The sequence below is a fragment of the Pseudomonadota bacterium genome (assembly GCA_034189865.1).
GTDB lineage: Bacteria > Pseudomonadota > Gammaproteobacteria > UBA5335 > UBA5335 > JAXHTV01.
On record JAXHTV010000019.1, the window covers coordinates 1 to 45,194 of the forward strand.

Annotated in this window: 49 protein-coding genes; 19 read left to right on the forward strand and 30 right to left on the reverse strand. The window is 56.5% G+C overall.

Features of this window, described 5'->3' with window-relative positions:
• The 6 genes from SVU69_09740 to pilM form a co-directional block, all read right to left on the reverse strand.
• Positions 1-794 (reverse strand): ATPase, T2SS/T4P/T4SS family (locus SVU69_09740; protein MDY6943279.1); only part of this gene is annotated, 794 nt, incomplete at its 3' end.
• 121 nt (positions 795-915) lie between these two features.
• The gene (gene mshL / locus SVU69_09745; GenBank protein ID MDY6943280.1) at positions 916-2,619 is read right to left on the reverse strand and encodes a pilus (MSHA type) biogenesis protein MshL; all 1,704 of its coding nucleotides are present in this window, start codon (positions 2,617-2,619) and stop codon (positions 916-918) included.
• A gap of 48 nt (positions 2,620-2,667) precedes the next feature.
• Positions 2,668-3,081: a hypothetical protein gene (locus SVU69_09750; protein MDY6943281.1), complete on the reverse strand. Its 414-nt coding sequence runs from the start codon at positions 3,079-3,081 to the stop codon at positions 2,668-2,670.
• Positions 3,074-3,757: a hypothetical protein gene (locus tag SVU69_09755; GenBank protein MDY6943282.1), complete on the reverse strand. Its 684-nt coding sequence runs from the start codon at positions 3,755-3,757 to the stop codon at positions 3,074-3,076. The genes SVU69_09750 and SVU69_09755 overlap by 8 nt, the downstream gene beginning before the upstream one ends.
• A gap of 6 nt (positions 3,758-3,763) precedes the next feature.
• A complete protein-coding gene (locus SVU69_09760) occupies positions 3,764-4,369 on the reverse strand; it encodes a PilN domain-containing protein (protein MDY6943283.1) in 606 nt (201 codons plus the stop codon).
• A complete protein-coding gene (gene pilM / locus SVU69_09765; protein ID MDY6943284.1) occupies positions 4,366-5,280 on the reverse strand; it encodes a pilus assembly protein PilM in 915 nt (304 codons plus the stop codon). Before pilM ends, SVU69_09760 begins: the two co-directional genes overlap by 4 nt.
• Before the next feature lie 424 nt (positions 5,281-5,704).
• Here pilM and SVU69_09770 point away from each other — a divergent pair, with 424 nt between their 5' ends.
• Both SVU69_09770 and SVU69_09775 read left to right on the forward strand, forming a co-directional pair.
• On the forward strand, positions 5,705-6,439 hold the full coding sequence (locus tag SVU69_09770; GenBank protein ID MDY6943285.1) for a C39 family peptidase: 735 nt from the start codon (positions 5,705-5,707) through the stop codon (positions 6,437-6,439).
• A gap of 81 nt (positions 6,440-6,520) precedes the next feature.
• Positions 6,521-7,645, forward strand: coding sequence for a transporter (locus SVU69_09775; protein ID MDY6943286.1), 1,125 nt, complete (start codon positions 6,521-6,523; stop codon positions 7,643-7,645).
• A gap of 47 nt (positions 7,646-7,692) precedes the next feature.
• Here SVU69_09775 and SVU69_09780 read toward each other — a convergent pair whose 3' ends face one another.
• The 3 genes from SVU69_09780 to SVU69_09790 all read right to left on the reverse strand — a co-directional run bounded on the left by SVU69_09780 (position 7,693) and on the right by SVU69_09790 (position 11,030).
• Entirely contained in the window at positions 7,693-8,751 is a 1,059-nt protein-coding gene (locus SVU69_09780; protein ID MDY6943287.1) for a PilT/PilU family type 4a pilus ATPase, read from the reverse strand.
• 66 nt (positions 8,752-8,817) lie between these two features.
• A complete protein-coding gene (locus SVU69_09785) occupies positions 8,818-9,963 on the reverse strand; it encodes a PilT/PilU family type 4a pilus ATPase (protein MDY6943288.1) in 1,146 nt (381 codons plus the stop codon).
• A 32-nt stretch (positions 9,964-9,995) separates the two neighbouring features.
• Complete coding sequence (locus SVU69_09790) at positions 9,996-11,030, reverse strand: type IV pilus twitching motility protein PilT (GenBank protein ID MDY6943289.1); 1,035 nt, start codon at positions 11,028-11,030, stop codon at positions 9,996-9,998.
• Between the two features lie 141 nt (positions 11,031-11,171).
• Between SVU69_09790 and SVU69_09795 the strand changes: the two genes are divergently transcribed.
• The 7 genes from SVU69_09795 (at position 11,172) to SVU69_09825 (ending at position 16,174) form a co-directional block, all read left to right on the forward strand.
• A complete protein-coding gene (locus SVU69_09795) occupies positions 11,172-11,876 on the forward strand; it encodes a YggS family pyridoxal phosphate-dependent enzyme (GenBank protein MDY6943290.1) in 705 nt (234 codons plus the stop codon).
• 64 nt (positions 11,877-11,940) lie between these two features.
• Entirely contained in the window at positions 11,941-12,783 is an 843-nt protein-coding gene (gene proC / locus SVU69_09800; protein ID MDY6943291.1) for a pyrroline-5-carboxylate reductase, read from the forward strand.
• 4 nt (positions 12,784-12,787) lie between these two features.
• Positions 12,788-13,348: a YggT family protein gene (locus SVU69_09805; protein MDY6943292.1), complete on the forward strand. Its 561-nt coding sequence runs from the start codon at positions 12,788-12,790 to the stop codon at positions 13,346-13,348.
• On the forward strand, positions 13,345-13,653 hold the full coding sequence (locus SVU69_09810) for a DUF167 family protein (protein ID MDY6943293.1): 309 nt from the start codon (positions 13,345-13,347) through the stop codon (positions 13,651-13,653). Before SVU69_09805 ends, SVU69_09810 begins: the two co-directional genes overlap by 4 nt.
• Positions 13,654-13,807: 154 nt before the next feature.
• Positions 13,808-14,959: a homoserine O-acetyltransferase gene (locus SVU69_09815; GenBank protein ID MDY6943294.1), complete on the forward strand. Its 1,152-nt coding sequence runs from the start codon at positions 13,808-13,810 to the stop codon at positions 14,957-14,959.
• A 2-nt stretch (positions 14,960-14,961) separates the two neighbouring features.
• Positions 14,962-15,588 (forward strand): methionine biosynthesis protein MetW, encoded by a 627-nt coding sequence (gene metW / locus SVU69_09820; protein MDY6943295.1) that lies wholly within the window; start codon positions 14,962-14,964, stop codon positions 15,586-15,588.
• 136 nt (positions 15,589-15,724) lie between these two features.
• Entirely contained in the window at positions 15,725-16,174 is a 450-nt protein-coding gene (locus SVU69_09825; GenBank protein MDY6943296.1) for a DUF4426 domain-containing protein, read from the forward strand.
• Positions 16,175-16,214: 40 nt separating this feature from the next.
• Here SVU69_09825 and SVU69_09830 read toward each other — a convergent pair whose 3' ends face one another.
• From SVU69_09830 to SVU69_09860, 7 genes are all read right to left on the reverse strand, one after another.
• On the reverse strand, positions 16,215-16,664 hold the full coding sequence (locus SVU69_09830; GenBank protein MDY6943297.1) for a TerB family tellurite resistance protein: 450 nt from the start codon (positions 16,662-16,664) through the stop codon (positions 16,215-16,217).
• 71 nt (positions 16,665-16,735) lie between these two features.
• On the reverse strand, positions 16,736-17,056 hold the full coding sequence (gene hspQ, locus SVU69_09835) for a heat shock protein HspQ (GenBank protein ID MDY6943298.1): 321 nt from the start codon (positions 17,054-17,056) through the stop codon (positions 16,736-16,738).
• A 151-nt stretch (positions 17,057-17,207) separates the two neighbouring features.
• Positions 17,208-17,732 (reverse strand): molybdenum cofactor biosynthesis protein B, encoded by a 525-nt coding sequence (gene moaB / locus SVU69_09840; protein ID MDY6943299.1) that lies wholly within the window; start codon positions 17,730-17,732, stop codon positions 17,208-17,210.
• A gap of 6 nt (positions 17,733-17,738) precedes the next feature.
• Positions 17,739-18,401, reverse strand: coding sequence for an alpha/beta fold hydrolase (locus SVU69_09845; protein ID MDY6943300.1), 663 nt, complete (start codon positions 18,399-18,401; stop codon positions 17,739-17,741).
• A 42-nt stretch (positions 18,402-18,443) separates the two neighbouring features.
• Positions 18,444-20,300 carry a sodium:proton antiporter gene (locus tag SVU69_09850; protein ID MDY6943301.1) on the reverse strand — a complete coding sequence of 619 codons (1,857 nt, stop codon included), beginning with the start codon at positions 20,298-20,300 and terminating at the stop codon, positions 18,444-18,446.
• An 83-nt stretch (positions 20,301-20,383) separates the two neighbouring features.
• Entirely contained in the window at positions 20,384-21,271 is an 888-nt protein-coding gene (locus SVU69_09855; protein ID MDY6943302.1) for a PaaI family thioesterase, read from the reverse strand.
• Positions 21,272-21,396: 125 nt separating this feature from the next.
• The gene (locus SVU69_09860; GenBank protein MDY6943303.1) at positions 21,397-22,095 is read right to left on the reverse strand and encodes an acyloxyacyl hydrolase; all 699 of its coding nucleotides are present in this window, start codon (positions 22,093-22,095) and stop codon (positions 21,397-21,399) included.
• Positions 22,096-22,138: 43 nt separating this feature from the next.
• On the opposite strand from SVU69_09860, the gene sohB reads away from it, so the two are divergent.
• The 3 genes from sohB to SVU69_09875 all read left to right on the forward strand — a co-directional run bounded on the left by sohB (position 22,139) and on the right by SVU69_09875 (position 26,604).
• A complete protein-coding gene (gene sohB / locus SVU69_09865; protein ID MDY6943304.1) occupies positions 22,139-23,197 on the forward strand; it encodes a protease SohB in 1,059 nt (352 codons plus the stop codon).
• Between the two features lie 281 nt (positions 23,198-23,478).
• Positions 23,479-24,432: a diguanylate cyclase gene (locus SVU69_09870; GenBank protein ID MDY6943305.1), complete on the forward strand. Its 954-nt coding sequence runs from the start codon at positions 23,479-23,481 to the stop codon at positions 24,430-24,432.
• A 927-nt stretch (positions 24,433-25,359) separates the two neighbouring features.
• Entirely contained in the window at positions 25,360-26,604 is a 1,245-nt protein-coding gene (locus SVU69_09875; GenBank protein ID MDY6943306.1) for a GGDEF domain-containing protein, read from the forward strand.
• A gap of 200 nt (positions 26,605-26,804) precedes the next feature.
• On the opposite strand, the gene SVU69_09880 is transcribed toward SVU69_09875, so the two are convergent.
• From SVU69_09880 to SVU69_09905, 6 genes are all read right to left on the reverse strand, one after another.
• Positions 26,805-27,782, reverse strand: coding sequence for a malate dehydrogenase (locus tag SVU69_09880; protein ID MDY6943307.1), 978 nt, complete (start codon positions 27,780-27,782; stop codon positions 26,805-26,807).
• A 129-nt stretch (positions 27,783-27,911) separates the two neighbouring features.
• Complete coding sequence (locus SVU69_09885) at positions 27,912-28,277, reverse strand: hypothetical protein (GenBank protein ID MDY6943308.1); 366 nt, start codon at positions 28,275-28,277, stop codon at positions 27,912-27,914.
• Positions 28,274-29,326 (reverse strand): saccharopine dehydrogenase NADP-binding domain-containing protein, encoded by a 1,053-nt coding sequence (locus SVU69_09890; GenBank protein MDY6943309.1) that lies wholly within the window; start codon positions 29,324-29,326, stop codon positions 28,274-28,276. The genes SVU69_09885 and SVU69_09890 overlap by 4 nt, the downstream gene beginning before the upstream one ends.
• A gap of 60 nt (positions 29,327-29,386) precedes the next feature.
• Positions 29,387-30,103 (reverse strand): PepSY domain-containing protein, encoded by a 717-nt coding sequence (locus SVU69_09895; protein ID MDY6943310.1) that lies wholly within the window; start codon positions 30,101-30,103, stop codon positions 29,387-29,389.
• A complete protein-coding gene (locus SVU69_09900; GenBank protein ID MDY6943311.1) occupies positions 30,100-30,636 on the reverse strand; it encodes an FMN-binding protein in 537 nt (178 codons plus the stop codon). Before SVU69_09900 ends, SVU69_09895 begins: the two co-directional genes overlap by 4 nt.
• A gap of 83 nt (positions 30,637-30,719) precedes the next feature.
• A complete protein-coding gene (locus SVU69_09905; protein MDY6943312.1) occupies positions 30,720-31,874 on the reverse strand; it encodes a porin in 1,155 nt (384 codons plus the stop codon).
• A gap of 220 nt (positions 31,875-32,094) precedes the next feature.
• Between SVU69_09905 and SVU69_09910 the strand changes: the two genes are divergently transcribed.
• Entirely contained in the window at positions 32,095-33,159 is a 1,065-nt protein-coding gene (locus SVU69_09910) for a glycosyltransferase family 9 protein (protein MDY6943313.1), read from the forward strand.
• Here SVU69_09910 and SVU69_09915 read toward each other — a convergent pair.
• Entirely contained in the window at positions 33,145-33,564 is a 420-nt protein-coding gene (locus tag SVU69_09915; protein MDY6943314.1) for a DUF6165 family protein, read from the reverse strand. The genes SVU69_09910 and SVU69_09915 overlap by 15 nt on opposite strands.
• 190 nt (positions 33,565-33,754) lie before the next feature.
• Complete coding sequence (locus SVU69_09920; protein MDY6943315.1) at positions 33,755-35,227, reverse strand: hypothetical protein; 1,473 nt, start codon at positions 35,225-35,227, stop codon at positions 33,755-33,757.
• A gap of 168 nt (positions 35,228-35,395) precedes the next feature.
• Here SVU69_09920 and SVU69_09925 point away from each other — a divergent pair, with 168 nt between their 5' ends.
• A complete protein-coding gene (locus SVU69_09925; protein MDY6943316.1) occupies positions 35,396-35,947 on the forward strand; it encodes a putative molybdenum carrier protein in 552 nt (183 codons plus the stop codon).
• A 17-nt stretch (positions 35,948-35,964) separates the two neighbouring features.
• Here the strand turns inward: SVU69_09925 and SVU69_09930 are convergent, their stop codons facing one another.
• Positions 35,965-36,330 carry a hypothetical protein gene (locus SVU69_09930; GenBank protein MDY6943317.1) on the reverse strand — a complete coding sequence of 122 codons (366 nt, stop codon included), beginning with the start codon at positions 36,328-36,330 and terminating at the stop codon, positions 35,965-35,967.
• A 223-nt stretch (positions 36,331-36,553) separates the two neighbouring features.
• Between SVU69_09930 and SVU69_09935 the strand changes: the two genes are divergently transcribed.
• Positions 36,554-37,696, forward strand: coding sequence for an acyl-CoA dehydrogenase family protein (locus SVU69_09935; GenBank protein MDY6943318.1), 1,143 nt, complete (start codon positions 36,554-36,556; stop codon positions 37,694-37,696).
• A gap of 7 nt (positions 37,697-37,703) precedes the next feature.
• Here the strand turns inward: SVU69_09935 and SVU69_09940 are convergent, their stop codons facing one another.
• Complete coding sequence (locus SVU69_09940; GenBank protein MDY6943319.1) at positions 37,704-38,429, reverse strand: SIMPL domain-containing protein; 726 nt, start codon at positions 38,427-38,429, stop codon at positions 37,704-37,706.
• Between the two features lie 45 nt (positions 38,430-38,474).
• Positions 38,475-38,735: a zinc ribbon domain-containing protein gene (locus SVU69_09945; protein ID MDY6943320.1), complete on the reverse strand. Its 261-nt coding sequence runs from the start codon at positions 38,733-38,735 to the stop codon at positions 38,475-38,477.
• Positions 38,736-38,983: 248 nt separating this feature from the next.
• On the opposite strand from SVU69_09945, the gene SVU69_09950 reads away from it, so the two are divergent.
• Positions 38,984-40,654: an alkaline phosphatase D family protein gene (locus tag SVU69_09950; protein ID MDY6943321.1), complete on the forward strand. Its 1,671-nt coding sequence runs from the start codon at positions 38,984-38,986 to the stop codon at positions 40,652-40,654.
• Between the two features lie 177 nt (positions 40,655-40,831).
• Positions 40,832-41,680 (forward strand): transglutaminase family protein, encoded by an 849-nt coding sequence (locus SVU69_09955; protein ID MDY6943322.1) that lies wholly within the window; start codon positions 40,832-40,834, stop codon positions 41,678-41,680.
• A 23-nt stretch (positions 41,681-41,703) separates the two neighbouring features.
• On the opposite strand, the gene SVU69_09960 is transcribed toward SVU69_09955, so the two are convergent.
• Both SVU69_09960 and SVU69_09965 read right to left on the reverse strand, forming a co-directional pair.
• On the reverse strand, positions 41,704-42,285 hold the full coding sequence (locus SVU69_09960; GenBank protein MDY6943323.1) for a SprT-like domain-containing protein: 582 nt from the start codon (positions 42,283-42,285) through the stop codon (positions 41,704-41,706).
• 107 nt (positions 42,286-42,392) lie between these two features.
• Positions 42,393-43,169 carry a ferredoxin--NADP reductase gene (locus SVU69_09965; protein ID MDY6943324.1) on the reverse strand — a complete coding sequence of 259 codons (777 nt, stop codon included), beginning with the start codon at positions 43,167-43,169 and terminating at the stop codon, positions 42,393-42,395.
• 235 nt (positions 43,170-43,404) lie between these two features.
• Here SVU69_09965 and SVU69_09970 point away from each other — a divergent pair, with 235 nt between their 5' ends.
• Positions 43,405-43,605, forward strand: a complete 201-nt coding sequence (locus tag SVU69_09970) for a (2Fe-2S)-binding protein (GenBank protein ID MDY6943325.1) — start codon at positions 43,405-43,407, stop codon at positions 43,603-43,605.
• A gap of 229 nt (positions 43,606-43,834) precedes the next feature.
• Positions 43,835-44,260 carry a hypothetical protein gene (locus tag SVU69_09975; GenBank protein MDY6943326.1) on the forward strand — a complete coding sequence of 142 codons (426 nt, stop codon included), beginning with the start codon at positions 43,835-43,837 and terminating at the stop codon, positions 44,258-44,260.
• A 198-nt stretch (positions 44,261-44,458) separates the two neighbouring features.
• Here the strand turns inward: SVU69_09975 and SVU69_09980 are convergent, their stop codons facing one another.
• On the reverse strand, positions 44,459-44,860 hold the full coding sequence (locus tag SVU69_09980) for a hypothetical protein (GenBank protein ID MDY6943327.1): 402 nt from the start codon (positions 44,858-44,860) through the stop codon (positions 44,459-44,461).
• Between the last annotated feature and the right edge of the window lie 334 nt (positions 44,861-45,194).

A 45,194-nucleotide genomic window follows, 5' to 3' on the forward strand; every position in this document is an offset into this window, starting at 1 on the left:
ACATGGTGGTCTTTGACGAGAACCTGGAAGCGTCCGTCTTGGGGAAGCCGCTTTTCGGAAATATCTAAACCCGACATAAGCTTCAAACGCGTGATCAACGCGCTAGCCACACGCTTTTCTTCGATGACTTGCTCTTGGAGCACGCCGTCGATGCGCTGGCGGATTCGCAGAACTTGCTCATCGGGCTCGATGTGAATGTCCGATGCGCGTATTTGCACAGCGTCCTCAAATACCGAATGCAATAGTTTCACCACCGGCAGATCAGCAACGCTTTCTTCTTTGAGCAGTTGCGCCAGGTCATGCTCGCTTTCTCTGAGCTCTTCCCCCAGCTCTTCCGCCAAGGTGACGATCTCGTCGGTCCGGCGGTAGACCGTATCCAAGGTTTGGAGCAAGTCCGTCTCACGGACCATCGCGATCTGTATGGTTTGTTTGAGGATCCGACACAGCTCGTCATAACCGAATATGTCGGTGGGATCGGCCATGCCGACAACGACTCCGGCCTGATCTTCTTTCAGTACGATAGCGCGATACCGGCGAGCATAGGTCTCCGGCAGCAAGCGAACGACGTCGGGGGCAAACTGATAGCGCTTGAGATCAACCAGCGGCACATTCAGTTGCTGTGAGAGGAATTCCAGAAGCTGGTTCTCACTGACCATCCCCTGCTCGACCAGCACGCGACCGAGTTTGCGCCCACTGGCTTTCTGCTCGGCCAGAGCCGCCTGCAGTTGACCTTCGGAGATGATTTTGTTCTTGACCAGCAGATCGCCGATCCGGATCTTGCTTCTGGGCTTCATGTTTGGATTTCTCGGAACCTCTTCGTCCGACTACCTACCACCTGGGTGCCTGCCACTCCGAGGGGCGTCAACCCCCAAACGGAACCCGCCCGGCAACCGAAAGCACATCCTGAATTCGGACTTACCACGCACCGGCAGCGGGCCAGGGAACCTCTGGGCTGAGCCGCTGCATACGCTGCTGAGTGCGAGATCGGTCGTCTTCCCAAACCAGATCACTGTCGGCCACCAGCGGGCGGATGAGAATCACCAGCTCGCTTTTGCGGGCAACCTGGCGCGTCTGGCTGAACAAATGACCCACCACCGGGATGTCCCGAATAAGGGGCGGTCCGAACTGTTCGTCTTTGGTGTTCTCTTGCATCAAGCCTCCGATGACCACCACCTGTCCGTGACGGGCCCGAATGACACTGTCGCTCTCCCGCACACTGCTCAGTGCCAGCGGCAACTCCTGCAACTCGCCGCCGAAAGTTAGGCGCTTGACTTGGTCCACCACCTCACTAACGGTGGGGTGCACATGCAAAATGACATCACCCGTCTCATTGATTTGGGGTGTCACATCCAAGGCGATACCCGAAAAGAATGGCGTCAGTTCGATATCCTGCTGGACCGTGGTGGCCGTTCCGGTGGTGGTATCGCTGCTCACACCGGTGACGAAGAACTCATCGGTGCCGACTTTGATGATCGCTTTTTGGTTGTTCAACGTGGAAACACGCGGACTGGACAACACCTGAACGTCCCCTTGGGTTTCCAGCAGCTCAATGACGGCGGCGAAATCGGTGGCGTTGATCGCCAAGGCGATCGCACCGCCGATTGCGGTACTTTCAAACCCCGTGATGGGATTGCCGGGCGTCAGATTCAACACGGATCCCGCAATATCCGAGGCGCCTTGATCGATGGCGCCCTGGCCACCGATCGCACCGCCGAAATACTGGCGACCGCCGGATTCCGCCAAGGCGGTCCAATTCACACCGGCCTGGAAACCCTCGTTGAGTATCAGCTCGAGGATTTTTACCTCCAGCACCACTTGACGCTCCAACTTGTTCTGCATGCTGGACAAAAATCGTTCGACCTGACGCAGCTCGGTGGGTGCTGCTTTCACGACCACCAAACCGGCATCGGGATTGAGCACCACACGACGACCTTCTTCCTCACCGACGATCATGGTCAGCGAGGTCGCCAAATCCCGCCAAAAGTCTGAGGCCGTTTCGGTATCGATACGGCTGCCCGCCATGGTTTGCACATTTGGATCGTTGGCGTTGTTGCTGGATCGCGCGGCGTTCTGGCCGTTGCCTTGTGTATTGTCAGTGACTTGTCCTGAACTGACGCGGGTGCGGGATCGCCCCTTGCGAATGAAGTTCAGATAATCAACCTGGTATACGCGGGTTTGCATACCGCTAGGCAACACCATGAAGTCGTCCGACCGACGGTGGTAGTCATAGCCGTAGACGTCCCGGACGATGTCGAGCACTTGCTCTACGGTGACGTTTTTCAGATCCAGCGATATGCTCCCCTTTACATCGGGGTGGACGATCATGTTGTAGGACGTACCGCGCACCAGGCTCATGAAAAAGCTCTGCGCCGGCGCCTGATTGACGTTGACATCGAACCGGGAAACGAGCCTTGTCGGCACCTCAACAGACGACTGTTGGAGTGGGGGCGGACGCAGCGGATAAGCGGACTCGGCGGCCTCGACAGACGCCACGGCCTGGCTCACGGGCGGCGGTTGCTGCGCGACGTCTTGCGATGGCTCCGGGCCCCGCGTACTCGCACAACCGACCAGTACCAGGACGGCAGCAGCGGCAAATGTGAATCTCGTCAAACAGTTCATAGTTGTCGTTTCTTCTTTTCCTGGATTGGGCGAGCACACCGACGAAACTTAAGGCGCCTGGGCGATCGGCGGACGAGTCCGAATGCCATCGCTCCCGTCTCGATTGAGCGTGAGCATCATGTCCCGCCCACCTTTCCTGATACGCACGAGGTTTGGTTCAATAGCCACCACCTGGGCGCCACTGACATGCTCGCCCTCAAGCGCCGATTGACCGTTAATAATCGCCACCCGGCGTTCGGCGCTGATTAAAATCGATTGCAGCACCCACGCAGGCGTAGGGGCAGTACGACCGGCGGTAGGCGGTTGAAACGGATCCTGAAGGTCCGTGGCGTAACCCGCGCCCGACCAACACCCCAAAACGAGAAGCATCGCGATGCAAAGACGGATTGCAACGGCAACCATTCTGCCGCGGGGCCGATAAACGGCTCTCACGCGGCGCACGGATAAGTCGCTGTCAAACACCGATCCAGCCCTCCTCAAGACCTAAGGTCTGCACCACGATTCGCACCGTCGCCTTGGGATAAGCGGTCACATCCAGGGAAATCTGCGACCATAGAAAACGCCAAGGCAATGCCTCCAGCGCACGCAGATATGCCAACGTGGCTAGATACCCGCCCTCTAGCTCTATCGCGACCCCATGCCGAAAAACCTGAGGCGTTTGTTGCCCTTCATCACCGGACTCGGCGGGCGGATCATTCTCGTCCGGCAACAACGGAACCGCTTTGAGACTTTCCAGGCGAATCAAGCGCAAACTTTGATGTTGTTCCAGCACGGCCTCCAAGGCCCGAGCCGCCTCGATGGGGGAAATCAGCCGTTCGGTGAACTGCGCCAACAGACGATCGAGTTCTTCTTTTTCGCCTTGCGCCGCCTGCAAGGAGCTGCGGGTGTCGGAGTCGGGATCACCGTGGCTGGCGACGAGGATGCGTTGAGCGCTCTGTTCAGCCTGTTCAATTTCTTCATAGAGCGCTTCGATTCGCGCCTGTTGATCGTTGACCGAAGCGCTTAAAGGTTGCATCAACAGCGCATCCCAACCGATCCAAAGCACCCCGAGCAGCGTCAACATAATGACGACCCGTTCCCGAACCGTACGGGCGTCAATCCAACTGATAACGATTTGCAGCTTCTCTTTGATCTTCATCTCAAATCAGCTTTCGGTTTCGAGGCGGGTTCGCATTTGAAAATTGACCCAGTTCGCGTCGTGTTCGGCACGTTCCAGTTGCACGTACCGGAAACCGGTGCCGCGAAACACGCTTTCATCGGCCAGTAACTGCAGAAAACGCGGCACCAGGACTTCTTGCTGGGTGGTACCGCGCAGGGTGATGTCTTTGCCGCCGTCGGAGATATCCACGCCGGTCAACCACAATCCGTCCACCCGCTGCCGGGCCAACCCGGCGAGATGCTCGGAAAACCCCTCGATGTTTCCGAGATCTTCCTGCCTGACCAAACTGACAACTTCACGTTTCTGCCGCAGCTCGCGCGACAATCGGGCCAAACGTGCCTCCAGGGCACGACTCTTTTCTTTCGGCGTTGCGCGCTGACCCAACGCCTCCAAGCGAATCAGCGCGGCATCTCGCTTGGACTCCAGCCGCGCCACTTCTCGTTCCAGATAATGGCTTTGACGCAAACTGAAGCCGTAGATCGCCATTAATCCGACGACGAACACCAAGGCAACCTGCGCCATGGTTCGAGCCGAAAAAACCGCGGACTTTTTCTGGAATATCGGCAGATAAAGATTGACTTGCTGCTTCATGCTTCCTCCTGCTCAAGACGAAGCGAGGCCCCTATGGGAAGCAAGGCACGAGCCTGATCATCCGCGCCCAGAGGCTCATCAATGCTCAGCAACCGATTCAAATCCAGAGGCTTGACGGGTATGCCGATCTGAGAGTCGACATACGCATCAATCGCTGGGACACGGGTGGGAAGCGGAGTGAGGTACAACGCTCTAACCGGCGGCTGACCAAACTGCCGCTCGTAGTAATCCAACGAACGCTGGACCTCCAAAACGAAATTGTCTAATTGAAATTCGAGGTCGGCTTGACCCTCCAACCCCACCAATTGACGATATCCCAGGCTGATCTGACGCGAGAGATATAGGGTGCCCTGCTGAGTCACCGTGATCACGCCGAAATCGGGTTCGAGGTGCAGCATCGCCACGCCACTGACGTCCTCTTCGAGCAGGCTGGCAATATTTCGCAGCGCCAACTCGGTTACATCGATCACTTTGAGGCGACATCCGGATTTTTCGGCCGCCGCAACGTATTCGGCAATCACAGCGGACCGACAAGCGACCACGAACAGCATTTGGTGTGGGTTCGCCGTTGCGCCTCGGGGGACTTGAAAAATATCGAGGACCGCATCATCGATATGAAAATCGATCAACTCCCGCACCCGCCAACGCATCGCGGCCCGCAATTCGTTGTTTCCCACCTCCGGCGCTTCCACCATCAGTAGCTGATACTCATCCGAGCCCAGGATCACGGAGCACGATGACCTTTCCAACCCGGATGCTTTCAGTAGCTCACGCAATGCGAGGGCAACGTCTCCGTCAGTGACCTCAGCGGAACGGAACGCGACTAACTCCGGACGGGCTCCCGCCCCCCTTTTGACCGCAGCGACCGTGACATCGTGATTCGAGAGCCGAATTCCTGTGAGGCTCCCCATCAATACGGCTTTTTTGGCTAATGCTGAAAACAGAACCGATCCTCCTCGCTTTGGCCACCGTCCCTGTGTTTAGGGAGGCGTCAAAGACCCGTCGCTTGACAAAAATTTGACCGAAACAAAGCGTGTTTTTATCCGTCCATTCACCGCAGAAAGATCCAAAATCAGTTGTTTACCTCAGATCTATCGTGACCCACCGGTTTAGCGACTCGGCACGACCAACCTTGCAAGCAAATTCCACGCCAGGTGTAGAAAAGTGTAAATTCTCCACTCAGCAGCCTTTATGACCGAAACGTTTTGCCCCAGCGCCTTGTCACGAAGAAACGCGAGGCCATAGAATGGCCCCTCATCAAAATGGGATGTCTCCCCTCGGTGAGGCACGCGATCAAGGTCAGCCAATCAATCGCACAACGCGGAGGACCGGACTATGGCTGCATTCCTCGTCGGGGTGGCACTTAGTATTTTCCTGGTGGCGTTTTCATCGCCCGTTCCTGAACCGGACGAAAGCCTCAATCTGACCATTGCCAGTCCAGAAGGAATTTCCCGGGAACATGTAACCGTCACACCGTACGAGGCATTGAAACGGAAAAATCTGGTCAGCCAGCGTTACGATTTCAGCTGCGGATCCGCAGCCTTTACCACGATTCTTAATTACTATCTCGGCGAAGAACTTCAGGAAACCGATGTCATGAACGGTATGCTGCAGTACGGAGAGGCCGAAAAGATTATTGAGCGACGCGGCTTTTCCCTGTTCGATATGAAACGCTTCGCGGCCCACCTCGGATACCGCAGCGCCGGGTTCCGCGCAGAATACTCAGACTTGGAAGGGCTCGAGCATCCCGCCATCGTCCCGATTCGATATGGCGGCTTCGATCACTTTGTCGTTCTTCGCTCCATCGTCGCCGGTCACGTCGCGATCGCGGACCCCCAATTCGGCAACTTCACCATGACGGAAACCCAGTTTCAGGCCGTTTGGGACCCACAAGTTCTGTTCATCATTTATCCCCGTTACGGCGATGACCGAGATCACGGCTTAGCCCTGAGTGATCGGGATTTGCAGTTTATTGCCGATGAGGAGGTTCGCTGGACGGCACTGCGTGATTCGCCGGAATTCTGGTCGGCAAGCGGGGCTGCCGCCGAACGAACCGCCGGCCTCCGATAACGGCCTCGGGTCAAACGGTAACGACATCGCAATGGAACCGCGACTTCAATGCACCCCACTGAACTCCATGGGAGAGACTTCATGACGGACCGCAAATCAGAATTCAATCATATGTCCGACCGCCGACGAAGGAGCGCTCGGCATGCGGCCGTTTGCCTAATCGTTTCGCTCGCCGCCGGGGGCACCGCCTGGGCAGAGGAAACACCCGCCCCCATGGCGGAGGAAGATCAGGACAAGGCGCGTGAGGTCTTACGCCAAAAGGAGACAGACCCCGATACGGCGGAATATCTGCAGGAAATTCTCAGTTCCGCCAATACCGGATTCAGCCTTGTAAAGAAAGGACAGTGGGACGCAGTTTGGGATCTGGACTACACCTTCTTCGGCGACGCCCAGACGCAGACCGTGTTCATCATCCGGCCAGATGACAGCCTGGACTTAAGGCTCGCAGACATCGAGCGCGACGCCGAACACACCTTAACCAATCGGTTCACCTTGGACTACGGTGTCCTGGACAACGTGAGCCTCGGTATCCGGGTGCCGATCGTATTCAAATATGACGATATCAACGACGTCAACGATTTCGGCTTTGGTGATCTGTCCCTGCGCGCCCGCTGGCAACCCTGGCGAGCGGACTCTGGCGAGGCACGCTGGACGCTCTCCGCTCAAGGCACGGCGCCCACAGGGGAAAGCCCCTACGAACTCGAACTCGGCGAAGAGCTTTCCACTGGAAGCGGATACTACGCCCTCGGCTTGGGTGTCAATGTTTCCAAGGTTGTGGATCCGGTGGTCGCCTTCGGCGCGTTTAGCGTGAACTATCCGTTCGACATCACCGACCTGGATCAAGAGCGGTTCACCATCGACGGCACACCGCTAACGCTCGAGGAAGTTCGCCCGGGACCTCAAGTCAATATGGGATTGGGTATGGCGTTCGCCCTGTCTTACGACGTTTCGCTAACGTTCCAATACCAGCTCGGCTACCAAACGGAGACCGAGTTTGAATTCAGCAACGGCGATGTCTCTGAAAGTATCGACGAAACCATCGGGGTATTCTCGATCATCACCGGCTGGCGGGTCAGCCCTGACCGACTCGTGAACGTCAGCGTCAGCTTTGGTCAAACGGATGCATCGCCCGACGTGATTCTCGGGATCAGCATGCCCACCACCGTCGACAGCCTGGCTGACCTGTTTAGATCGAACGACAGCTAACCCACCACATCACGCCCCGGTCAACTCGCGGGCCGGGGCACTTCACTTCAGGACGTGAAGTGGATTTTCGCTTCGAGGTTGGGCCGGGAATCGGCGTGAGCCAAGGCTTCTTCCATATCGATTAGCTCATCCTGATACATGCGGTAGAGCACCGTGTCCATGTCTTGCATCCCGCGCGCTTTGCTCTCTTCCATAGCGGGCTTGATTTTATCGAAATGTCCTTTGGCGATGAGATCGGCGATATAAGGCGTATTGAGCATCACTTCAACCGCCGGCAGGCGCTTGCCGTCGCGCCCCACCACCAAACGCTGCGATACAATGCCCTTCAGGTACAAAGACAAGTCCATCAACAACTGTTTGTGCTGTTCAGGCGTGAACAAACTGGCAATCCGATCCAAGGCTTGAGGCGCGTTGTTGGCGTGCAGCGTCGCCAACACCAGATGCCCGGTCCCCGCCAGCTCCATGGTCGCCGTCATGGTTTCACGATCACGAATCTCACCGATCATGATGACGTCGGGTGAAGCACGAAGGGCACTGTGAAGCGCTGCCGTATAGGACTGGGCGTCCACCCACAGCTCTCGCTGGTTCACAATCGCCAATTGGCTTTCCAGGTGAAATTCGATCGGATCTTCGATCGTGAGAATATGGCCCGGCACATGTTCATTGCGATGCTGCAACATCGCCGCCAGCGTGGTCGATTTACCACAACCGGTTGAACCGACCATCAACACCAAACCGCGCCTGTGAATCGCCAAATCCTGCAGCACCGTCGGCAAACCCAAATCCCGAATACGCGGAACAGCCGGCTGCACGTAGCGCACGACCAGCGCGTCTTGGTCGCGCTGGCGAAAAACAGTGACGCGAAACCGACCCACCTCCTCCACCCGGGCTGAGAAATCGACTTGCCAACGGCGCTCGTAGACGCGGCGTTCTCGATCGTTCATCAATTCCTGGGCGATCTTATATACGGTCTCAGGGTTCATGGTCTTTTTCCCAACCGGACGGGGTGCCCCTTCGACCCGAAGCTGAGGGATAGAACCGGCGCTAAGATACAAATCTGAAGCCTTTTGCTCCACCATCAACTGCAAATAGGGTTTGATGATCAATTAGTTGCCTCCAGACAGTCCGCCAGTTTGGCTATCAAAGAACGTCTCTGCTCGTTCCCCACGGATTTAGTAGTCGCCATCGTTCATCATGCTCAGCCGCCCGTCGCCCACCTCTGGACGTTCGTTTTTCCGGCTCTCCAACTTAATTCGCAGGCGCAGTTCGTTCTTCGAATCGGCGTTTCGAAGCGCTTCTTCGTAACTGATTTGATCCTCCTCGAACAAGTCGAAAAGGGCCTGGTCGAAGGTACACATACCCTGCTCGGTCGACTTACCCATGACTTCTTTGAGTTCGTGAACCGCCCCTTTGAAAATCATGTCCTTGACCAGGGGCGTTCCGAGCAGAACCTCAAACGCAGCCACCCGTCCGACGCCACTCATGTGAGGTATCAGACGCTGAGAAATAATCGCTTGAGCATTCAACGAAAGATCCATCAAGACCTGCTCGCGCTTATCTTCGGGGAACAGGTTGATGATACGGTCCAGGGCTTGGTTGGCGTTGTTGGCGTGGAGCGTGCTAAGGCAAAGATGACCGGTTTCGGCAAACTGAATCGCGTATTCCATGGTTTCGCGGTCGCGAATCTCGCCAATCTGGATGACATCCGGCGCCTGCCGAAGCGTGTTTTTTAGTGCAACACCCCAACCTTCCGTATCAACTCCGATCTCGCGCTGAGTCACAATACAGTTCATATGCGGATGGACATACTCAACTGGGTCCTCGATGGTGATGATGTGCCCCTGTGAATTTTGATTTCGGTGTCCGATCATCGCGGCAAGCGTGGTCGATTTTCCCGATCCGGTTGAACCCACCATGATCACCAAACCACGCTTGGACATGGCCACCTCCCGCAACGTCTCGGGAAGGCCCAATTCTTCAAAGGTCGGAATTTCGGTTTTAATGGTTCGCAAAACCAGACCGACACGCCCTTGTTGCACAAACGCGTTGACGCGAAAACGGCCGATGCCGCGCGGATTGATCGCAAAGTTACACTCGTTGCTGGCTTCAAACTCCCGGGCTTGGCGATCGTTCATAATCGCTCGTGCCAAGGTGGCTGTATGATCGGAAAGAAACGGCTTCTCCGCGACGGGACTGACGATACCGTCGACTTTGACGGCTGGGGGAAAACCGGATGTCACAAACAGGTCGGAACCGCCACGCTTTACCATCGCGCGGAGCAGGTCCTGCATGATCTTCACCGCCTGGTCTCGATCCATTATTAATCCTCTGCACCGCTGTAGTAACTTGCTTAGAAGCTGTCCTTATTGACCGCCCGGATGCGCGCTTCGTCCCGCGCGATGATGTTCTTGCGAACCAGTTCCTGAAGTTTCTGGTCGAGGGTATGCATCCCGTATTGCTGTCCGGTCTGTATGGCCGAATACATCTGGGCGATTTTGTTTTCCCGGATCAGATTTCGAATGGCGGGCGTACCGATCATAATTTCGTGGGCCGCGATTCGACCACCACCTTTTTTCTTTAGCAAGGTTTGCGAGATCACCGACTGCAGGGACTCGGACAACATGGCGCGCACCATATCTTTTTCGGCGGCCGGGAAGACGTCCACGATTCGATCGATGGTCTTCGCAGCCGAACTGGTGTGCAACGTACCGAATACCAAGTGCCCCGTTTCCGCTGCGGTCAACGCCAATCGAATGGTTTCCAAGTCCCGCATTTCCCCGACGAGGATCACGTCCGGGTCCTCACGCAAAGCCGAACGCAAGGCTTCCGCGAAGCCGAGCGTATCGCGCTTAAGTTCCCGCTGGTTTATCAAGCATTTTTTGCTTTCGTGCACAAACTCGATGGGATCTTCGATAGTCAGAATATGCCCGGCGGTATTTTCGTTGACGTAGTCCACCATACCCGCCAATGTGGTCGATTTACCCGACCCCGTAGGCCCGGTAACCAACACAATGCCTCGCGGTTTCATGGCCAGGTCCTTGAACACAGCCGGACAATTGAGTTGTTCCAAGGTCAGGATTTTTTCCGGAATGGTCCGAAAAACAGCCGCGGCACCGCGGTTTTGATTGAAGGCGTTGACACGAAAACGCGCCAAGCCTGAAATCGCGAAGGAGAAATCCGTCTCAAAGAGCTCCTCGAACTCCTTACGCTGCTTGTCATTCATGATGTCGTAAATCAGATCGTGTGTTTCCTTCCCATCCAATTTCGGCAAGTTGATTCGGCGCATATCCCCATCGACGCGAATCATCGGCGGCAACCCCGCCGAGATGTGCAAGTCGGATGCACCGTTTTTCACGGAAAAAGCCAATAGCTGAGCAATATCCATCCCGTTACCTTAAAATTCGAGCCGGTCCGCTCTTATATAGCGTCCCAACGCCGTGGGAATTTAGAATCTCCAGAACGTTCCAGGAAGAAGCCGCTGACCGTGACAGACATCACTTGCCCGGAAGGACTATCCCCCGAGCGCATAAAACAGAACTTGGCCCGCCTTCGCACGCAAATCCGGCAAGCGGCACGTGACTGCGGCCGAGACCCGGAAGAAATCACACTGCTGGCCGTCAGCAAGGGGCAACCGGCCGGTGCCATCCAAGCGGCCACGGAGGCGGGCCAACGTCATTTCGGTGAAAGTTACGTTCAAGAGGCTATCGCGAAGATCACGGTATTGAATGATCCCGGACTGACCTGGCATTTCATCGGCCCCATACAGGCGAACAAATGCCGAGATATCGCCCGGCATTTCCATTGGGTTCACAGCCTGGACCGAATGAAAGTCGCACAGCGTTTGGCGCATTCCCTGCCCGAGGGTTATCCGCCACTGAACGTCTGCATTCAAGTGAACATCAGCGGGGAGAAGACCAAATCGGGCGTCGCGCCGGCTCGGACATTGGAGCTCGCCCAGGCCGTTCGCGAGCTGCCTTCCTTGCGTCTTCGTGGACTCATGGCAATCCCCGCACCCAGCGCCGACCCGGCCGATCAACGGCAAAGTTATCGAGCCATGCGTGATCTTTTTATCGAGCTATGCTCGCGTGGCTTCGTTTTGGATACGCTGTCCCTCGGCATGTCCAATGACTATGAAGTCGCCATTGAAAACGGCAGCAACTTGGTACGAATCGGCACCGCGATTTTCGGTCCACGCCTTCGCAACGGTGACAGCGCGGCAAAGCGCGATTAGGCTTAAGGGTAAACCTGACAGAGCGTGTCGGGTCTTTCAACATTTGGCGAGAGAACCGCAAAACGTGACGGAAAAACCATCAGACACATCCCGCATCGGGTTCATCGGTGGCGGCAACATGGCCAGCAGCTTGATCGGCGGCCTGATCGCGGAGGGGCACCCGAAAACCGCGCTGAAAGTCTCGGAGCCGAACGCGGCACAGCGCGAATCGCTGGGCCAGCGATTCGGTATCACCACACTGACCGAGAATGCAGATTTGGCCGCAAACTCGGATATGGTCGTCCTCGCTGTTAAACCGCAAGTTTTGCGGCCGGTCTGCGAACAATTGGCCCGAGCCGTGCAGAAACGCCGCCCGTTGATTCTTAGCATCGCGGCCGGTATCCGTGCCGCTGATATCGACGAGTGGCTGGGAGGAGGTCTGCCGGTCATTCGTGCGATGCCCAATACACCCGCGCTGCTTCGAGCCGGCGCGACCGGGCTTTTTGCCAACCCGTCGGTCTCTGCCAGCGAGCGAAACCTGGCCGAAGCCGTAATGTCCTCGGTGGGGGATGTCCTATGGCTTCCTGACGAAACTCAAATGGACTTGGTCACCGGGCTATCCGGAAGTGGTCCGGCCTACTTCTTCTTGATTCTGGAAGCACTGGAACAAGTGGCGGTCGACGCCGGCCTATCACCGGACATCGCCCGTCGGCTCGCCGGCCAAACGGCACTCGGTGCCGCACAGATGGTTCTGGAGAGCGGGGAAGACCCCGCTATTCTGCGCCAAAACGTAACCTCGCCCGGTGGAACAACGGAACACGGGCTCAGAGTGCTCCACCGCGAGGGGGTTCAACGCGCGATGCGTGAAGCCGTGCTGGCGGCAACCGATCGAGCCCGGAAACTGGCGGAACTCTTTGCAAAGGACTGAATACATGGGCCCCGCGTACTGGCAAAATCCTGTTTTTTTTCTTCTCAACACCGCATTCACATTGTACATGGTGGTGGTCATGCTGCGTTTTCTGTTGCGCTTCGGGCGCGCAGATTTCTTCAATCCGGTCAATCGTTTTCTATTCGAGGCCACCGAGCCGGTGCTGCGTCCGTTGCGAACGGTCATACGACCCTATCGTGGAATCGATTTTGCCGCACTGCTCCTGCTGCTAGTCCTGCAAATCGCCTATTACAGCGCCGTACTGACGATCTTGAAACAACCCATCCCGTTCGTTGAGCTGCCACGGTGGGCGTTGGCGGATCTCACCATTCTGTTGCTGAATGTGTACCTTTTCAGCATTCTCATCGAGGTGGTTCTGAGCTGGATCAATCCGGGACGCTACAGTCCGGCGCAGGCAGTGATTTATCAACTCAATGCGCCCGTTTTAAACCGGATTCGCAGCGCCATGCCCGCCATGGGGGGGCTGGATTTTTCGCCACTGATCGCACTGGTCGTGATCCAGGTCTTGAAGATGTTTTTGCAGCCGTTCACGCCCTGGCTGTGACAAACGCCGAACACTGGTATCGATGGGAAGGGGAAGACCTGATTATCCGCCTGACCGTGCAAGCTGGCGCCCGGCAGGACGAGGCGGTGGGCATTCACAATAAGCGACTGAAACTGCGGATACGTGCCCCTGCCCGAGAGGGGCTGGCTAACCGGCACCTGCGACGATTTTTGGCCGGCACGCTGGACGTCCCCATCTCCGATATCGAACTGATTCGAGGCGTAAGGCATCGCGACAAAACCCTGCGTTTACGGGCTCCCGGCCGGTGCCCCGAAGAACTGATTGAAGGCCTGAAACCGCGATGACGGGGCGTTCCCAAACCACAAGCTTGCCCTGCGGGGTGCATAAATTTAGACTGCTCCGTTTGGATCTTGGCTGTCATCGCCGTGCCTTCTGGGTACTCACCGAACGAGCACAGCCCCACCCCCATGCCGCTACCGTAAATACTTAAAAGGCACCATGGCTAAAACGTTTCCTCCGGATTCCGTCGGACTGGTTTTCCCCCAGAAGCGAGCGTTTCGTGAGCCGCTGCAATTGGAATGCGGGAAGTCCCTGCCGGAGTACGAGTTAGTCTACGAAACCTACGGCCAACTCAACGACGAACGCAGCAATGCAATATTAATTTGCCACGCCTTATCGGGAGATCACCATGCCGCTGGCTATCACAGCGAGAACGACCGCAAGCCAGGCTGGTGGGATACATGTATCGGTCCGGGGAAGCCATTCGACACCAACCGATTCTTTATCGTTTCCTTAAACAACCTCGGTGGCTGCAAGGGCTCTACCGGCCCCAACACCGCCAATCCCCAAACCGGCAGAATTTATGGGCCCGACTTTCCGGTCATTACCGTGTCGGATTGGGTCAAAAGCCAAAAGCGACTGGGCGAAGTATTGGGTATTGACCGGTGGGCGGCCATCGCCGGCGGCAGCCTTGGCGGTATGCAAGTGATGCAATGGGCGATTGATCAGAGCGAACACATGCGTCATGGAATCATCATCGCCGCAGCACCCAAACTCTCTGCACAAAACATCGCGTTCAACGAGGTCGCGCGACAGGCGATATTGTCGGACCCCGACTTCCATGCCGGACGTTACGCCGACCACGGCATGGTTCCGCGACGTGGGCTGATGCTTGCACGGATGCTGGGGCATATCACCTATCTGTCCGAAGACTCCATGCGGGATAAATTCGGCCGCGAATTGCGCGAAGGGAAAATCAATTTTGGCTTCGACGTCGAGTTTCAGGTTGAAAGCTATCTGCGCTACCAGGGCAGTTCCTTTGTCGATCGCTTCGACGCCAACACGTATCTATTGATGACCAAGGCGTTGGACTATTTCGATCCGGCGCAGCATTTTGATCATGACCTGGCCAAGGCTTTCAAAGAAAGCCTGGCCAAGTTTCTCGTCGTCTCATTCCGTGGCGACTGGCGCTTCTCTTCGGCGCGCTCGCGTGAGATCGTCAATGCTTTGACCAAGGCCAACAAAGATGTCTGTTACGCGGATATTCAGTCAAGACAAGGCCATGATGATTTCCTGATGCCCATTCCACAGTATCTCGCAGTGCTCAGAGCGTACATGGACCGGGTCGCTGAAGAGGTAAAGCTGTCGTGACCCTGCGTCCAGACTTGGAAATTATTTCGCGGTGGATTAAACCGCGCAGCCGGGTATTGGACCTCGGCTGTGGAGACGGCACTTTGCTCAACCATCTGGAACGGACCCGAGAAGTCACGGGGTACGGGCTGGAAATCGATCCAAAAAACGTGGTGAACGCCATCCACGCGGGCGTTAACGTCATACAGTTAGACATCGACCAGAGCTTGGGTGAATTCGAAGATCAGTCGTTCGACTACGTGGTGATGACCCAGGCACTCCAGGTTGTGCAACACCCCGATCGCCTCTTGGGCGAGATGTTGCGTATCGGGCGCAAAGGTATCGTGACGTTCCCGAACTTCGGGCATTGGAAGTGTCGAATTCAGTTGGCTATCCGGGGCCGTATGCCCATATCGGACAGCCTTCCCAACCAGTGGTACGACACCCAGAATATTCACTTGTGTACGGTGCGGGATTTCGAACAACTGTGCCACCAATTCGATTATCGGATTCTCAATCGTCGAGTCGTGGACTCGCATCACCGAAGCAACCGGGCCATGCAAATGGCACCCAATCTGCTCGGGGAAATCGCCTTGTATGGCTTATGTAGCGAACGGAATGTTACGAGCGGATCAACGCTTGATCATTGAACCAAACTATACTGTGTCCACTCTAAAACGATATGATTACCTTAAGAATCTGGGAGCGTGTTCCACAGTGACCACCTGTTTACTTCCAGGACAGAGATCGTAAATTTTCGCGTTAGCCAATCGTAGGAGGAGAGTCATGAAACGAGGCCGAATCTTCGTCATGTTGGCAGGCATGGTCATGGCGACTGTCAGTCCTTGGGCCTTTGCCGATCAGTTTCAGCAATTTGGCGAATACATTATCCATTATAATGCTTTAAGCACTGATTTCTTGCCCGCTGATCGAGCAAAACATTACGGCATCACCCGGAGCCGGAATCGGGGCATGTTGACCCTGGCTGTTAGGAAACAGTTGCCGGATGGCACCGAAACAGCCGTCGCCGCCGAAGTCGACGCCAGTGCGGTCAATCTCAATAACCAGTACCGGGATATCGCTTTACGCGAGTTCCGCGAAGATCAAGCCATCTACTATGTTGGCGACTTTCCGGTCAGCCACCAGGAAACCCTGCGTTTTACCGTGTTGGTGAAACCGGAAGACTCAGACAGTACGTATTCTGTGAAATTCAGCCAGCGATTTGTGACACGCTAGTGTGAATTACGGAAGAGCTTACCGGAACGAGCACCCGTGACTAAGAAAGCTCGTCCATAACGCGGAGTTTGATCTGAATAAAATCGGAGTGGGGGATGTAGAGAAGATCGGCGATTTTCCGCATCAACCCCTCCTCTTGTTTGTGCAGTTCCCCGTCGGCGTAGGCGGTCCGCCAGAGCAACTCCAGCACTTCGTTGCGCTCTCCCGACGACAATTCGCTGTTGAGCAGCGCGGTGAATTCGTGCAAAGAGACAGCAGCGTCGACTTCGTCCCGCGCCAATTCGATGAGGCCTTCGGTCTCCTCCGCATCCAGGTCAAAATGCTCGGACAACAGCTGACGAAGCGCCTCGGTTTCGTGTTCGAGATCACGGTGGTCCGCCCGCTGCATCTCAACCAACAACGCTGCGCTAGCCAGTTGCACACGATGCTCCGGGTCGGATTGATCCACATTCAAATGACCAGAGAAGAAATCCCGGAGTCGTTTCAACATCTCTCAGCAGCGTGCAGTTAGCTGTTTGAACCTTGCCCGCGGCGCGGGTGAGGGTCGGCACAGATCATTGGTTAGTTTAATACCCGCTTGGGATTATAGCGACCATCCTCGAAGCCGTTAAAAAAAACGTGTAAGTAAGCATTCTGCAATGGCTCCCCACTGCCATCGGCTAGCAAATTGAGTTCGGAAACGTAGGTTTGCGTCTCCGTCGCCTCAACCAAGATCTTGTACCAGGGTTGATCCTTGGGGGGACGGCTGGTCTTGATCTGCTCGTACCACTCGTCGTCGCCCGCAAATTCGGGATCGACATCGACGATGACACCCCGGTAGTTAAACATGCGGTGTTGAACCAACTGGCCCATCGCGAATTTTGCTCGTTTGATATTGTTCATTTCGCTATCTCAATCGTACCGATGGTGCAATGACCTACCATCGGCTTACTGGGTCATTCAATACAAGATAGCGGCCCGCTTGCAGGGATATTTAAGCGTGCAATTGCCTCAGCGCGGGTAACGTTAGAGACAACTGACGGCTAAGACGCGTTCAAACTTCGGACAATCGCGGCAACAACTGGACCAAGTTACAGGGCTTATGCCGGGCGTCCAATTGCGTTTCGATGATTCGCTCCCAAGCGGTACGACACGCCCCGGTGGAACCGGGTACGCAAAAAATCACGGTGGAATTGGCAATCCCCGCAAATGCTCGCGATTCGATGGTGGAAGTACCGATTTCCTCATAAGAAAGCATGCGAAACAGCTCGCCGAACCCCACGATTTCCTTGTCCAACAGTGGCCGCAAGGCTTCACAGGTGACATCGCGACCGGTCAGACCGGTTCCCCCCGTCGTTAGGATCACCTCGACTTCCGGGTCAGCGATCCAGGCCGAAACACGGGCCCGCAACCGATATATGTTGTCCGGGAGCAGATCGCGCCCCACCAAGCGATGGCCCGCGGACTCCAGCCCCACAACCAAAGTCGACCCCGAAGTGTCGTTTTCGAGGGTTCGGGTATCGGAGACCGTTAGCACGGCGATCCCGAGAGACCGAAAACGCGTTTCTTTTTCGTTCATACCGATCTACTCCAACGAACCTGTCACGACGTCCCGAATCGCAGTGACTACCCGGCGCCGTAACTCAGGCAACTGACCATGGAAAAAGTGGCTTGTCTGAGGAAACAATTCCACACGAGGCGGGCGCTCCAGCGATAGCGCCCAACGCAACACTTCGTGACTGGACACCAGCTCATCGCTTTCCCCTTGTATAACAACCCACGGAAGCTTAGGGGCTGAGAATGCGTCGTTCTCGAAATAGCTGACCGGCGGCGCCACCGTCACCAGCGAAGCGATGCCAGTGCAACGAACAACCGCACGCAGCGCCACGATGGCGCCGAACGAGAAACCGGCCAAGTGCACTGTCACATCACCGTACTGCCGCCGGACCCAATCGATAACAGCCAGACAATCTTCTACTTCCCCGACGCCTTGGTCATATTCACCCTCACTGTCACCCACCCCGCGGAAATTAAAACGCACGGCGGGCATACCGAGCTCGTTATATGCGCGAGCCAGGGTATACGCCACTTTGTTGTCCAGGGTGCCACCGAACTGCGGATGGGGATGACAAACGACAGCCACCTCGCCCCGCTCCGCTTTGGTTTCGGGCAGATCAATGCGCAGCTCGATGCGGCCAACCGGCCCGTCAATCAGGTGCGCGCCTCGCTTCCACTCCGGTTGGGTCATGTCAATTTCTTGAAAGTATCGCTGCGAAAGGTCACGTGATTCCTATTCGGGCAAAGCGGGCTTCGGTGGCATGGAGCCGGGCTTGGCTGCCGGTTTGCTTGCATCTCCTTTGGCGGAGGTAAACGTCACGATGGTATCGCCGATTTTCGGCTGAATAGGCCTCTGAATGGAATTCATCGTCAGCGCCCCGTCTTCGGCGATCCGAAGGACTTCAATGTCGTTCGTTGACCGCTTTTTTCGATAATCTTCGTAACTAAAAGTTTCCGTCAGACGGGTCTTTTGGAATTTCCAACCGGCTGAGTGACGGCGCCAAAGCTCTTCGTAGAGCGCCTCCTGACCAAAAGCCACTCGCCCTCGAACATCCTGGGCGATCCGCCGACGCTGACCTTTTTCGCCATCCCCCATGGGCAACTGGAAAACACGCTCCCATCCCAGGTCCGGCGCGAAGTTGCTGCACACCAACGCGTTGTATGCATCATTACTCGTAGCCGCCAATATCTGACCGATATCATGGAGCTCGATGGATTCTAGCGCCTGCTCGGAGAGTATCTCCGCGAAGTAAACCGGCACCCCGGCCAGTCTCGCTTGGCGCAGCCGATGCCATGAATTGTCAACGATCAGGGTGCGGATACCCAAGTCTTTCAGCACCCGACCCAGCTCCGTCGTCCACGGCGAAGCGCCCACAATCAATACGCCATTGCGGGGACCGCTCGCACTCAACCCCAATCGGCGCGCTAACCATCCCAAACTTAATCCATGCAAGACCACGGTGGCGAAAATAACGGCAAAGATCACCGGCAGCAGCAACTCGCCGTCGGGATAACCTGCATCCACCAAATCTGGGCCAAACACCCCGGCGACGGCCGCAGCGACGATCCCGCGCGGACCGATCCAGCCGACCAATAAACGATCCCGCCAATTCATGGCCGATCCGACGGTCGCCAACTGAACGGCCAGTGGCCGAACGACGAACAAGAGAACGACCACGAACAGCGCCGCATGCCAATCCAAACGGTTCAAGATGCTCGGATCCAAATCAGCCGTAAGCAGAATAAACACCACCGAAACCAACAATACGGTGATGTATTCTTTGAATCGCCGCATTTCGTCGAAACTCGGCAGACCCAAGTTGGCAATCACCATCCCCATCACCGTCACGGTGAGCAAACCCGCCTCGGCTTGCACGGCGTTGGCCATCGCAAATCCGGCGAATACAAACGCCAAAACCGTCGGCGCTTTCAGGAATTCCGGCACCCACGCCCGCCTGAACGCTTGAACGAGCAAATAGGCACCACCGGCACCCAAGGCCGCCGCAACCAGTAAAGCGGCACCCAAACTCTGGAATATATCGACCAATCCCTCGCCGCGGCTGGAATAGGCAAAGTACTGGAACACCAGTACAGCCAGTAAGGCGCCGATGGGATCGTTAATAATCGCTTCCCACTTTAGATATGACGCCGTCCGGCGATTGAGCATCGCTTGGCGTAATAACGGCATGATCACAGTCGGGCCAGTGACCACCAAAATCGCCCCCATGACCAGGGACACTGGCAATGAAATACCGCCGATCAAATGCGCAGCGAGTGTGGCGAATAGAAAGTTGAATGCGACCGCCGCGGTCACCAGGCGCTGCACGCCGGCAGCCGCCTCTTTCAGTTCGAAAGAGCGAAGATTCAATCCCCCTTCGAACAGGATGACGGCAACGCCCAAGCTAATGATGGTCCGCAAGCCCTCGCCAAAATCTTCCGAAGGATGAATCACACCGGCGACCGGACCCAGAAGTATCCCGGCGATGGAAAGCAAAATAATGGCCGGAAAGCGGAACCGCCAAGCGAGCCACTGACTTAACACGCCCGCGGCGACGACCAGTACAAACAGATATTGCCCGGAATGCTCCATAAAGCCTCAAGTTAGGGAAGCGGCATTCAATTGCCCGGAGAAAAATAGCTCGAGCGTGCCAAGTGGATCAGAGAGTTAACTCGTCAGCTGAGGAAAGTCATGGTACCGAACCCCGCGAGCTGCAGGCTTTGCTCTCCATAGACCAGCGTGCGATTGTAGACGACACCACCGGTACGGTTAAGGCTCTGCCCCAGCACCAATAGGTTTTCGTCACGCACCGACCTGCACCGAGTGTACTTCAATGCCACGGTCGAGGCACGGGTAATTCGTTGCCCCAAACCGAAGGAGGCAAACACCCCGACATTATCCGTGGCAAGCAACTGAATACCTGCCGAAAAACCGCCGACCCCATCATGAAGACGAGAATCATTCTCAACTTGCAATAGGCATTGCCCGGGCGCCAACGCGCGGAGCGACAAACCGGGAACACGTTTGGCCATGTTCTGATTCATCATCTTACCGATGTTGCTGAGCTCCATGGGGCCAGACCATAAGTTCTCGGGGGTTTCGCTCTGGCGGAGAAACTCAGCCTCGCCCTGGCCCGCGGGGAAACCGAACACCCAGTGACCCTTAGCCACCAATTGCCCGGCCTGATCGATCACTTGCGAGCTGGCGAATACAAACTGACGTCCGAGGCGCACAACCTCCGCAGTCGCGCTTAAATCCGTATTACGCGCCGCACGAATATAGTTGATGTCGACATCCACCGCCGTCAGATCCTCGATCGACACGGACTCGTCCAACTGCCGCGCAACAACGACCCAAGCCGCATCATGCAATAAAGTGGCGATGACACCCCCGTGAACGACACCGCCATCGGAGTTGAGGAGCCGGTCATCGTAGCTCACATGCAACGTTGATTGATCAGCGCTGGCTTGCCACTCAATGCCTAAATAACGGGCCCAGTCGTTGTTGGCGTAGATGCCTTGCACTGCTGAGGCGCGATCGCCGGCGCGTTGCTTCATATTCATATCCATATCCTTAGGTCATCTTCGACGAACGGTCGCGGCGATCGAGACCATCGTCCTGATAGTCCGCTATCAATCGGTGCGAGCAGATCCGGCTAAAACTATCACAATTGAACGCCATCGCGCTGTCACTCACCGCTAAAACGAAAATAGAACAAATGAAAATTTGCCCCCTCGTTCGGCGGCTGCAATCCGCCGTTAGACAGATGCTGAAATCGGAATCCAGCCTCCCAGCGTCCATCCTTAGGGAATCTGTACCCCAATCCGATGTGATCTCCGAATTGAAATGCGCTACCCAAGTCTTCGCCGTCGTATCGCGTGTGACTTAGCAGGTGAAAACCAATGCCGGCCTGCAAGCGGAAACGCCCCCAGAACGCGTCACCGTCATGGACGGCCAACCGAAATACCGGCGTCAGACCAACCTCCCATAAATCTTCTCCGCCTTGCACGTCGAACCAACGCGCCACATCGCCCCAGATTTCCATCTCGATATGCATCCCGTGACCCAAACTCAACCGATGGAACGCTGGCACAGGAATAAGATTCAATCGTAGTATTCGCCCACTATCCGGTGTCAACCCGACTTCCAAGTCCATATCCATGGCGATGACCGGTTGACTAAAAAGACTCAAGAGCGATCCCGACAGAACAAAAAATCGAATACCATGACCAACGCTATTGCGTTTCCCGGAACTGCGGCGGCATTCTGCGTTAACCGTAGGGGCGCCAAACAGGAAAGCCGGCGTAATCCACCAACGGGCGAAAAAGCGCCCGTCAATCCAACGCCGAGTGGCGGTTTCCGATTTTTTTCTCTTATATTGAAACATTCCGAAATCCCTGAATAACTCTAACTGGCCCGGGGGGCACATTTTGCTTCTAGAAATCTCGACCGAGTACGGCCTTTTCTTGGCAAAAACTGCGACCATCGTAGTTTTCGCATTGGTGATCGTAGGTGCCGTAGCGATATCGTTTCGACGAGGGCGCATTCAAACCCATGAACATATGGAAATCCGCAAACTCAATGATCGTTACGACGCCATGACGAAAGCCATGGAAAGTCGGATACTAGAAAAGCCTGTTCTACGAAAAGTTTTGAAGCAACGAAAAAAAAGCCGCAAGGAACAGGATAAGAAAATCCGCCGCATTCCCCCAAATTCGGAGCATGGCCGAAAACGCATTTTCGTGTTGGAGTTCATGGGCGACGTCAGGGCATCAGCCATCGACCATCTGCGAGAAGAAATCTCAGCAGTTTTACTCGTCGGCCGCAAACAGGATGAAGTTGTCCTTCGTTTACATAGTAGCGGCGGTTTTGTCCACTCCTACGGCTTGGCTGCATCACAACTTCAGCGGATCCGCGATGCCGGCATGACCCTCACCATTTCGGTGGACGAAGTCGCGGCCAGCGGCGGCTACCTGATGGCATGTGTCGGCCATCGGATCATCGCGGCGCCGTTTGCGATTATCGGGTCCATCGGCGTCATCGGCCAACTACCCAACTTACACCGGTTTCTAAAAAGGCACGACGTCGACTTCGAGATCCACACGGCGGGTGAATACAAGCGAACCCTGACGGTTTTCGGCGAAAACACCGACAAAGGTCGGGAAAAATTTCGCCAGGAACTGGAACAGACGCATGGCTTGTTCAAATCGTTCATCCGCGAGCATCGCCCCAGAACCAATGTGGACACGGTGGCAACCGGTGAATATTGGCACGGCTACCAAGCACTGGAGTTAAAACTCGTCGATGAACTCCGAACCAGCGATGACTACCTAATGACAATGAGCCAATCGGCCGATATGTATTCGGTACGGTACCGACGAAGGCATCCGATGGCGCAGCGATTCGCCCACGCGGCAGACGCTACCGTCGGACGCCTGTTGTCGCGGGCGCAAAACGAAGAACAACAATCTCGCTTTTATAAACACTGATTGCACCATCCCGCCGGGAGCATTTCCGGAGATAGAGAGGGCGGAGGCAATCACCAGGGTTGCCGCCGGTGAAAGAGGTCTATTCGGGGCAGGGCAATGGGGGCCCCGCCCAACAATCAAAAAACGACGCAAAGCAAGTCAGGGCAAGTTATCACGGATGGCGCAAGCGTCTGTGTATTCGCAGACTGCGCCCCGTCCTGTGGACTATCCTGCTCGGCTCGCCAGTCATCGCAGGGCTACTGCCCACAGCCACCGCATCGACGCGAGTCGAAGTAGTCCTCATGCTGGGACTTGTTGACCTAGCGGTCATCGGGTGCTTGCTGCTCAGTCGTAGCCCTTCCGGGCGGATTAATCCAGATCTGCTGGTATTGCTCACGATACTGGCCGTGAACATTCCCATCGCACACGGGACAACGTACATCGGAGGATTCAACAATCCGTTTGTATTTGCCCTAAGCTACATGTTTATCACGGGAATCATCATTCCGGCCCACCCGTTGGCGCTCGTTCTCGCCCACGCTATTTCGATCGGCTACCTGTTTTTCGCCAATTGGATCGACTCGGCTCCGGCAGCCTGGGATCAGGAGAAACTTCAGGTTGGCTTATTACTGCTACTGATCGCCACCGTATGCAACACCGCATCATTTTTCGTGCGCCGACTTCAATTTGCGGAATTTGAAGCCCGGGGCGAACTCAAACAACTAGCCAATCGATTTCGTGTGCTCGCCAACGTGGACAGCCTCACGCAAGTCGCAAACCGCCGCGCCTTCGACCAAGCGCTCGATCGAGAGTGGCGACGAATGCAGCGAGCGCACCGGCCCATGACGCTCATTCTGGCCGATATCGACGAGTTCAAACATTTCAACGACAACTATGGTCATCTGGCCGGTGATGTTTGCTTACAAACAATCGCTCAAACGTTGCGCGCCCATGTTCGACGCCCGGGAGACGTAGTAGCCCGATATGGCGGCGAGGAATTCGCCATTGTGCTCCCCACCGTGAACGCCGAACAGGGCAGAGAGCTGGCGGAAAAGCTTCGCCGTGCCGTGTACAACTTGAAGATCCCCCACGAAGGCAGCCGGGTCGGACCCTACGTTACCCTAAGCCTCGGCACCGCGACCCTCATCCCATCCACAGAATTCGGCCCTGGCGAGCTCATTCGGCGTGCAGACCTCGTACTCTACCGAGCGAAAGACAGCGGCCGCAATCGAAGTTATGTTTATTCCGGTGGCTAATGGCACCCAACGCTGGCCGGGCAGCTGCGGAAACTCCCATTCAACTCGGCGGACAATCATTGGTATTTTCAAGGAACAATCACACAAGCCCCTAACGTCGACTAGATAAAATCCGGACGCCAGTGGCGCGCCGCCGCAAACAACTCACAAAACATTCTTTTATTATCAATAATTTATTCCGACCCGCCGACTTGCCACGCAATCCCAAACGCGGCGTCATTCGCTCACGAAGCAGGAAGGCCACCCCAATCCAATGATTAATAAAAGCTATACTAGGACAAAAGGGGATTGACAACAAAACCGTCTCCACCTAATCTACGCTCCATCAGCTACCGCGACGGCTTCAAACATAAGCATGGCGCGACAGCAGACAAAGTTTCTGGCAATCGATGTGAAAACATCGGCCGTACAGCGTCTCCTCCTGAAAGGACCCCCTCGTCCTTTCACGCACTTTGCCCCCTGTCCTCCAGGGGGTTTTTTTTGCCTTGCGTTTTTGCGCAAAAAAAAAGCTTGGGCATTAACCCAAGCTTTTTAATTTTTGTCTCCTCCCAAAAGGACAGACCAGCCGTCCTTTCACGCACTTTGCACCTAATCCTGCCCGAACACCCTTTGTGGGTGATTGAGGAACGCGAGGCCAAACCATCGCGCCTTCTTGTTCTGGGAACTTACATTAGCGCAGCCAATCTCAGAAGTAAACCATGTATTAACATTTCGAAACGAACTATTAATATGGCAAATCGTTAGACAAACGAGCCACCCAGATCTTTAATGAAAGTGTCAAAAAACGTAACCGGGAAGGTCGACGCTTCGCCCGGGCACGTAATAGAGCCGCACCAAAACCATAATATTGACACGACACCGACGAAAAGCAGTCCCGGCAGAAGGGGGTAAAACACGGTGGAAGCGTCATGATAAAAGGGTGACCAGATGAAGGCTTTTCTAGTATGGCTGCGAAACCTGACCGCATACCAACAATTCAGCTTGGTACTGGCTTCGGCAGTCATCTCTGCGACACTCATTGCCCCGGTCATTTTCTATGCTGTTGAGGGAGAAATTCCGCTGGGAGTTTACGTGGCGGCAGCGGCAACCGCAGCGTTCGTAGCCTCTCCACTCATCATGCTGTTTGTCGCCATTGCTCGGAGCCTGGTGAAGAGCGAGGAGAAAATGGCCATCGTCACCCGCGCGAACAAACGCAAAAACGCGATATTTCGCTCGCTGTTGGACGCCAGCGTCAGCATGCAGACTGCGCACGAATTATCCGATCTCATGGACAGCGTATTGCAACAACTGGCACAGCTATTTCCGTCCAACCGATTCGCTGTCATCGTACGGAGTCACAGAGCCGACATGATACTTCATCTGTCCGCCAGCGGAATCGACGACAGCGAAAAACGCATTCTGATCGCATCGCACGAAGCCCTGATGGCTGGCGACAACGCGGATGTCGAGCGCGCCCTGCGCGAACGCCACGAAGGATCTCGCGCCAATCCCACAGATGATATCAGGTGGTATTTTCTGCCGATGCGAGCAAGCGGCGAGCAAACCATCGGCACCTTGGTGATTAAGGGCCCGCCCCTCAATCAGGAGTCGTTGGAAATCGTCAGCATCTTTCAGGATCAGCTGTCCGCGGCAACGGCAACCAAGTTGTTGGGCTTGGAATTGGAGAAGCTGGCCAACACAGACCCGCTCACGGGTCTTTTTAACCGCACCTACTTCCAGCGTGAACTCGACAAGAAAATCCGGCTTAAGCGTGAAACGCCGGAACTGGATTTTTCTCTGTTAGTGGTGGACGTCAACGGACTAAAAGAAGTCAACGACCAACTCGGCCACCAATCCGGGGACGATCTTTTAACGTCGGTAGCACGATTATTAACCCGTGCTTGCCGGTCGGAAGACGCAGTATGCCGCATCGGCGGCGATGAGTTCGTGATTCTCTGCCCCGGGACTTCCACCAGACAAGCGATTCATCTCGTGCAACGAATCAAGGAACGCAGCACGCTGAGCGAACGGAATTACCGCACCCCTGAAAATCGCGTAATAACGATACCCTTGAGCCTCAGTATCGGCATGGCATGCTCTGCCGATACTGCTCCGGAGGACATTTATCGCGTCGCAGACGGCAAAATGTACGACGACAAGAAAGCCTACTACCAAGACGTTGCCAACAGTTAATGGTCGACCGCCTATGATGTGCGTGGAAACTCGGGTCAGGCACGCCCGGCGACAGGTCCAAGGATTAAAAAGGCCTGCTGCTGATCCGCGCGAACGCTCACAGCCAGCAGGCCACGAGAGGATCACGCTGAATCGATCTCGGAGCCCGTTTGGTTGAACGCCCACTCGGATCAATTCAGCATTTGCCCCCTGGAAGATCGTTACAGGAGCTCGGCAACGCCCGCACGTTCTTCCAGCAACTCCTGGTAGGTCGCGTCCATACGGCTGCGGCTGAAATCGTTGATGTCCAATCCCTGAACGATCTCGTAGGTACCTTTGGCGCAAGTGACGGGGTAGGAGTAGATCACCCCTTCCGGAATTCCGTAACTACCGTCTGACGGCACCGCCATGCTCACCCAATCGTCTTGAGGCGTACCCATAGCCCAGGTTCGCATATGGTCGATGGCGGCAGCGGCAGCCGAGGCGGCTGATGAGGCGCCGCGAGCCTTGATGATGGCAGCGCCGCGCTGCTGAACAGTGGGAATAAAATCGTCTTTAAGCCATGCCTGATCAACTTGATTGACGACAGTCTCGCCCTTGACGGTGGCGTGATGAATATCGGGGTATTGCGTGGCGGAGTGATTGCCCCAAATGGTCATTCGGCGTATATCGTTGACGTGAACACCCAGCTTCAGGGCCAGCTGGCATAGCGCCCGATTGTGGTCTAATCGGGTCATGGCCGTAAAATTGCGACGATCCAGATCCGGTGCGTTGCTGGCAGCGATCAGGGCATTGGTGTTGGCGGGGTTACCGACCACCAAGACTTTGACGTCCCGGCTGGCGTGGTCATTTAGCGCTTTGCCTTGAACCGAGAAAATCTGTGCGTTCGCCTGCAAAAGGTCTTTACGCTCCATACCCGGCCCCCGGGGTCGCGCACCCACCAACATCGCGTAGTCCGCGTCTTTGAAAGCAACAGCCGGGTCATCGGTCGCGACGACGTCCACCAAAGTAGGGAACGCGCAATCGAGAAGTTCCATGACCACACCCTGAAGGGCATCTTGCGCTTGCGGAATTTCCAGCAGCTGCAAAATCACGGGCTGATCTGCTCCGAGCATGTTGCCAGCCGCAATACGAAAATTCAGCGCGTAGCCAATTTGGCCGGCGCCACCGGTTACCGCAATACGTACTGGCTGCTTCATTGCATTCACTCCTTATATGATCGCGTTCTGGCTCCGCTTGGCGTTCGCCCGGACCCCCCATGCCATAAAATTCGACGGCGGCAAAGTCTATCAAAAACCCCAGGCCTTTGACGACTTGAACGGATAGCCTCAACCGTCGCCCAAGCACTCGGAAAATAGCCCAAGGACGGTGCCGTCGGGTGTTTGAATGCGTCCGTAATAGCCGTAATTCGGTATGGTTTGAGGCGACTCGATGATTTCGCCGCCCAGTTCGACCGCTTTTCGAAGTTTGGAACGAATGGCATCGACGCGGACAAAGCCCTGGCAATCGCCTTCACCGACTCGCTCGGCACATTGCAACAAGCCGATTTTTGGGCCTTGGTCGGGGACGCATTCGGCGAACCGAGACCCCATCGCCCGAAACTGCCAACCGAGCAGTTCGCGCAGAAACTCGCAGGTGCCCAGCAAATCGCGACACCGCCATTCAACGTGCGATAAGACGGCCTGGGCGGTCATGCATCTTCCCGAACAACGTCATCGAACTGTAAGACAAAATCAGCGCCGAACAAGCCCGCCGGCGTCTGAAATCCCGGCCTCCCGTCGCCGCCGGCCACCCGTCTGGCCAATTCCAGCGCCGTCCAGGCGGTCAAAGTGTAACCGTTCGGCAGCCGCAAGATCGCCCGCTGACACGCCCCCGACGGATTACAAGCCTCCCCCCAGACAATCGTCGTCGCCTTCGCCCGCGTTTGCGCATCGGGGCCGGCGGGACGGGCGTCAACGCGTTGTTTAAGAAAATCTTTCACGAACCGGGGCCGCAAAGCCCACGAAAAGTAGCGCATCATACGCATCGCCGCAGCCATTAAGGACGGCACAGCAAGATAAACGCAGACATTGGGTATGCCGGTGGTGTAAAACGCCGTGGAAACATCACCCCAGGGAATCGTCACGGCCGGCCTGGAGCCCCACCCCATATCAATGTTACGCCGACGATAGGCAGTCGGGACCGACACCAACTCACCGTTACGGCGTACCATACCCCCCTGATCGATGCTCTCGATCATGGTCACTGCAGTCCCGTGCGAGACCGCATCCAGTCCCGTAAAGGCCAGTGACAATTCGGTGGCATCGGGCAGCTGAGCTTTGAGATAGGCGGCCATGCAATCGGTGGGGACCACATCGAAACCGCACCCGGGAAGCAACGTGACGCCGACATCGCGCGCTTGCTGGTCGCGTTTGGCGAGGTCCTCGAACACCTCAATCTCGCCGGTAATGTCCAAGTAGTGGACTTGGTTTCGAATGCAGCCATCGACCATCGGTCGGGCCGTGCGGACAAACGGGCCGGCACAGTTCAAAACAGCCTGGATTCCATCCAGTCCCGCATCAATGGACGCCGGAGAACCCAGATCAAGTACGCGATATTCCCATCCGTATTGTTCTGCTAAGGGCTGAAGACGGGCCTCATCCCGGCCTGCCAGGATCAGCGACAGCGCCTGGCCGGCGGCATGCTCCAAAATAAGTTTCGCCGTGTAACCGTAAGCACCATAAATGAGGATATTTCCGGCCATGGGCAAGCATCTCCAATCGACCTGAAGGATATGTTCCGTGAGGGGTTATGGGCCGAGGCACTAGCCTCGCCGACGTGACCAAATTAACAAACCGCTCACGGCGAGCAAGAGTAGCGCGAGCGCAACCAAATCCATCAACCAGGGCCCCCACCACCCCAGGATACGACCGGAATGGGCGTCGGCAATCACGCGCTGCCACGTGAGTACGCGCTCTCGGTAGGAGGCTCTGATGGCAGCCTGCTGTTCGACTTCCAGCGTCACGGGGTCGGACCACGACACCGAAGCATCAGGTGCGCGCGCCCATACGAGCAGATCGCCATCGGCCACAAAAATCTGTTGTGCCGAGGCTGCAGCCAAATGACCGTTACCGAGTAAACCGATGCGCGTAACCGGTCGCGGGACTCCGTGAACGGCTTCAATACGCTCGATGATGCGGCCGGCATCATCAAACCACAGCAGCTGATCGGGAAACGCCACGATGATACCCGGCGCCATGGGCACGGCCCCCACCGGCGCCATCGGCGCTTCGCCGACCCACCGGCCATCGAAATAGATCTGCCCACCTAACGTGACAATGGTATGACCGGCCACACGATAGCCGACCAGATCCGAAGGCGCTTCGATACCGTACCAGTCCAGCAGACTGTCCATACACACGTATCGTTCGCTCAAGCCGAAACGGTCCGCATGATGCATCAGCCAGCCGCTGACCGCCAGAAAGACCAAAAAGCACGCGGCGCCGAGACCGACGTATCGATGGAGGTGATATCGGTTCACTCGCCACCACCCGAATCCATCACCGCGCTGTGAAACAGCAGCGCCAGGCGAGAGACACGCGTCAGGGCGCGCGAGGACAGGGTCGCGCCGGAGATACCGTCGATCGTTCGGTCAAGGGCGAAATCGTCTTGGACCAGCGCGGCCCCCTTGAACTGCCGGGTAAAGTACGCGTGCCGGACCTCGCCGCCCCGGCTTTCTCGATAAACCAGTACCCGGACCCGCTCGATACGAGCATCCTCCACGACAATTCCCACCGTGATCGGTTGCTCTTTGCCGATTTCGTCAAGAATCCACGCCGTCCGATTCCCATCCTGCCAATATCGAGTCCGTAGGAACGGCACCTGATGACCCAAAACCGACCCGGCCTGATCACGCAGCGCATCGGTCACCCACAAGACTTCGGGCGCCGGCTCGAAGCCGTCGAACGCCTCGTCGACGAACTGCTCCGGACTCTGATAAGTCGTTTCCGCCCCACCGACCAGGACTACCCAGAACAGCAGCACGCCAGTCACTCTCGCCGCCAGTTTTCGCATGGTCCCTATTCTACTCAACAAAAAGCACGGCAGCGGTTTCAACGCTGCCGTGCTCGTGGCTTGCCTGTATCAGAGCTTCGACGTCAGAACTGATAGCCAATTCCCAGATTAAAGCCGTCGAAACCGTCAGCTCCTTCCGGTGCGTCCTGCCATTGGTAGTCGGCTTTGAGCACAACCTGCGGGTGGGGCCAGTAGTTGACGCCGACGTCTACTTGGCTGTAACTACTGTCCACGTCGTCGCCTGCCGCGTTGTCCCACTCGTTATAGCGAGCAAAAACGCCCAATTGCTCCCCGAAACGCCAGGAAGGCTCAATGTACCAGCCGTCTTGCACGTCGCGACCGACCAGCTCGGCGGCATCACCGTCCAGATCCCAGCGGGCATACAACGCACGCAAACCGAGAGGTCCACGTTGGTAAATGGCGTGGGTCTCAACCAGGGTGGCGGCCGTTTCTTCCGGGCCATCGCCTTGGGTGATATCGGACTGGTATTGCCCAGTCAGCGCCAACTCCAGCCCTGCCAGACCGCGCCATAGCAGACGCGCGGTACCCGCCAGATCATCGGCATCCGCCTCCGAGACTTTCTGCCGAGCACTGCGGATATTGAAGTCGTCGGTTTTCAAACCGGAGTGCAGCGCCACATCGTAACGCCAACCTTGCCCGAATTCTCCGTTCAGCGCCGCGCCGCCCTCCCACCAGGTGGTGGGAATAATGTTCTTCTCAACCGGGTTTCGCTCAACACCAAAGAAAGTAGGCGGCTCATGCGTCTCGTTTAGAATACCCACCGGCAGGAGAAACAAGCCGCCCCAAACGCGAGTATGCTCAGCGAGATCGAATTCAACATAAGCCTGCTCGAGCTCGACTTCCCCCTCTTGGCCATCGCCGGCCACGGCATGCTCCAATTCAACCTCTGATTTGAAGCGAATTCGGTCGCTGAAGTCGTATCCGAAGAACAGCACGAAGCGGTGGAAGTCGATTTCCCGCTTCTTCTCCCCGGATTCATCACCTTCAAGATAGTTGTAGTGAAGCTCGCCATAACCCCCGATATGGACGTTATTGGTCGAGCTGCCTTGTTCTGCTTCCAGCATCGAAACCGTCGCATCCAAGCGCTGTTCCGTTCGCTCTAAACGCTCGCGAAGCTCGTCAATTTCTTCATCGGTCGCCGCGCCGACCGGGCTTATCCCTAATGCGACCATGGTGAGGCCCACGGCACCCGCTGTTGTCCACTTATTCACGCCCACGGACACTATTCTCCCTGCCGAAATGATGATGGTTGCGTCGGTGTGATGACACCGGGGAGAAAACTATACGGCGATGATAACCGTAACGCAAACAATTATCATTTGATTTTAGGCTGGCTGCCCGAAAACCAACCCATCCGCTGAAGCGTTTGCATTCGTCGCTTGTTCCGATAGGCTACCCTCTCGCGAACCCGATCAATTCACTGTCTTTCGACAACCCGTGACCCAACCAGCACCCAACTCCCTTTGTATTTTGCGATTGTCGGCCTTGGGCGATGTCACCCACGTCTTGCCGATCATTCACACCCTACGGACCCACTGGCCAACAACACGGCTCACTTGGGTCATTGGCAAACTGGAAGCCCAACTGGTGGGGGACTTGCCGGACGTGGAGTTCATCGTCTTTGACAAATCTGCGGGATGGCGGGGCTTTCGTGATCTTCGCCGTCAGCTCGCCAATCGACAGTTCGACGTGGCGTTGTTGATGCAGGTCTCGTTACGAGCCAATTTGGTGGGCATCGGAATCAAAAGCCCGCTTCGCATCGGCTACGACAAACAGCGCTCCAAAGACGGCCACGGCCTGTTCGTCAACCGGCGAATCCCGGCAACTCATGGCCAGCACGTGGTGGACAGTTTTTTCAGTTTCTTAAGCACAGCCGGCTTGGAGGCACGTGAGCTCAATTGGAATCTGCCCATACCGGATTCGGCGCGGGCGTTTGCCGAAACCCATCTTCCCGGCCAAGCACCCACGCTGATCATCAACCCCTGCGCCAGTCACGCTCGCCGCAACTGGCTGCCGGAGCGTTATGCAGCACTGGCCGATCACGCAGCAAACGTTCACGGGATGCGGGTGGTCCTATCGGGCGGCCCGAGTGCCCTGGAGCGGGAGATGGGCGAGATGATCACGACCCACATGCAGTCCCCGCCGATCAACCTCATCGGTAAGGACACGTTAAAACAATTCCTCGGGCTGTTGAAAAAGGCCCATGTGCTGATCACGCCGGACTCGGGACCGGCGCATATGGCTGCCATCACCGGCACACCCGTCCTGGGACTATACGCCGCCAGCAACGTTGAGCGCAGCGGGCCCTATTTCAGCCGTCAATGGTGTGTGAACAAATACGACGAGGCAGCCAATAAATTCAAAGGCAAACCTGCCGCCACGCTGCCTTGGGGCACCAAATTGGAATACCCTGGCGTGATGGACCTCATCCAGGTCGAGGAAGTGAAAGACAAGCTTGATAAGTTGATGAAAGACGTCTATTCCCACTCAAAGGGCACTTGAACCTTCCCCGCGACGTTGGTAGTCGGCGTAGGATTTTTCCTCGACCAGTTCCGAACCCGTCCGCTGATTGATTTCACGCTTCAGCCGGGCGCGCTCGTCGTTGGTCAGATAGACCGACCGGGCCAACTCGACAAATTCGTCGTCGAATGCCGCCAGCCGTTCCTTTTCGCGAATGGCGTCTTCAATACCCCAAAGGCGTTCGTTAATGCCTCGCAAGGCAGTGCGTAGATCGGCGATATCGATAGCCGCTTGCGGCGATGCTTTCCAAACATCCGATAACAATCGAAGTTCGCGGCGAACATTCTCGAGCTTGCCGGGATCGCTGATCAGCTCACACTTGATTTCCAAGATGGTGATTTTATCGATGAGCTCGCCAATCGAAATGGGTGCTTGTAGTTGGTTCATCCAAAATCCCAGAAACGATATTAAACGCCCTAATGGGACGCTGCAGGTGGACCCGGGATATTAGTCTGCGCATGACGATGGAGGCAAACGTCGCCATCCGCTCGGCGGCGGACGCTCGTCGCCCCCCAGAGGCAGCAAAGGCGCTACAGCCAAGCCGGCCGTAGCGCCTTGCCGTTTGACCCAAACCCGCCTAGTCGGCTCGGGCCAGTGCCGAAGAGGTCACGCTATCGAACCGCGGGGGATCATCCATGGCCTGAACGAAGCCTTCAGGCCCGGCCCCTCCGACGGTCGCTGGGAACCAGAGCACCGCGGTGATATCGATATCGAGCTTGCCAACCGGCAGCTTGGTGACGCGAAAACCGAATCGGGGCAAAGCCTCCGGGAAATCCTCGTACTCATAGGAATTCTCCGGCGCCACCGAATCCTCATACATCCCGATACCTTCCACGGGCCAGTCCCGGGGCACGTCGAATTTCAACACCACGTCCCAGCCGCGGCCGCTCTCCAGCCACAGCCATGTCCGGTCGGGAATGTGGATATCCTGCTGCTCTTCGGCCGGCGTTTCTTGAGCATCGACATCGTGGTAGTGTCCGCTCGGATTCACCGCCGCGACGAAGCGCCCTCCGCGCAAATCGTTCATGTCCAGATAAATGTCGATAATCGGTCGATTCAACACCCGCGTTAAGATTTCGCCGCCGGGAATGTGCAGCTTGACCGGCAAAAAGATGCCCTGATCGTAAAGCGTCATGTCCGTCACGATGCGGAAGACCGGAATACCGGCCACCACCACCCAGATTTTGAGTTTGAGCACATCGCGAACCGGCCCTCTTTTCACGCCCACCAACTCGGCCTGCAAATTAGGCAACCCCACTTCGACCCGCGGCCATCGTGTGATCACGCCGGTCGAGAGTTCCAGAACCAAGGTATCCAACACCCGGTGTTCGGGGGTAGGGCCTGCGTTGGCGCGGAAATCTTCGAATATCAGAAGATTGTCCGGGTTGTTACGGAAATTGTAGAACGTGGTGTCGGCGATCAGGCGATCCGTGTCGTAGTTGACATAGTCGGTGGTATCGCGAAGCGAAGACCCCTTGACCACGTAGGCGTACCGGGTGGTGCCATCGAAACTCAGTTCAAGCTCGTCGACAATGCGCCCTTCTGGAACCGCCATAGTTTCCGGGTCGAATCGCTCGCCCCCGGTATCCCGATACATAAAAACGAACTCGTCCACGGCATCGAAAACCCCGGCGGTTCCGTCCACATCACCGGAGATACCCTGCTCATAGACCCAGCCGTCGGTATCCCGCTCGTCAATTTGAAACGGAATCGGAATCAACCGACCGGCGCGCACCGCCATGACCGAATAGTCCGAGATCGGACCACCCACAAGCTGCGGTAGCTCCTCCCCTTTCAGCGTCACCGCATAAACCCAGGTAAAATGCGTCAAACCCAAGCCAGAGACCATATCGTCCCATTGCTGGGTCGAGAGGCGAAAAGAGTAGTCTCGCTCCTTGGCCATCAGACTCGGATCCGCGCTCAGCGCTCCCATGAATTGCTCAAACTCACCATCATCCATGCTCCCGTACGGGGCGATGCCCCAGGCAGAACCACTCAACATTAGGGGCAATAGCGCACCCCATATCCAAGCTATCGATCGCTTGATCATCCGTGAATCTCCTCCGTCGTTTTATCATGCGCGTCCAGCCGGGCGGCCGAACCACGGCCAACCCGGACTGTTGCGGCAGACGTTCGCAAACGGGGTAACCGTTAAGTCAATTGAGGACGGTTTGAAAAAAATTTCCAGTCTAATTAGTCAATTGAAATAAAACGCGATATGAAAGAGCAGCGGAAAGAAGGGCCAAACACCGATGTCGGTACGGGCCCCATGGGACAACCGGTGATCGTATCGGGCGGTCAGACGGGAGTCGATCGGGCGGCTTTAGACGCGGCTTTGGCCATCGGTTGGCCATGCGGCGGGTGGTGCCCGCAAGGCCGGCTTGCGGAAGATGGCGTGATCCCGGACCAATACCCCCTAACAGAGTTGAAGCGCGGAGGATACGCGGCACGGACACGGCGCAACGTGGAAGACAGTGACGGGACCTTGGTCATTTACTTTGGCCGGCCCAGTGGCGGGACGGCGTTAACGGAAAAATACTGCCGACAAACACAACGCCCACTACTGAGTGTGAACGGCAATCACACCCCACCGAGGGAAGCGGCTCGCGCCATTGCCCGATTCGTTCGAACACACAACATCACCCGGCTTAACGTGGCCGGGCCGCGGGCCAGCGGAGAACCCAAGGCTTACGACTACACGCGAAAGGCGCTGGGCAGCTATCTGGAAGGTTTAGAAAAAGGCGTTTCTAGAACGAAACAACCCACGTAGGTGAACTCACAGAGCCGTTATTCTTGGCCATCGGATGCAGCCACCGCGTGGTAGGTTTCTTTTGTCAGCAGAAAACGCAGCTTGCCGTTCTCGATTTCGAACGGGCTGCGCGCACGGGCTTTCACCGGGCCGGTTTCGTTTTCTAAAACCACCACGCCCGATTCCGGCAAAGACCACCGTCCAATCTCGCCATTGGAACGCTGATAGCGCCCATCGGGGAAAAACTCGACGACCGCTCCATCGTCGGTCTTTTGCCACGCACCCACCAAAGGTGAGGCAGCCAAGGCTTCGGCCACTTCTTCGCCCTGCTCCGACGAACAACCTGCCGTCAGCATCACTGCGAGGAAAAACAAGACCCATGCGAGGTGATTGAACTTAGTCATGATCTGATCCGTGTCATTGAGATAGCCCACCCGGGAATCGGGGCATTATGCGGCAACAAACGTGTGGTGTCGAAGCACCGCTTTAACGTTTTTGAAGCATCCGTTATGGTGGCTGCTTTGCTGACCATCTTCGATAATCGCATCGTCACGCAGCACCGGTTTCGACAAACCCGTCCAGGCCAAGCCGGCCTGAGACTCTAAAGCCTATCTAGAGGAGTAGACCGTGAGCAAATCACGAAATCTGTTCACCGAAGAACACGAAATGTACCGAGAGACCTGTCGGCGTTTCTACGAGAAAGAAGTCATCCCCTACCACGACCAGTGGGAAGAGGATGGCCAGGTCTCCCGTGAGGTATGGCTCAAAGCCGGGGAGGCGGGATTGCTTTGCATGTCGCTGCCGGAAGAGTACGGCGGCTCCAACGCCGACTTCATGTTCACCGTCGTTCAAGCCGAAGAACAAAGCCGTGCCGGCACATCCGGCCCCGGGTTCATGCTGCATAACGAAATCGTCGCCCCTTATATCTTCAAGTACGGCAACGACGAGCAGAAACAACGTTGGCTGCCGAAAATGACGCGGGGCGAAATGATCGGCGCCATCGCCATGACCGAACCCGGCACAGGCTCCGACCTGCAAGCGGTCCGGACACACGCCAAGCGCGAAGGCGACCACTACATCCTCAACGGTCAAAAGACCTTCATCACCAACGGCTACATGTGCGATTTGGTGATTGTCGTGTGTAAAACCGATCCTGAAAAAGGCGCCGGAGGCATCAGCTTACTGGTGGTCGAAGCCGGCACGCCGGGATTCGACAAAGGCCGAAAGCTGAAAAAAGTCGGCATGAAAGCCCAAGATACGGCGGAACTCTTTTTCGACAACTGCAAAGTACCGGCGAGCAACCTGCTGGGCAAAGAAGGCGCCGGCTTCGGCTACCTCATGAGCGAGTTGGTTCAAGAACGGCTGCTGATCGCGATGGGGTCTATCACCGCCAGCGAGTATGTGCTGAACCACACCATCGAGTATGTGAAAAATCGTGAAGCTTTCGGGCGGCCGATTTCCAAATTCCAAAACACGCGATTCAAGCTGGCCGAGTTGAAAACACAGGTGACCATCGGCCGGATCTTCGTCGATCGCTGCCTGGAGTTGCACATGCAAAAGAAACTCGACGTCACCACCGCCGCAATGGCCAAGATGTGGACCACCGACCTCCAGTGCGCACTGACGGACGAGTGCGTCCAACTCCATGGGGGATATGGCTACATGCTGGAGTATCCGGTCGCCAAAGCGTTTGTGGACGGGCGCGTTCAAAAGATCTACGGCGGCACCAACGAGATCATGAAAGAACTCATCAGCCGCAGTTTTTTGTAGGCCGAATTTAGCGCTCTAGAAAGTACTGTACGGTCGAGACCACCCGGACGATCTTGTGAATCTGGGTGGTCTCGTCGGCATAGCGAACCGCATCGCGCGGTTTGATCACAAAAACGCCCTGATTGGCCCGGCGAATCCCACCCAGCGGGCTGCCGCTGTCCTCGGCGAACTGTTCGGCCGCGGCCCGGGCATTGGCGGTTGCCGCTTTCAACATCTCCGGTTTGATGTCGTTCAAACGGGTAAACAAATAACTCACGCCACTGGATTGATCCCGGCTACCCAATACCACACCTTGGCGTGCCAGCTCCCCTACCTGGCCGTTCAGGCTCGCCACGCGCTCAACGTCCTCACTTCGAATGATCACGCCCTGACGCAGAATAAATCGCGGCCCACCGGTCTGTTGCTGGTAAGGGTTCGACAGCCGGTCGGTCACTTCCAGCGTCGTCAAACTCAAGGCGTCGGCGGGCAAGCCGCCGGCTTCAACGAATCGTCGTACCGCCACGGTGCTGGTTTCGATCTGACGTTGAACGGCTGGCAGATCGTCGCCATTGGCAATCACCTCCAGCGACCACAAGGCCAGATTCGCCCGCACCTCACGCTCGGCCAGCCCCTTGACGGTGACATATCTCGCATCCGTCCGACCGGCATAAAAGCCATAGCCCGTCGCGATCCCCGCAACAGCAATGCCCAAGGCAACAAACATGGAGGCAAGCAGGAATCGAGGCTGGCTCATCGAAAAAAACTCCGTGAAGTCAGCGAACGGCAGCGGGTCGAACCCTCAGCTATGGGAGTGCCCACCGGGGCCACAGCCGCAGCGGGTTTGGCCACACGGCATCGTTTGGGGCAGGGCGCGCTTCGCACCCGAGACAAAATTCCCACCCGTAATCAGCCGCTCGACGGGCGCATCGGCCGGGGTATCGCCGAGTTGCGCGCCCGCAGCAGCGCACAAATCACCCCAAGTCTTCAACTCCGCGCTGACCCCGTGCCAGACCGAGATGGTCTGATCGTTGGCCGAACAACGATAGTCATACGTTGGCATAACTGACTCCTGCTGTTTGAGCGAACACGGGATATAACCCCTCGCCGCTCAAGGATGGGCGACCTGCCACGGCTTAGCGGCTTGAGCAGTTGATTCTAGAACGATCACGGGTAGCCGCCAACTCCGCGAAATCTGGCTCGCGACTCAACTTTGCTGAACAGCGCTTGGACTCCGCCCAGAATTGTAGCTATCTTGCCAGACCAATCACCTCCAAAATGTTTAGAAAGTCGGACCAAGGAGTGTCGGCCGTGCGAACAGACGTTTTTACCTGGAAAGAGGATCGACCCTGGCCCAATTGCCGGCTAAAACGCGGTGCCATCGTCGGCCACACCACGCCCCACAGCACCAAACTGTGGCTTCGGACGGGATACCCGGGAGACTATCAACTGTTGCTTTTTCCAATTAACGCCGACAGCGAGGCGCTTCGACAGCAGCTCACTGAGGTGCCCTTGAAGCTGGAAGACTTGCCTGACTCCGTTCGGCGGATTCCGCTGAAGGTGGAAAATTTCGACTCCGATACGACTTGCGTAGTGACCATCGACGAGTTGGAGCCATCGACTGAATACGGCTACGCCCTGCATGGCCGCGATGGAGCGATTGAGCGCATCGTGTTAGGACAAGACCGGCCTTATCAGTTCCGCACCCTCCACGACGATCCGGGCGCGTCATTCAGCTTTGGTTTCTACTCGTGCCATATGCCCTACAAAGACACGATGTTTCGTAAAACGGATATCGTCAACCAGTCCATGTGGGATTACTTCGATGCCGCGTTGAATCGACAGCACTCCCGAGATCTCCGCTTTGTCATTGGTGGGGGCGATCAGGTGTATACCGACGGAGTCGACAGTCTGAACATCTGGCGATACCTTGCCAAAGTCGCCCGCAAGCAGGACGGTCAACTCCTACCTACCAAAGAATCCATGGTGACCTGGTACCGCGACATCTATCGCGGTTATTGGGGTTTCGAGAACCTTCGGCAGGTACACAGCCGCTACCCGCAATACATGATCTGGGACGATCACGAACTGGGGGACGGCTGGGGGTCCTACCGACTGAGCGGCAATCAGCAGGACGAACTGAACGAGTTGTTCGACTACAAAAAAGCCGGCTTGACCCGAGACGAGGCACTGATCCTAATCGGGGAGATGAAAAAAGCGGCATTTCAAGTCTACGACGAATACCAGCATGCACATAACCCCGATACACCCCAGGGACAGTTTGACTACGACTTCCGTTGCGGCCGTGCCGCCTTCTATTGCCTGGATGGTCGCGGGCAACGGGATATCAACCGAAAATCACGACGAGTGCTAGGAATCGCCCAGTATCAACGCTTCAAGCGCTGGTTGGAGGCACGGGATCCGGCCGAAACACCTTTTCTGTTCGTGATCTCGGCCGTGCCCATCATGCATCTGGCGACCGTTCTGGCCAACGCCGACGACACCATCCTGGCGGATATCGCGGACCTACAGGACGATCTTCGCGACTCCTGGGAACACAAGCTCCACGATTCGGAACGGAAAGGACTGGTCAAAATGCTTTTCGCGGCCGCGAACAGGGGACTGAAGATCTGTATCCTCAGCGGCGACGTACACACCTCCGCCGCCTTCAAAATGCGCGATCCATCCTCCGGCGCCATCATGTACCAGCTCACCTCAAGTGCCATTACGTATGATAAATCTCGCCCACTCAGCTGGGTTTTGGGCAAAACTGTGTCGGACTGTGGGCGATCTGTCGACGGCTATGACTTCACGCAGCTGACACTTTACACGGCCTGTAACTTTTCAATCGTGCAAGTCTTTCCGGAGGAGCAGACCGTTTGGTTCCGATTGTACGGCAAGCAAACCGTGTCAGACCCAAAAGAAGAAGCCGCGGACCTGCCGGTCAACAGCGCCCTCACAAACCTTGAACTACGGTTCTAGTCGGCCGTGCTCGGTCGCCACAGTGTTTGTCGGATTGTCGGGACAAAACAACACACGCAAGCCAGCGGCTGTCACGGAAGAGGCGCTGTATAACCGCGCTGTCACCATGAGCGAAGCCTGATATGACGCCAAGCTAAGCGCTGTGACTCACATTCACGCCCGCGGGGGTGGGCCTGTATGCGCTTACATATCACACACACCACCCGGTACCGATACAGCCGCCCGGTTATTTTGGGGCCGCATCTGGTTCGACTGCATCCACGCTACGACCACCACGTTCGCTTGGAGAACTACCAACTCACGGTCAACCCCACACCCAGCAACCGAACACGCTATCTCGACCCGTGGGGTAACCTGGTCGACCAACTGTGGTTTCAAGGCCCCACCGAATCACTGACAATCCAAAGCGAGTGGGTCGCGCGGAATCACAACCGAAACCCGTTCGACTATCTTGTGGATCGTTCACTCGATCAAGTTCCGATCCTGTATCCGGACCGGCTCGAACGAGGGCTACGACCCTATCTCGTAACGAATCCCCCTGTCGCAGAAATCACGCAGGCTCTCAGCCGGGAAATTGCGGCCAAATCCGGACAAAAGCTTTTGGGTTTCGTTTGTGCGCTCAACGGATATCTGTACCAGAACATCGAGCGCATCGTGCGCGAACAGGGACGACCACAGCGGCCAGAAACCACGCTGGAAACCGGCCGTGGAGCTTGTCGCGACCTGGCGGTCTTGTTCCTTGCCCTCTGCCGAGCCCAAGGCCTGGCGGCGCGTTTCGTGAGCGGCTACCAACACCGGGATACGCCGAGACAGCGTCGCTATCTCCATGCCTGGCCCGAAGTCTTTGTCCCGGGTGGCGGGTGGCGGGGCTTCGATCCCACCCATGGCTTGGCGGTGGCGGACAGACACATCGCCGTCGCAGCCGCCGCTGATCCATCCGACGCCTCGCCCATCGACGGTACGTTCAGCGGCACAGCGCAATCCGATATGGAGGTCCAGCTGCGTATCGAAACGATCGGGGGATAAACCCGGCGCCACGGTCGATGTCATCAAGCGGGTGTCAGCCGCTGACCGCAACGGCGGCAATCATACGCCGCGCCCCGTTCGATACGGTGGTGACGGATACTGGTCAGTTCGACCGGCCCGCAGCCGCAGCGATACCGATAGCGACGCAGGCGGCGTTGACGGACATTACGCGTATCGAAAGGGTGGCAACGTCTCGCCGGTGCACCGAGCAGCTCCATGACCATCTTCCAGTGGCGTCCGTGGGGCGCGGCTCGCGGCCAAAGCTGCATCACCGCGCAGTGCGCGTATTCGTGCGGCACCACCTGGGCGAGGAACGACGACTCATTCTCCCGCAGCAGAACAGGGTTCAGACTGATTTTTTTTGGGCCGGCGCGGCCTGCAGCACAGCCCCGCAGGGAATACTCCACGGCAACAGCAGCCAGCGGCTTGTCGAGCACTTGCTGCAAGTGGTTTTGCATTGCAACGAGGCGCGCTTCGATGCGCGCCGGCAGATCAGGGTTGGACTCAAGCCAGCGCCTGGCGTCGAGATAGGCCTGCCGCGAATCCGCGAAGGACAAGCGGCCCGAGAGGGGGATTGATCGGAACGAACCGTTGCGATTTGACATGAAACGGCATTGGATATCGGCACGCAATTGCGCCTATCGTAACACGCTGTGGAATAACCTCAGCTCAGGATCGCACGCGTCTTTCGGCGGCGAATTCCGAGCCGCCCTTATTTATCCACAAACGCGCGTTCGATGACGTAATCCCCGGGATATCCGATTCGGGGTGAACTTTCGAATCCCCGCTCATCCAGAATCACGCACAAGTCGTTCAGCATGGCAGTACTGCCACAGATCATGATCCGGTCCGTGGCAGAATCCAGCGGCGGCAGACCGATATCGGAACACAGTTGTCCGTTTTCCAACAGGGCGGTGATTCTCCCCTGATGCTTAAATGGCTCCCGGGTTACCGTCGGATAATAGATGAGCTTTTCTCTGACTTCATCGCCAAAATACTCATTATGCGCCAGTTCGTGGGTGATGAAATCCTGATAGGCCAGATCAGAGACCCGGCGCACCCCGTGAACCAAAATAATCTTTTCGAACCGCTCGTAAGCATCAGGATCTTTAATAATACTCATAAACGGCGCCAGGCCCGTGCCCGTCGACAGCAAATATAAGTGCTTACCGGGACGCAAATCGTGCAGAAGCAAGCTACCGGTGGGTTTGGCGCTGATCAGAATCGAATCGCCCTCTTGGATATGCTGCAGGCGGGACGTAAGCGGCCCGTCCGGCACCTTGATGCTCAAAAACTCCAGGTCTTCTTCATAGTTCGCGCTGGCGATGCTGTAGGCGCGCATCAGCGGGCGCCCGTTGACCTCCAGGCCAACCATGACAAATTGGCCGTTCTCGAAGCGCAGCGCCGAGTCCCGGGTGGTCGAAAAACTGAAAATCGAATCGTTCCAATGCCGAACACTGAGAACGGTTTCCCTATTGATACTTGCCATCGGATATTTTTTCGGTGCCAGGAATGTAAGGACGCGACGCATTTTACCCACAAGCCTGACGCTTAGCACTTAACTTATGGATATATCGATATTAATTACGAACGAATGCAACTGACCGAGCCGCCGATCGGCAGCATCGGCGGCCTATCGAAACAAAATCCCAATTGACAATGATTCGCATTCGTACTAACTTCAACTGGTATCGAAACATCGCGGGGGCCATCGGTGAGTCAGTATGTACGTATGTGTTTGTAAAAGAGTCACAGATCGCCAAATACGCGAACTCATCGCTGAACAGGGCGCGGGAGATCTCGATACTTTAAGATGTCACCTCGGCGTCGCCACCGGATGCGGTAAATGCGAGGAGGCGGCCATGTCGATGATTCATCTCCACGCCAATCGGGGCGATGAAAACCCCGATGCGCGAGCCGCCTAACGCATCGGCTTCGAAAACCAGCGCCCGGTCGGCTATGCATAGACTGAGAAAAAACAACTAAACGCGGCGCCCGGCGGCCCTCACCCGAAACTCAAACGGCACCGTCTCGTGAATTTTTATTGAACCTCTCCCCGTCTCCGAGCTTTTCTTGTATCTTGATCACACTGCCGAATGTTTATCGGCGAGTTCCCTTCTCTCAACGCACATCATGTATCGAAGGAGCGACCCCATGACGCGACTTAAAACCTACTTCATCGCATGGACCGCCGCATTGCTGATTCCATTCACGGTCAATGCCGAACTTACTCCGATGACCGATCACGAGCTGACCCAAGTCAGTGGCCAAGCCTACACCGTGAAACTGGTCGTATCGGACACATTGAATATCAAGTTTAACTACCCCATACCGGATCTCACCGAGCGGAACATTGTGATCGGCACCGTACCGGTGAGCGATCTGGCTCGGGGCGCGGAGGCCCAGTACCCAGGTCTCGTTGAACTGGGTCGGAATACTCTGATCTTGGGAATCAATACCCTGACCGGCGATCTGCTAATCGGCGGGTTAACCGCGCTGCTGGCGATCAACCCGGCCACGGTACCGCTGACTCCGTTCGTCGACCTGCTGCCCACCTTGTCGGTATCCTACGCGCCCTGATCCAGGGTACACGGACAATGGCAAAGCGCCTGCGTATCAGGCGCAAAAAAACGGCCCGCGATAAGCGGGCCGTTTTCTAAGGAAGGTTCAGTCAAAAAGTCAGGAAATCAACCACACGCGATTCCCCGCTACTTAACCTCAGGAATCGGCCAAGCCGATCGAACCAGCTTGCAAGCGGCGAAAAGCCAAGCGGACCCTCTAATGGCCGCCGTGCCCGCCACCGCCGGTGGGTTTATGCTTGCGCGGACCGGGTTCATAGTTTTTCACGCCCCCTAGCGGACGGCCTTGCCCGTCAAGCTTAAAGCCCATCGACCAAGCGCGCTGGTCCATTGCTTCTTTGTGAGCGGCGCGAAACTCGTTGCGCTCCGCTTCGGTTTCAAACTCATGCAGGCGATCACGGTAAGCTTTGCGCTCCCCTTTGGTCATCATCGCCCCGCCGTAGATTTCTTCCTGTGCCAGAGGGTTTGCACTGGTGGTCCGATCCCAGACTTCCGAGCCCTCTCCCACGAAATTCGGTGGCTGGGCATTGGCCGCTACCGTGCTCAGCGACAATAAAATCGCCGCGTTGATCAGGATGTAACCTGCACCTTTGCTATTCATCACTCCAATCCTTTGATTTTTGATAGTTCGAAGACCGGTCGAGCAAAATCGACGGTCCCGATTCATCGACCCAACGTTTAAGACCGGCGCTCTAGGATACCGCCTTGGGTCGGCATCGCAAGCCTTCTATAGCGAATGGCCGGCTCCACGCTGCGCAATGGCCTCGAAGCGCGCTTGGCAACCCAGACACCGCTGCGCTTCCGGCTGGGCTTGCATTCTCCTCCACCCGATCGGTTCTCCGCAGTCACTACACTCACCGAAACCGCCCGCCTTGATTCTTTGAAGCGCGGCTTCCACATCTCTGATTTCATGGATATGGCGGTCGATATCGGCC

Bases quoted from the DNA above. Each gene is read 5' to 3' on its own strand.
- mshL (MDY6943280.1), bottom strand. From the start codon at position 2,619: ATGAACTGTTTGACGAGATTCACATTTGCCGCTGCTGCCGTCCTGGTA.
- SVU69_09755 (MDY6943282.1), bottom strand. From the start codon at position 3,757: ATGAAGATCAAAGAGAAGCTGCAAATCGTTATCAGTTGGATTGACGCC.
- SVU69_09760 (MDY6943283.1), bottom strand. From the start codon at position 4,369: ATGAAGCAGCAAGTCAATCTTTATCTGCCGATATTCCAGAAAAAGTCC.
- pilM (MDY6943284.1), bottom strand. From the start codon at position 5,280: ATGGGGAGCCTCACAGGAATTCGGCTCTCGAATCACGATGTCACGGTC.
- SVU69_09770 (MDY6943285.1), top strand. From the start codon at position 5,705: ATGGCTGCATTCCTCGTCGGGGTGGCACTTAGTATTTTCCTGGTGGCG.
- SVU69_09775 (MDY6943286.1), top strand. From the start codon at position 6,521: ATGACGGACCGCAAATCAGAATTCAATCATATGTCCGACCGCCGACGA.
- SVU69_09785 (MDY6943288.1), bottom strand. From the start codon at position 9,963: ATGGATCGAGACCAGGCGGTGAAGATCATGCAGGACCTGCTCCGCGCG.
- SVU69_09790 (MDY6943289.1), bottom strand. From the start codon at position 11,030: ATGGATATTGCTCAGCTATTGGCTTTTTCCGTGAAAAACGGTGCATCC.
- SVU69_09805 (MDY6943292.1), top strand. From the start codon at position 12,788: ATGGGCCCCGCGTACTGGCAAAATCCTGTTTTTTTTCTTCTCAACACC.
- SVU69_09815 (MDY6943294.1), top strand. From the start codon at position 13,808: ATGGCTAAAACGTTTCCTCCGGATTCCGTCGGACTGGTTTTCCCCCAG.
- SVU69_09825 (MDY6943296.1), top strand. From the start codon at position 15,725: ATGAAACGAGGCCGAATCTTCGTCATGTTGGCAGGCATGGTCATGGCG.
- SVU69_09830 (MDY6943297.1), bottom strand. From the start codon at position 16,664: ATGTTGAAACGACTCCGGGATTTCTTCTCTGGTCATTTGAATGTGGAT.
- hspQ (MDY6943298.1), bottom strand. From the start codon at position 17,056: ATGAACAATATCAAACGAGCAAAATTCGCGATGGGCCAGTTGGTTCAA.
- moaB (MDY6943299.1), bottom strand. From the start codon at position 17,732: ATGAACGAAAAAGAAACGCGTTTTCGGTCTCTCGGGATCGCCGTGCTA.
- SVU69_09845 (MDY6943300.1), bottom strand. From the start codon at position 18,401: ATGACCCAACCGGAGTGGAAGCGAGGCGCGCACCTGATTGACGGGCCG.
- SVU69_09850 (MDY6943301.1), bottom strand. From the start codon at position 20,300: ATGGAGCATTCCGGGCAATATCTGTTTGTACTGGTCGTCGCCGCGGGC.
- SVU69_09855 (MDY6943302.1), bottom strand. From the start codon at position 21,271: ATGAATATGAAGCAACGCGCCGGCGATCGCGCCTCAGCAGTGCAAGGC.
- SVU69_09860 (MDY6943303.1), bottom strand. From the start codon at position 22,095: ATGTTTCAATATAAGAGAAAAAAATCGGAAACCGCCACTCGGCGTTGG.
- SVU69_09870 (MDY6943305.1), top strand. From the start codon at position 23,479: ATGCTGGGACTTGTTGACCTAGCGGTCATCGGGTGCTTGCTGCTCAGT.
- SVU69_09875 (MDY6943306.1), top strand. From the start codon at position 25,360: ATGAAGGCTTTTCTAGTATGGCTGCGAAACCTGACCGCATACCAACAA.
- SVU69_09880 (MDY6943307.1), bottom strand. From the start codon at position 27,782: ATGAAGCAGCCAGTACGTATTGCGGTAACCGGTGGCGCCGGCCAAATT.
- SVU69_09885 (MDY6943308.1), bottom strand. From the start codon at position 28,277: ATGACCGCCCAGGCCGTCTTATCGCACGTTGAATGGCGGTGTCGCGAT.
- SVU69_09890 (MDY6943309.1), bottom strand. From the start codon at position 29,326: ATGGCCGGAAATATCCTCATTTATGGTGCTTACGGTTACACGGCGAAA.
- SVU69_09900 (MDY6943311.1), bottom strand. From the start codon at position 30,636: ATGCGAAAACTGGCGGCGAGAGTGACTGGCGTGCTGCTGTTCTGGGTA.
- SVU69_09915 (MDY6943314.1), bottom strand. From the start codon at position 33,564: ATGAACCAACTACAAGCACCCATTTCGATTGGCGAGCTCATCGATAAA.
- SVU69_09920 (MDY6943315.1), bottom strand. From the start codon at position 35,227: ATGATCAAGCGATCGATAGCTTGGATATGGGGTGCGCTATTGCCCCTA.
- SVU69_09925 (MDY6943316.1), top strand. From the start codon at position 35,396: ATGAAAGAGCAGCGGAAAGAAGGGCCAAACACCGATGTCGGTACGGGC.
- SVU69_09930 (MDY6943317.1), bottom strand. From the start codon at position 36,330: ATGACTAAGTTCAATCACCTCGCATGGGTCTTGTTTTTCCTCGCAGTG.
- SVU69_09940 (MDY6943319.1), bottom strand. From the start codon at position 38,429: ATGAGCCAGCCTCGATTCCTGCTTGCCTCCATGTTTGTTGCCTTGGGC.
- SVU69_09945 (MDY6943320.1), bottom strand. From the start codon at position 38,735: ATGCCAACGTATGACTATCGTTGTTCGGCCAACGATCAGACCATCTCG.
- SVU69_09955 (MDY6943322.1), top strand. From the start codon at position 40,832: ATGCGCTTACATATCACACACACCACCCGGTACCGATACAGCCGCCCG.
- SVU69_09960 (MDY6943323.1), bottom strand. From the start codon at position 42,285: ATGTCAAATCGCAACGGTTCGTTCCGATCAATCCCCCTCTCGGGCCGC.
- SVU69_09965 (MDY6943324.1), bottom strand. From the start codon at position 43,169: ATGGCAAGTATCAATAGGGAAACCGTTCTCAGTGTTCGGCATTGGAAC.
- SVU69_09970 (MDY6943325.1), top strand. From the start codon at position 43,405: ATGTACGTATGTGTTTGTAAAAGAGTCACAGATCGCCAAATACGCGAA.
- SVU69_09975 (MDY6943326.1), top strand. From the start codon at position 43,835: ATGACGCGACTTAAAACCTACTTCATCGCATGGACCGCCGCATTGCTG.
- SVU69_09980 (MDY6943327.1), bottom strand. From the start codon at position 44,860: ATGAATAGCAAAGGTGCAGGTTACATCCTGATCAACGCGGCGATTTTA.